49 protein-coding genes (1 of these 49 cut by a window edge) are annotated in these 53,016 nt (G+C 63.8%); 28 read left to right on the top strand and 21 right to left on the bottom strand.

The annotated features are described in order from the left end of the window. Positions 1 to 50 precede the first annotated feature (50 nt). From PXK07_RS08850 to PXK07_RS08840, 3 genes are all read right to left on the bottom strand, one after another. Positions 51 to 476, bottom strand: coding sequence for a hypothetical protein (locus PXK07_RS08850; RefSeq protein WP_274847861.1), 426 nt, complete (start codon positions 474 to 476; stop codon positions 51 to 53). A 9-nt stretch (positions 477 to 485) separates the two neighbouring features. Next, positions 486 to 926 carry a hypothetical protein gene (locus PXK07_RS08845; protein WP_274847860.1) on the bottom strand — a complete coding sequence of 147 codons (441 nt, stop codon included), beginning with the start codon at positions 924 to 926 and terminating at the stop codon, positions 486 to 488. A gap of 259 nt (positions 927 to 1,185) precedes the next feature. After that, positions 1,186 to 3,300: a methyl-accepting chemotaxis protein gene (locus PXK07_RS08840; protein WP_274847859.1), complete on the bottom strand. Its 2,115-nt coding sequence runs from the start codon at positions 3,298 to 3,300 to the stop codon at positions 1,186 to 1,188. A gap of 378 nt (positions 3,301 to 3,678) precedes the next feature. Between PXK07_RS08840 and fabB the strand changes: the two genes are divergently transcribed. Both fabB and PXK07_RS08830 read left to right on the top strand, forming a co-directional pair. Further along, positions 3,679 to 4,908, top strand: coding sequence for a beta-ketoacyl-ACP synthase I (gene fabB / locus PXK07_RS08835; RefSeq protein ID WP_274847858.1), 1,230 nt, complete (start codon positions 3,679 to 3,681; stop codon positions 4,906 to 4,908). Between the two features lie 7 nt (positions 4,909 to 4,915). Then, positions 4,916 to 5,707 carry an enoyl-ACP reductase FabI gene (locus PXK07_RS08830; RefSeq protein ID WP_274847857.1) on the top strand — a complete coding sequence of 264 codons (792 nt, stop codon included), beginning with the start codon at positions 4,916 to 4,918 and terminating at the stop codon, positions 5,705 to 5,707. Positions 5,708 to 5,784: 77 nt separating this feature from the next. Here PXK07_RS08830 and PXK07_RS08825 read toward each other — a convergent pair whose 3' ends face one another. The 3 genes from PXK07_RS08825 to PXK07_RS08815 form a co-directional block, all read right to left on the bottom strand. After that, positions 5,785 to 6,414: a hypothetical protein gene (locus PXK07_RS08825; RefSeq protein ID WP_274847856.1), complete on the bottom strand. Its 630-nt coding sequence runs from the start codon at positions 6,412 to 6,414 to the stop codon at positions 5,785 to 5,787. A gap of 50 nt (positions 6,415 to 6,464) precedes the next feature. After that, positions 6,465 to 7,529: an NAD(P)H-dependent flavin oxidoreductase gene (locus PXK07_RS08820; RefSeq protein ID WP_274847855.1), complete on the bottom strand. Its 1,065-nt coding sequence runs from the start codon at positions 7,527 to 7,529 to the stop codon at positions 6,465 to 6,467. 408 nt (positions 7,530 to 7,937) lie between these two features. Beyond that, on the bottom strand, positions 7,938 to 8,366 hold the full coding sequence (locus PXK07_RS08815) for an FKBP-type peptidyl-prolyl cis-trans isomerase (protein WP_274847854.1): 429 nt from the start codon (positions 8,364 to 8,366) through the stop codon (positions 7,938 to 7,940). A gap of 206 nt (positions 8,367 to 8,572) precedes the next feature. Here PXK07_RS08815 and PXK07_RS08810 point away from each other — a divergent pair, with 206 nt between their 5' ends. From PXK07_RS08810 to PXK07_RS08765, 10 genes are all read left to right on the top strand, one after another. After that, the gene (locus PXK07_RS08810; RefSeq protein ID WP_274847853.1) at positions 8,573 to 9,259 is read left to right on the top strand and encodes a haloacid dehalogenase type II; all 687 of its coding nucleotides are present in this window, start codon (positions 8,573 to 8,575) and stop codon (positions 9,257 to 9,259) included. A 33-nt stretch (positions 9,260 to 9,292) separates the two neighbouring features. After that, positions 9,293 to 10,129 carry an alpha/beta fold hydrolase gene (locus PXK07_RS08805; protein WP_274847852.1) on the top strand — a complete coding sequence of 279 codons (837 nt, stop codon included), beginning with the start codon at positions 9,293 to 9,295 and terminating at the stop codon, positions 10,127 to 10,129. Next, a complete protein-coding gene (locus tag PXK07_RS08800) occupies positions 10,126 to 11,103 on the top strand; it encodes a threonine ammonia-lyase (RefSeq protein WP_274847851.1) in 978 nt (325 codons plus the stop codon). Before PXK07_RS08805 ends, PXK07_RS08800 begins: the two co-directional genes overlap by 4 nt. Positions 11,104 to 11,191: 88 nt before the next feature. After that, positions 11,192 to 11,983, top strand: coding sequence for a 3-oxoadipate enol-lactonase (gene pcaD / locus PXK07_RS08795; protein ID WP_274847850.1), 792 nt, complete (start codon positions 11,192 to 11,194; stop codon positions 11,981 to 11,983). Further along, positions 11,976 to 12,686: an alpha/beta fold hydrolase gene (locus tag PXK07_RS08790; protein WP_274847849.1), complete on the top strand. Its 711-nt coding sequence runs from the start codon at positions 11,976 to 11,978 to the stop codon at positions 12,684 to 12,686. The genes pcaD and PXK07_RS08790 overlap by 8 nt, the downstream gene beginning before the upstream one ends. A 1-nt stretch (position 12,687) precedes the next feature. Then, positions 12,688 to 14,028, top strand: a complete 1,341-nt coding sequence (locus PXK07_RS08785; protein ID WP_274847847.1) for a lyase family protein — start codon at positions 12,688 to 12,690, stop codon at positions 14,026 to 14,028. A 90-nt stretch (positions 14,029 to 14,118) separates the two neighbouring features. Continuing rightward, complete coding sequence (locus PXK07_RS08780) at positions 14,119 to 15,336, top strand: TCR/Tet family MFS transporter (protein ID WP_274847846.1); 1,218 nt, start codon at positions 14,119 to 14,121, stop codon at positions 15,334 to 15,336. A gap of 118 nt (positions 15,337 to 15,454) precedes the next feature. Next, positions 15,455 to 16,549 carry a Zn-dependent alcohol dehydrogenase gene (locus PXK07_RS08775; RefSeq protein ID WP_274847845.1) on the top strand — a complete coding sequence of 365 codons (1,095 nt, stop codon included), beginning with the start codon at positions 15,455 to 15,457 and terminating at the stop codon, positions 16,547 to 16,549. Between the two features lie 45 nt (positions 16,550 to 16,594). Then, positions 16,595 to 17,827, top strand: a complete 1,233-nt coding sequence (locus PXK07_RS08770) for a mandelate racemase/muconate lactonizing enzyme family protein (protein WP_274847844.1) — start codon at positions 16,595 to 16,597, stop codon at positions 17,825 to 17,827. A gap of 147 nt (positions 17,828 to 17,974) precedes the next feature. Continuing rightward, positions 17,975 to 18,259, top strand: coding sequence for an ArsR/SmtB family transcription factor (locus tag PXK07_RS08765; protein WP_274847867.1), 285 nt, complete (start codon positions 17,975 to 17,977; stop codon positions 18,257 to 18,259). Positions 18,260 to 18,490: 231 nt separating this feature from the next. Here the strand turns inward: PXK07_RS08765 and PXK07_RS08760 are convergent, their stop codons facing one another. Further along, positions 18,491 to 19,339: a fumarylacetoacetate hydrolase family protein gene (locus PXK07_RS08760; protein WP_274847842.1), complete on the bottom strand. Its 849-nt coding sequence runs from the start codon at positions 19,337 to 19,339 to the stop codon at positions 18,491 to 18,493. Between the two features lie 61 nt (positions 19,340 to 19,400). After that, entirely contained in the window at positions 19,401 to 22,397 is a 2,997-nt protein-coding gene (locus tag PXK07_RS08755; protein WP_446728363.1) for an ABC transporter transmembrane domain-containing protein, read from the bottom strand. Positions 22,398 to 22,596: 199 nt separating this feature from the next. Between PXK07_RS08755 and PXK07_RS08750 the strand changes: the two genes are divergently transcribed. After that, entirely contained in the window at positions 22,597 to 22,986 is a 390-nt protein-coding gene (locus PXK07_RS08750) for a DUF3307 domain-containing protein (protein ID WP_274847841.1), read from the top strand. 10 nt (positions 22,987 to 22,996) lie between these two features. Here PXK07_RS08750 and PXK07_RS08745 read toward each other — a convergent pair whose 3' ends face one another. Next, entirely contained in the window at positions 22,997 to 23,455 is a 459-nt protein-coding gene (locus PXK07_RS08745) for an Lrp/AsnC family transcriptional regulator (protein ID WP_274847840.1), read from the bottom strand. 144 nt (positions 23,456 to 23,599) lie between these two features. On the opposite strand from PXK07_RS08745, the gene PXK07_RS08740 reads away from it, so the two are divergent. Further along, complete coding sequence (locus tag PXK07_RS08740; RefSeq protein WP_274847839.1) at positions 23,600 to 27,022, top strand: indolepyruvate ferredoxin oxidoreductase family protein; 3,423 nt, start codon at positions 23,600 to 23,602, stop codon at positions 27,020 to 27,022. Between the two features lie 63 nt (positions 27,023 to 27,085). Here PXK07_RS08740 and PXK07_RS08735 read toward each other — a convergent pair whose 3' ends face one another. Continuing rightward, positions 27,086 to 27,751, bottom strand: a complete 666-nt coding sequence (locus PXK07_RS08735) for a TetR/AcrR family transcriptional regulator (RefSeq protein WP_274847838.1) — start codon at positions 27,749 to 27,751, stop codon at positions 27,086 to 27,088. A 135-nt stretch (positions 27,752 to 27,886) separates the two neighbouring features. Further along, the gene (locus PXK07_RS08730; RefSeq protein ID WP_274847837.1) at positions 27,887 to 28,471 is read right to left on the bottom strand and encodes a TetR/AcrR family transcriptional regulator; all 585 of its coding nucleotides are present in this window, start codon (positions 28,469 to 28,471) and stop codon (positions 27,887 to 27,889) included. A 75-nt stretch (positions 28,472 to 28,546) separates the two neighbouring features. Here PXK07_RS08730 and PXK07_RS08725 point away from each other — a divergent pair, with 75 nt between their 5' ends. Next, positions 28,547 to 29,338: a crotonase/enoyl-CoA hydratase family protein gene (locus PXK07_RS08725; protein ID WP_274847836.1), complete on the top strand. Its 792-nt coding sequence runs from the start codon at positions 28,547 to 28,549 to the stop codon at positions 29,336 to 29,338. A 47-nt stretch (positions 29,339 to 29,385) separates the two neighbouring features. On the opposite strand, the gene PXK07_RS08720 is transcribed toward PXK07_RS08725, so the two are convergent. After that, entirely contained in the window at positions 29,386 to 30,015 is a 630-nt protein-coding gene (locus PXK07_RS08720) for a glutathione S-transferase family protein (RefSeq protein WP_274847835.1), read from the bottom strand. Positions 30,016 to 30,092: 77 nt separating this feature from the next. Next, a complete protein-coding gene (locus PXK07_RS08715) occupies positions 30,093 to 30,587 on the bottom strand; it encodes a class I SAM-dependent methyltransferase (protein ID WP_274847834.1) in 495 nt (164 codons plus the stop codon). A 268-nt stretch (positions 30,588 to 30,855) separates the two neighbouring features. Between PXK07_RS08715 and PXK07_RS08710 the strand changes: the two genes are divergently transcribed. The 5 genes from PXK07_RS08710 to PXK07_RS08690 are packed head-to-tail and all read left to right on the top strand — an operon-like array spanning position 30,856 to position 38,071. Then, complete coding sequence (locus PXK07_RS08710) at positions 30,856 to 32,628, top strand: ABC transporter ATP-binding protein (protein ID WP_274847833.1); 1,773 nt, start codon at positions 30,856 to 30,858, stop codon at positions 32,626 to 32,628. Continuing rightward, positions 32,621 to 34,546, top strand: a complete 1,926-nt coding sequence (locus tag PXK07_RS08705; RefSeq protein ID WP_274847832.1) for an ABC transporter substrate-binding protein — start codon at positions 32,621 to 32,623, stop codon at positions 34,544 to 34,546. The genes PXK07_RS08710 and PXK07_RS08705 overlap by 8 nt, the downstream gene beginning before the upstream one ends. Beyond that, positions 34,546 to 35,574, top strand: coding sequence for an ABC transporter permease (locus tag PXK07_RS08700; protein WP_274847830.1), 1,029 nt, complete (start codon positions 34,546 to 34,548; stop codon positions 35,572 to 35,574). The genes PXK07_RS08705 and PXK07_RS08700 overlap by 1 nt, the downstream gene beginning before the upstream one ends. Next, positions 35,571 to 36,728 (top strand): ABC transporter permease, encoded by a 1,158-nt coding sequence (locus tag PXK07_RS08695; RefSeq protein ID WP_274847828.1) that lies wholly within the window; start codon positions 35,571 to 35,573, stop codon positions 36,726 to 36,728. The genes PXK07_RS08700 and PXK07_RS08695 overlap by 4 nt, the downstream gene beginning before the upstream one ends. Further along, positions 36,725 to 38,071: a CoA transferase gene (locus PXK07_RS08690; RefSeq protein WP_274847827.1), complete on the top strand. Its 1,347-nt coding sequence runs from the start codon at positions 36,725 to 36,727 to the stop codon at positions 38,069 to 38,071. Before PXK07_RS08695 ends, PXK07_RS08690 begins: the two co-directional genes overlap by 4 nt. A gap of 103 nt (positions 38,072 to 38,174) precedes the next feature. Here the strand turns inward: PXK07_RS08690 and PXK07_RS08685 are convergent, their stop codons facing one another. Continuing rightward, positions 38,175 to 40,565: a mechanosensitive ion channel family protein gene (locus PXK07_RS08685; protein ID WP_274847826.1), complete on the bottom strand. Its 2,391-nt coding sequence runs from the start codon at positions 40,563 to 40,565 to the stop codon at positions 38,175 to 38,177. 219 nt (positions 40,566 to 40,784) lie between these two features. Here PXK07_RS08685 and PXK07_RS08680 point away from each other — a divergent pair, with 219 nt between their 5' ends. The 7 genes from PXK07_RS08680 to PXK07_RS08650 are packed head-to-tail and all read left to right on the top strand — an operon-like array spanning position 40,785 to position 47,286. Then, the gene (locus PXK07_RS08680; RefSeq protein ID WP_274847825.1) at positions 40,785 to 42,011 is read left to right on the top strand and encodes a glycosyltransferase family protein; all 1,227 of its coding nucleotides are present in this window, start codon (positions 40,785 to 40,787) and stop codon (positions 42,009 to 42,011) included. Beyond that, positions 42,008 to 43,252, top strand: a complete 1,245-nt coding sequence (locus PXK07_RS08675; protein WP_274847824.1) for a glycosyltransferase family 4 protein — start codon at positions 42,008 to 42,010, stop codon at positions 43,250 to 43,252. The genes PXK07_RS08680 and PXK07_RS08675 overlap by 4 nt, the downstream gene beginning before the upstream one ends. Next, on the top strand, positions 43,249 to 44,337 hold the full coding sequence (locus tag PXK07_RS08670; RefSeq protein WP_274847823.1) for a glycosyltransferase family 4 protein: 1,089 nt from the start codon (positions 43,249 to 43,251) through the stop codon (positions 44,335 to 44,337). Before PXK07_RS08675 ends, PXK07_RS08670 begins: the two co-directional genes overlap by 4 nt. Beyond that, positions 44,334 to 44,921, top strand: coding sequence for a histidine phosphatase family protein (locus PXK07_RS08665; protein WP_274847822.1), 588 nt, complete (start codon positions 44,334 to 44,336; stop codon positions 44,919 to 44,921). The genes PXK07_RS08670 and PXK07_RS08665 overlap by 4 nt, the downstream gene beginning before the upstream one ends. Then, positions 44,918 to 46,054 (top strand): glycosyltransferase family protein, encoded by a 1,137-nt coding sequence (locus tag PXK07_RS08660; RefSeq protein ID WP_274847821.1) that lies wholly within the window; start codon positions 44,918 to 44,920, stop codon positions 46,052 to 46,054. The genes PXK07_RS08665 and PXK07_RS08660 overlap by 4 nt, the downstream gene beginning before the upstream one ends. Further along, the gene (locus PXK07_RS08655) at positions 46,051 to 46,809 is read left to right on the top strand and encodes a polysaccharide deacetylase family protein (protein WP_274847820.1); all 759 of its coding nucleotides are present in this window, start codon (positions 46,051 to 46,053) and stop codon (positions 46,807 to 46,809) included. The genes PXK07_RS08660 and PXK07_RS08655 overlap by 4 nt, the downstream gene beginning before the upstream one ends. Beyond that, positions 46,810 to 47,286: a class I SAM-dependent methyltransferase gene (locus tag PXK07_RS08650; protein ID WP_274847819.1), complete on the top strand. Its 477-nt coding sequence runs from the start codon at positions 46,810 to 46,812 to the stop codon at positions 47,284 to 47,286. Positions 47,287 to 47,303: 17 nt separating this feature from the next. On the opposite strand, the gene PXK07_RS08645 is transcribed toward PXK07_RS08650, so the two are convergent. After that, entirely contained in the window at positions 47,304 to 48,110 is an 807-nt protein-coding gene (locus PXK07_RS08645; RefSeq protein WP_274847817.1) for a metallophosphoesterase, read from the bottom strand. Positions 48,111 to 48,148: 38 nt separating this feature from the next. Continuing rightward, the gene (locus tag PXK07_RS08640; protein WP_274847816.1) at positions 48,149 to 49,291 is read right to left on the bottom strand and encodes an alpha-D-ribose 1-methylphosphonate 5-triphosphate diphosphatase; all 1,143 of its coding nucleotides are present in this window, start codon (positions 49,289 to 49,291) and stop codon (positions 48,149 to 48,151) included. A 52-nt stretch (positions 49,292 to 49,343) separates the two neighbouring features. Here PXK07_RS08640 and PXK07_RS08635 point away from each other — a divergent pair, with 52 nt between their 5' ends. Beyond that, the gene (locus tag PXK07_RS08635; RefSeq protein WP_274847815.1) at positions 49,344 to 50,027 is read left to right on the top strand and encodes a DUF1045 domain-containing protein; all 684 of its coding nucleotides are present in this window, start codon (positions 49,344 to 49,346) and stop codon (positions 50,025 to 50,027) included. Here the strand turns inward: PXK07_RS08635 and phnN are convergent. The 5 genes in view from phnN to PXK07_RS08610 are tightly spaced (at most 42 nt apart) and all read right to left on the bottom strand, a layout consistent with a single transcriptional unit that may run on beyond the window. Beyond that, positions 50,009 to 50,569, bottom strand: coding sequence for a phosphonate metabolism protein/1,5-bisphosphokinase (PRPP-forming) PhnN (phnN, locus tag PXK07_RS08630; RefSeq protein WP_274847814.1), 561 nt, complete (start codon positions 50,567 to 50,569; stop codon positions 50,009 to 50,011). The two genes, PXK07_RS08635 and phnN, sit on opposite strands and share 19 nt — an antisense overlap. Continuing rightward, positions 50,566 to 51,249, bottom strand: coding sequence for a phosphonate C-P lyase system protein PhnL (gene phnL / locus PXK07_RS08625; protein WP_274847813.1), 684 nt, complete (start codon positions 51,247 to 51,249; stop codon positions 50,566 to 50,568). The genes phnN and phnL overlap by 4 nt, the downstream gene beginning before the upstream one ends. Before the next feature lie 10 nt (positions 51,250 to 51,259). Further along, the gene (phnK, locus tag PXK07_RS08620) at positions 51,260 to 52,030 is read right to left on the bottom strand and encodes a phosphonate C-P lyase system protein PhnK (RefSeq protein WP_192964531.1); all 771 of its coding nucleotides are present in this window, start codon (positions 52,028 to 52,030) and stop codon (positions 51,260 to 51,262) included. Continuing rightward, entirely contained in the window at positions 52,027 to 52,887 is an 861-nt protein-coding gene (locus PXK07_RS08615; RefSeq protein WP_274847812.1) for an alpha-D-ribose 1-methylphosphonate 5-phosphate C-P-lyase PhnJ, read from the bottom strand. Before PXK07_RS08615 ends, phnK begins: the two co-directional genes overlap by 4 nt. Before the next feature lie 42 nt (positions 52,888 to 52,929). Beyond that, positions 52,930 to 53,016: the end of a carbon-phosphorus lyase complex subunit PhnI gene (locus PXK07_RS08610; protein ID WP_274847811.1), read on the bottom strand. 1,014 nt of this gene lie beyond the right edge of the window; the window shows 87 of its 1,101 coding nt (coding positions 1,015-1,101); the start codon falls outside the window, past its right edge; the stop codon is at positions 52,930 to 52,932.

Here is a 53,016-nt window from a genome sequence, read left to right as displayed (position 1 = left end):
AGGTGCCCAAAGGTCTTCCTGTCAGCCATCGCACTCGCAGCGCTCGTCATTTACTGGCTATGAGTCCTGACCCTAGGGGACTTAGGGGGTAGCGGGGGCTTTTTGCTTTCTGCCGACAACGCATCAGCGACCGTGGGCAGAACTCCCTCCGCCTCAAGCTTATCCAAATACGCCCTTTTCCCATCCACATCCCAAAGATCACCTAAAACAACCTTTCTATTAGCCAAATCCTCCGCGACACGAGCCAGTGCAGACAGCACCTTTTCTTCATTGTGCGTATACTCGAACTTTTTCTTTCGAACGCTGAATCCCAGCCTGTTTCTAAATGCTTCGGCTGAGAGGAGGCGGTTCATAGTGGAGCGTGGAATTGGGCGGCGTTCGGGGAGCAAATCGGCAATCGACAGCCTTTGTTCTATTTCATCAGCTACGTTGAACCCCCCGCCTTGTCCGGTTCTCTGGACAAAGTTGTTCTTCATGCGGTCGTCCTACGTAGACTGCCCGACACCGTTTTGTGATCCCGTGTGTCGCCTGAAAAGAATACTATCCAGTCTGTCACGGTCATTTTCTACATGGCAGGTCACTTTCTCAGGGAATGGGCCTACCCATTTCTTCCTAAGTTCGGAAAAGAAATCTTGGAGCTGAGTTGTCGGCGCACGCGTCGGCTCACACAGCAGTTTGAGGCAAGTGACCCGCCTATTGCCGTCGAAAACTGTGAACACTCCATTGTCGGCAGATACAAGTGGCGGCTCATAGATTGCACCTTGTTCAACGATGTCTTTGGCGAGGTTACGCATATGAGCTTCTCGCATGTTGAACAGCCAAGCAATCGCAGCTGTCTCGTTTTCCAACTCGCCATGCCTATCGTTCGCGCGATTAACGCGCAAATCATTCAAAGGTATTTCTCTCAATTGCATGATTTCACTCATATATCATGCACGTAATCATAGCAACCAGCAGAAACATAACACCGAAGGATTGCGCTGCGCGCTACTTACGCCGTTCGGCGCCCCAACCCACCTCACACTCATGCCCTGCACGATCTGATCTGGCACACGGTATCGACGCACCCTTCACACAAAACACAACGGCCTCGGGATCACCTCTATGATCCGCAAGGCCGCTGGTTGGATTGCATGCGCCAACACCCCCTCAGAGTGCAGGCCGGGGCGCGGGGCGGGGTTGGGATCAGGCCGCTTTCAAGCCCGCGTGGCCTACATCCCCGTCGCGCAGGTCGAAACGGGCGACCATCTCTTCCAGGTTTGCCGCATCGGTGCTCAACCGGTGGCTGGTCGTATTGCTCTCCTGCACCATGGCGGCGTTCTGCTGGGTGACGGTGTCCAGTTGCGACACGCCGATGTTGATCTCTCCCAGTCCGGTCGCCTGCTCCGAGGCGCCCCGGGCGATGCCCGACACCAGCTTTGAGATATCCTCCACACGGCCCACGATCGTCTCCAGCGCGCTGCCCGCCTCGTTCACCAGTTGGACGCCGCTGTCCACATGAGACGAGCTTTCCTCGATCAGAGTCTTGATCTCCAAGGCCGCATCGGAGGACCGCAGGGCCAGGCTGCGGACCTCGGCGGCGACCACGGCAAAGCCCCGGCCCGCCTCGCCGGCCCGCGCCGCCTCTACCCCGGCGTTCAGCGCCAGGAGGTTGGTCTGGAAGGCGATGTCGTCGATCACCGAGATGATCTGCGCAATCTGGCCCGAAGACTGTTCGATCGAAGCCATGGCATCGACCGCCTTTTTCACCACCGCGCCGCTGGCCGTGGCATCGCGCCCGGCTTCTGCCGTGGTGGCCTCGGCGTTGCGCGCCCCTTCCGCTGCCGCCCGCACGCTGCCGGTCAACTCCTCCAGCGCCGCGGCGGTTTCCTCCAGGGTGGCCGCCTGGCCTTCGGTCCGGTGGGACAGGTCGTCAGATCCGCTGCGGATCTCAGAGGCGCTTTGCAGGATCCGCCGGGCGGCGTCACGGATGTGGGACAGCGTGTCATTCAATTTCTGCGCCGTCGTATTGAAGTCATGGCGCAGACCTTCGTATTCGCCCGGGAAGGCTTGCGCGAATTCGACGGTGAGATCGCCTTTTGACAGCCGCTCCAATCCGCTGCGCAATTCCGTCACAACAATGTCCTGCTGCTCTTTCAGAGTCAGCTGCTCATTTTCCAGCTCCTCCGCGTTCCGCCGCATGGCCAGGGTTTCCTGCTTGAAGTGGTAGATCGCATTGGCCATTCGGCTCAACTCGTCCTTCCCATCGATGCCTTTGATGTAGACATCGAACTCTCCACGGGTGAAGCCGTTGACAACTTCGATCAACACCTTGATCCGGCGGATCATTGTTTCGAACGCAACCACGGCGAAGGCAAGGACAAGGACACCGACAGCAGCACCGACCATCAAGAACTGATTGAACGTGGCGTTCGCGGCATCTAGTTCCGCATGCGACAATTCAACGATCCGATCGCCCAGCGCGATCTCTTCGGCACGCAACAAATCGATCCAGTCGGTCGAGATGCCGAACCATTTCGGGGCGGTCAGGTTCTGGAAATCTCCGCTTTCGTAGCCCGCAGAGATCACGTCGCGGGCAGCGCTCAACGCCTTGTAGGCTTCCTGCTGATATAGCTCGTCCAGCCAATTCGGCTCATGCAGAACATATGTCGTCTCGTTCAAGAGTTCGCGCTGTATGGCCCCAAGCGAGATATAGCGCTCGTACACCGACAATTTGAAACCGCCACCCAGGCCAGTCGCCCCCATGGCACGCTCCAGCCCGGCTCGTTCCTTGGCAAGCGCAAGGAGTGCGGTGCTTTCAAGAAGTTTGAACACGGATTTGTCGGCACTCGACGCCACCTCAGCCCGGGCCAGTTTGAGCAACACGGCTATGGTTCCGGTGTAGTAGCGGGCCATGACGGGAACCGTGGAGTCAAAACTATCGACGCGTCCGCGTTGGTCTGCGAGTTCCGCCAACAGCTCTTCAGCCTGCGCAAAGCTCTCGCTCTTGGCCGTCTTTAGGGTTGGCGTTTGCGCAAGGAAGGCTTGCAGAGCCGCTTCTGTGTCTTGTCGCTGTTTCCGTAATTCGGCTGGGAAGTTCTTTCCACCAGACGCGATGAAACCTGCAGAATAGCCGCGCTCTTTCTGAAGTTCATGTACCAGATCACTGACGATAACCCCGTCATCAACCTGAGCTGCGGTCTGGGCTGCATCCAGCATCACTGATTTGGCATTGGAGATTTCAAAGTAGATAAAAAAGCCTGCCAATGCAGCCAGCGGGGCAATAACCAACAACATGACAACACGAAGACGTAGGTTCATCACTCAATCCCTTTATCCATTTCGATTGCAGAGCGGACTTGCGTTGTTGAGAAGGGTAAAATGGCCGGATTGAAGAAGCGTTTATGGCAGAGAGTTCAGCGGGTTATGCACAATATTAAGTCAATATCGCCCGGCGCGCCCATTTATTCGGCGAAATCATAAAGCCTACGCAATTCCCGCATAAAGATAGAGTAATTTTCCCGCCCTGCGCGATTGGCGGCGACTGCACCCACCCCGCGGCTGTTACCCGGTTCGCATCCAGGGCGAGGCCGTATTCACTGATTCTCGCGCCACGGCAGCCTTTGCCCCAAGCCAACCCATCTTGCACCCATGCCCTGCACAGCCTAGTAAGGCACAAGGTATCAAGGGAGTGCATCTATGCGTCGCGTTGTCGTCACCGGTCTGGGGATCGTCTCCTCGATCGGCAACACTGCCGAAGAGGTTCTTGCCTCGCTCAAAGCCGGAAAATCCGGCATCGTCGCCAGCCCCGAGATGGCCGAGCACGGCTTTCGCAGCCAGGTGGCCGGCACGCTGAAGATCGATGTCGCCGAACACGTCGACAAGCGCACCCTGCGGTTCATGGGGCCTGGTGCAGCCTATGCCCATATCGCCATGAGCCAGGCCATCGCCGATGCGGGCCTCACCGAGGATCAGATCGTCAACGAGCGCACCGGTCTGGTGGCTGGTTCTGGCGGCCCCTCGACCTCGGCCATGCTGACGGCACATCAGACCGTGCTGAAAACCGGCGCAACCAAGCGGATCGGGCCCTTTGCGGTGCCGAAATGCATGTCCTCGACGATTTCGGCGAACCTTGCCACCGCCTTCAAGATCAAGGGGATCAACTATTCGATCACCTCGGCCTGCTCCACCTCGCTGCATTGCATTGGCAACGCGGCCGAGCAGATCATGATGGGCAAGCAGGACGTGATGTTCGCAGGCGGCGGCGAGGAACTGGACTGGACCCTCTCCTGCCTGTTCGACGCCATGGGCGCCATGTCCTCGAAGTACAACGACACCCCTGAAAAGGCCTCCCGCGCCTTTGACCAGAACCGCGACGGTTTTGTGATTTCCGGCGGCGGCGGCATCGTGGTGCTGGAGGATCTCGATCACGCGCTGGCACGCGGCGCCAAGATCTATGCCGAGGTGACGGGTTTCGCCGCCACATCCGACGGGCATGACATGGTCGCCCCGAGTGGCGAAGGCGGCGAACGCGCCATGCGCCTGGCGCTGTCGACCCTGCCCGAGGGGCGCAAAGTCTCCTATATCAACGCCCACGGCACCTCGACGCCCGTTGGTGATGTGGGAGAGGTCGAAGCCGCCCGCCGCGTCTTTGGCGCAGGCAACGTGCCGCCGATCTCCTCGACCAAGTCGATGACCGGCCACGCGCAGGGCGCTGCCGGCGCGCTGGAGGCGATCTTCTGCCTGTTGATGCTGGACAATGATTTCATCACCCCCTCGATCAACGTCGAAACTCTTGCCGAGGGGATCGACCCCAGCGAGGTTGCCACCGCTTGCGTCGAAAATGCAGGGCTGGACAGTGTGATGACAAACAGCTTTGGCTTTGGGGGCACCAATGGCTCCATGGTCCTGAGCAAGTACAAGGGATAAGCGCACCATGTCAGGACAATTGACCGGCAAACGGGGCCTGATCATGGGCGTTGCCAATGAACGCTCCATCGCCTGGGGCATTGCCAAGGCGATGGCCGATGCGGGCGCCGAGCTGGCCTTCACCTACCAGGGTGAGGCATTCGGCAAGCGGCTGGAACCGCTGGCGGCCAGCGTCGGCAGCGATTTCATGGTCGATGTGGATGTGACCGACGATGCCTCGCTCGATGCGGCTTTCGAACAGCTGGGCGCACGCTGGCCGACGATCGACTTCCTGGTCCACGCGATTGCCTATTCCGACAAATCCGAGCTGACCGGGCGCTTCATCAATACCAGCCGCGCGAACTTCAAGAACTCGCTGGATATCTCGGCCTATTCCTTCATCGAGGTGGCGCGCCGCGCCTATCCGATGATGAAGGAAAGCGGCGGCACCCTGCTGACGCTGACCTATGGCGGCTCCAACCGGGTGACGCCGAACTACAACGTCATGGGCGTCGCCAAGGCCGCACTGGAAAGCGCGACGCGCTATCTCGCCGATGACCTTGGCCCCGATGGCATCCGTGTCAACGCGATCTCTCCCGGCCCGATGAAGACGCTGGCAGGCGCGGCCATTGGCGGGGCGCGCAAGACCTACAAGCACACCGAGCAGAACGCCCCGATGCGATCAAACGCAACGCTCGAGGCAGTGGGCGGCACGGCTGTCTACCTGGCCTCGGATGCAGGCGCCTATACCACCGGTGAAATCATCCGCGTTGATGGCGGCTTCCATGTCTTGGGCATGCCGCAGCAGGAAAACCTCTAGGGCTGCAGTGCCAGACGAGCAGGATTATGGGCGCCTCAGCAGGGCGCCCTTTTCTTTTGCGGCGCTCAATCGTCAGATCAAGCCTGACCCTGCCCCGTATCCGCTGTCGTATCCTGATCCTGTTCCTGTTCCTGCACCTGTCGGCGAGAGCGGGCAAGGCTCGCCTCGAACCTCTCGCCATCTCCGAATTCGGAGAACTCGGCATAACGCGCATGCGCGCCTTCGACCCGCGCCGCATGTTTGATCGGGCACCAATAGGCCTCTGTCCGGCTGGCGACCTCGCGCACCCAGGCAATGACCCCGTTGCAATAGCCGCAGTAGACACAGTTCAGCTTCTGTACCCAGTTGAGATAGGCCAGGTGGTGGCGATCCAGCCGGATGTAGTCGCCCTGTGGCACCTTCGGGATGCCATAGACCGGGAAACACACCGCCTGGTAGAGGGTCACGAATAGATGCAGCAGCGCGAAGGGCAGGATCAGGCTGTAGATCACCGGCGCCGTCAGCAGCACCATGGGGCGGGTGTAGGCCAGAAACCGCAACCAGCGCACCCGCAGTTCGCGATGGCGACGACGGGCCTCTTCCTCCCAGACGATGCGACCGTTTTCCAGCCGGTACTGGAAGGCTGCGCGTTTCTCGGCGATTTCCTGTTCCAGCTCATCCTGAAGGGTGCGCATGCGCGCCAGAAGATCGTCCATTCGCGTGCTCATGTCGTCATCTCCTCCCCATCGCGCGGATTGCCCCCGCAGGCGTTGCAGGCCTAGGCCATGGCCGCCTGTAACTCGGCTCTGAGCATCTGCATGATCTGCCCTGCCGAACCGGATCGCGCACGCGGAGCGCCCTGACCTGCCCATTGAGCGCCGAATTCAGACACCCCAGCGGATTTGGCGGCAGCATTCAAGGCCTTTCCCGCATCATAGGCGATCGGATAGTCGGGGATCTCGCTCGCCCCGCGCTCTGCCGCCCAGGCCGTGAACCCGTTGGCCAGGCAGCGCGCGGGCCGACCGGAGATGGCAGCCGTCATCGTGGTTTCCTCTGCCGCCTTTGACTGCAGGGCCGCGCGATAACCCGCATCTGCCAGGCTTTCGTCACTGTCGATGAAGGCGGTTCCAAGCTGCGCCGCCGCAGCCCCAAGACGCAGCGCCCTGGCAATATCTGCCCCCTCCATCAGCCCACCTGCGGTGACAACCGGCAGGTCCAGTTCGGCCAGCAAGGCCTCTGTCAGCTCATAGGCCCCAAGCCGCGCATCTTCTGCCTCAGGGTCAAAGAGGCCACGATGGCCGCCCGCCTCCCAGCCCTGTGCCACCACCGCATCGATGCCTGCATCCTGAATGGCGCGCCCTTCCGCCACGGACGTCGCCGTCGCCATCAGGAAAATCCCGGCCTCTTTCAAATCCGCGATCACCGTGCGGGCAGGCAGACCGAAGTGGAAACTGACAACCGCGGGGCACTCCTCCAGCAGCATCTGCTGCATCGCACCATCCACGACAAAGCTGGTATAGATCTCACCCAGATCCGCAGGGGGCACCGCATTGAAACGCGCAAAGAGCGGCGACAGCGCCTGCAGCCAGGCCGCTTCGCGCACCGGATCCGGCCGGGCGGGACGATGGCAGAAGAGATTGACGTTGTAAGGACGGTCCGTCAGCGCACGCGTCTGACGGATCATGTTGCGGGCCTGTTCCACGCCGGAGGCACCAACCCCCAAAGCACCCAAACCGCCTGCAGTGCTGACGCTTGCCGCCATGGCCGGAGAACTGACCCCCGCCATCGGCGCCTGAAAGATCGGAACCTCCAGCCCCAGTCTGTCAACCAGATCCACAGCCACCTTGCCTTCCCTCCCTGACCCCAAACCCCGGAGCCAGAGAAACCACAGTTTCCCTGCGATGCAAGTAGGAAACCGAAGCAGCCCCTCCCGCCCGTCGCGAAACCATCAGAGATGGATCCGCTCCCGTTGGGCCCGGCAGCGCGCCCTGCGCGCTGCCCCACTGGCCAAGATTGGGATTGCCAAAACCGGGTCAAGGGCGGCGCAGCCGCCGCACCAAAGGTGCGGCTTGCCCTTGAGGCGGTCTTGGCAGGAAACACACTTCTAGTGGCGCCGAAGGGGCATATCGCCCCTTTGGTGCCTCTCAGCGGGCACCTGTGCCGCGCAGCGGCGCCATGCCCAACGGAAATGGATGGATCTTTGATCCGGCCGTTTCGGACGGGAGCACGCCCGCCATTATTTGCTGATCGGTCAGTTGATCGACACCAACTCGATATCGAAAATCAGATCCTGGCCTGCCAGGGGATGGTTGGCATCCAGCGTCACCGTCGCCTCATCCGCTTCGACTACCGTTACCGGCAGGATCTGCCCTTCCGGCGTCTGCATCTGCAGCTGGGTGCCCGGCTCCAGCGGAATGTCATCGGGGATACCCTCCCGCGGGATCGCCTGGCGCGCGTCCGGGTTGGAGGGGCCATAGGCGTCCTCGCAAGCGATCTCCAGCACCTTCTTGTCGCCAGCCACCATGCCCGGCAACCCGGCATCCATCCCGGCAATCACATGACCGGCGCCCACCGTGAATTCCAGCGGATCGCGCCCGTCCGAGCTGTCGAAGACGGTGCCATCCGTCAATCTGCCCGTGTAGTGGATGCGCACGGTATCGCCGTTCTTTACCTCGGTCATGAGACCTCCAGTTCCTGCTTGCTTGTGAAGGGGCCGAGCCTACAGGCTCAGCCCGTGATGTAAACCCGCAGGTCACAGCCCTCCTCGTAGCTGTTACGCCACTCCATGACAGCTCCTGCACATCGCTGACATGATTGTGACCCATACAAGTTCGCACTTTCTCTCCGGCTTCTTCCTGTGACAGTGTTGCCGCAACGGAGGACCCAATGCCCATCACAACCTGTGTATTCGATGCCTATGGCACCCTATTCGATGTCGCCGCTGCCGCGCGCCAGGCGGCAAGCGAACCCGACTTCCCGCAGCTTGCCGACAAATGGGCCGAACTGGCCAACCACTGGCGCCTGAAGCAGCTGCAATACACCTGGCTACGGGCCATAACAGGCGCCCATACGGATTTCTGGGAAGTGACGCAAAACGGTCTGGACTGGGCGCTGGAGGCCGTGGGCCTTGCCGGAGATGCCCCCCTGCGCGAACGCCTCCTGGCGCTCTACTGGGAGCTTCAGGCTTATCCCGAGGTGCCCCAGATGCTCACCCAGCTGAAAGAGGCCGGTTTCAACACCGCGATCCTCTCCAACGGATCGCCCGGCATGCTGGAGGGCTGCGTGCAATCGGCCGGGGTGGGCGCGGTTCTGGACGACGTGCTGTCGGTCGAAAGCGTCGGCGTCTTCAAACCCCACTCCAGCGTCTACGATCTGGTCGGCAAACGGTTTTCCTGTGCGCCTTCCGAGGTGCTGTTTGTCTCCTCCAACGGCTGGGATGCCGCAGCGGCCACGGGATACGGGTTCGAGACCGCCTGGGTCAACCGCGTGGGCGAGCCGATGGACCGCCTGCCCTGGACCCCGAAACATGTCCTCAGCGACCTGACCACGATCCCGGACATCGCCAAGGGCTGATCTTCCGCGCCTCCAAAGGAGCACGTCACACAGATGCCGCACTTCAAAACCTCAGACGGGCTGTCGCTCCACTTCACCGATACCGGGCAGGCGGGTGCCCTGCCTCTGGTCTGCCTGCCCGGCCTCACCCGCGACGGGCAGGATTTTCGCTATTTCGCGCCTCATGCCGCGCGTTACCGGATGATCACGCTGGATGCGCGCGGTCGCGGGCGGTCGGAGCATGACCCGGACATCGCCAATTACAACGTCATGCGCGAAGCGCAGGATGTGACCGAGCTGATGGATCACCTGAGCCTGGAACAGGCGGCGATCCTCGGCACCTCGCGCGGCGGGATGGTGGCCATGGTGCTGGCCGCCACCGCCAAGGACCGCCTATTGGCCGTGGTGCTGAACGATGTCGGGCCCGAGATCCCGCAGGATGGCATTGCCCGCATCATGGAATACGTCGGCCGCCGCCCCGCCGCCAAGACGCACGACAAGGCCGCCGAAACGCTGGCCGCCCTGATGGCACCCGCCTTTCCCGATGTGCCGCCCGCCCGCTGGCGCGAAGATGTAGCGGTCTTTTACGACGAAACGCCGGATGGCCTTTCCTTGCGCTATGACCCCCACCTGCGCGATGCGCTGCTGGCGCAAGCCCAGGCGGGCCCGCTCCCCGATCTATGGCCGCTGTTCATGGCGCTGGACGGGTTGCCCTGCGGGGTGATCCGGGGCGCGAACTCGGACGTGCTGAGCCATGCGACCTATCTCGAGATGCAGCGCCGCCTGCCGTCATTGAAGGCGGTGGAGCTGGACAATCGCGGCCATGTGCCCTTTCTCGATGAACCCGCTGCCCTCACCCTTATTCATTCCCTATTGGACCAGATTTCATGACCTCCATTGCCATGATAGAAGCCGCCGCCGCGCGGCTGAAGGGCCACGCCCGCAAGACGCCGCTGCTGTCCTCCCCCTTCCTGGACGAGATCGCGGGACGTCGCCTGCTGGTAAAGCCCGAGTGCCTGCAACACACCGGATCCTTCAAGTTTCGCGGCGGCTGGGCGGCGCTGTCGGCGATGGAGGAGGAAGCCCGCAAACGCGGCGTGATCGCCTATTCCAGTGGCAACCATGCCCAAGGCGTCGCTGCGGCGGCAAAGGCCCATGGCGCACCCGCGGTGATCATCATGCCCGCCGATGCGCCGCAGCTGAAGATCGACAATACCCGCGCGCTGGGGGCCGAGGTGGTCCTTTATGATCGGGTCGGCGGCGAAAGCCGCGAAGAGATCGGCACCCACTACGCCCAGACGCGCAGCCTAACGTTGATCAAACCCTATGATGAGCCTCAGGTGATCGCCGGTCAGGGCACGGTCGGGCTTGAGATCGCCGAGCAGGCCGCCGCAGAGGGCGTCACCTCGGGCGATGTGTTGGTCTGTTGCGGTGGCGGCGGCCTCACCGGCGGGGTCGCCCTGGCGCTGGAGGCCCGCGCGCCGGGTCTGCGAGTGCGCCCTGCCGAACCCGAAGGCTTTGATGATGTGGCCCGGTCGCTGGCCAGTGGGCAAATCGAAAGCAATCCTGCCACCTCCGGGTCGATCTGCGATGCGATCCTGACCCCCGCGCCAGGGGAGATCACCTTCCCGATCCTGTCCCGCCTTTGCGGCCCCGGCATTATCATCACCGAGGACGAAGCCCTGCAGGCCATGGCGCTGGCCTTCCTGCGACTGAAGATCGTGGTGGAGCCAGGCGGTGCCGCGGCCCTTGCGGCGGCGCTGTTTCATGGGGATGAGATCGAAGGCGACGCGGTGATCGCCGTGGCCACGGGCGGCAACGTGGATCCGGCCATGTTCTCCCGCGCGCTGGACAAACTCGCCTGAGGCACGCGCCCCTGCGACCGGGCCTCTGCTTTACCTTCCCTTGCCTTCGCGGATATGGTGCGCCGGATACGTGACGGGGAGAGATATCATGCAAATCGCGGATCTGGGCGATGTCCAGTTGCACTACCGTGTCGACGGTGACCCGAATGGCGCACCCATCGTTTTTGCCAACTCATTGGGCACCGACCTCAGGGTCTGGGACGCGGTGGTCGAACGCCTGCCTGCGGGCCTGAAGGTGATCCGCTATGACAAGCGGGGCCATGGTCTGTCCACCGTGCCCCCTGCCCCCTATTCCATGGGCGCACTGGTGCGCGATGCCGAGCGGCTCCTGGATCTGCTGGAAGTCCGCGACTGCGTCTTCGTGGGTCTCTCCATCGGTGGCATGATTGCGCAAGGCCTGGCTGTGAAACGGCTCGATCAGGTGCGCGCGCTGGTGCTGTCGAACACCGCCGCCAAGATCGGCACCGCCGAGATGTGGCAGGAGCGGATCAAGGCGGTCGAGGAACAGGGCATCGAGGCGCTGGCGGACAACGTCATGGAGCGCTGGTTCGGCAAGGACTTCCGTGCAACGCCCGAACTGACCCTCTGGCGCAACATGCTGGTGCAGCAATCGCGCGCGGGCTACGCGGGCTGCTGCGCCGCCATTGCGGGCACCGATTTCTACACCCCCACCAGTGGCTTGCGCCTGCCCTGCCTTGGCTTTGCCGGGGCCGAGGATGGCTCCACCCCGCCGGATCTGGTGCGCGAAACCGTCGATCTGATCCCTGGCTCGCAGTTCCACCTGATCCGCCGCGCGGGCCACATCCCTTGCGTCGAGAAACCCGATGAATACACCGAACGGCTGACAAGCTTCCTCAAGGAGATCGGACACATTGGCTGACTTTCTGCTGATCCACGGATCCTGCCATGGCGCCTGGTGCTGGCGCGACCTTATCCCCGCGCTGGAGGCGCGCGGACACACCGCCCGCGCCATCGACCTGCCCGGCCACAACGATGGGCGCGACCTGACCAGCGTCACGCTGGAGGAAACCGCCGAGGCGATCCTGATGGCGGCCGGGGCGGAGACCATCGTGCTGGGTCATTCCTGGGCCGGCTTCCCGATCTCCGCCGCCGCCGAAAAGGACCCCAGCCGCCTGCGCGCGCTGATCTACCTCTGTGCCTATGTTCCGATCTCGGGCCTGTCGATGATCGACATGCGCAAGCGCGGACCGCGCCAGACCCTGGCCCATGCGGTGATCAAGGACGAGGACAGCAACAGCTACACAATCGACCCCGCCGAGGTGCCGCGCCTGTTCTACCATGACTGCCCGGACGAAGCGGTGGCTTTCGCGCTGCAACACCTTTGCCCGCAAGCGATCCGCCCGCAGGACACGCCGCTGACCCTTGGCGCCAACTGGGACGTCACCCCCAAGGCCTATATCCGCTGCGCGGGTGACCAGACCATTCCGCCGGAGTACCAGGCCGATATGGTGAAGGACTGGCCTGCGGAGCGCGTCCACGTGATGGAGACTTCCCACTCTCCCTTCTTCGCCGCGCCGGATGATCTGGCGGATCTACTCACCCAGATCGAAAAGGATCTCTGACATGGCCGGATCGGTTTTCGACAGCCAGCTTTATGGCGATCTCTTCCCGGCGGGCGATGTGGGTCGCCTGTTCAGCGACAGCGCAGAAATCCGCGCCATGCTTCTGGTCGAGGGCGCCTTGGCCAAGGCACAAGGCGCCGCAGGCGTGATCCCCGAGATCAGCGCCGCCGCCATCCAGCGTGCCACCATGGAGGTGGCCCTCGACCCTGGCGCCCTGCGCAAGGCCACGGGTCAGAACGGCGTGCCGGTGCCCGCGCTGGTCGCCGCGCTGCGTGGCGAGATGAACGCTCCGGAACATGCGCAATATGTCCATTGGGGTGCCACCTCGCAGGACATCATGGACACAGGGTTGATGCTGCGCCTGCGCCAGGCCCTCGCCGCGATTGAGGCCGATCTGAAGTCCGTTCTTGGCGCGTTGGCAGCACTCGCCCGCGCCCATGCCGAACTGCCGATGCCCGCCCGCACTTATGGACAGCACGCCACCCCCACCAGTTTCGGCGCCGTGGTCGCCGCCTGGGGCGCGCCGCTGATCGCACTGCTGGAAGAACTGCCCGCTCTGCGCCGGTCCTGCCTTCTGGTCTCCCTTTCGGGCGCGGCCGGAACCGCCGGAGCACTGGGAGCAAAAGCGCCAGAGGTGCGCGCGGCCCTCGCCGAGGGGCTGTCCCTGGGCGATCCCGAACGCAGCTGGCACACCGATCGCAGCCCGGTGACGCGCATTGCCGACTGGATGGTGCGGGTGAACATCGCTCTGGGCAAGATGGGCGAGGATTGCATCGCGCTGGTGCAGACCGGCATCCAGGAGATCCGCCTTGGCGGTGCCGGCGCCTCCTCCACCATGCCGCAGAAACAGAACCCGGTCGCGCCCTCGGCGCTGGTGGCACTGGCGCGGCAGGGATCGGGGCTGGTGTCGGTGCTGCACGGCGCCGCCATGCAGCAGCATCAGCGCGATGGCGCCGCCTGGTTCACCGAATGGATGTGCCTGCCGCAGATCGTGCTGGGCGCCGCAAGTGCTGCCACCACGGCAAAGGCGCTTGCTGCCGGGATCACCCCCAACGCGGATGCCATGGCCGCAGCCCTGGACAGCGGGCTCGACATGATCCACGCCGAGGCGCTGAGCTTTGCCCTGACCGAGACCCTGCCCCGCCCCGAGGCACAGGCGGCCGTGAAACGGCTCTGCCTTGAGGCCAACGAGAGCGCGACGCCCCTTGGCACACTGGCGGCACGGGACTTCCCCGACCTGGACACCAAGGCGCTGTTCGATCCGGCCCGGCAACTGGGCCATGCCCCGGCGGAAGCCTTGCGTTTTGCCGAAAAAGCCGCCGAAGTCGGCCGCACGGACTAACCGGCCAGGGGACAGTGACATGCGGCGCGGGACAGAGGATTTGGCAACAGGCTTGCCCCGCCCGATGACAGATGCGGCGGGTGGCTTCTGATGCGCCTGCCGCTGGTCTTTGTGCTGACCACGGTGATGATCGACGCCATGGGCATCGGTCTCATCATGCCGATCATGCCCAGCCTGATCGTCGAGGTGCAGGGCGGCTCGCTGGCCGATGCGGCGATCTGGGGCGGCATCCTCAGCACCGCCTTTGCGGTGATGCAGTTCCTGTTCAGCCCGGTTCTGGGCTCCCTTTCCGACGCGATCGGGCGGCGCCCGGTTCTGCTGGTCTCGCTGTTTGTCATGGCGCTGGACTATCTGGTGATGGCGCTGGCCGGTTCGCTCTGGCTGTTGCTGGCGGGCCGCATCGTGGGCGGCATCACCGCCGCGACCCATTCCACCGCGGGCGCCTATATCGCCGATATCTCGAAACCGCAGGAAAAGGCCGCGAATTTTGGTCTTCTGGGCGCGGCCTTTGGTGCCGGTTTTGTGCTTGGCCCGTTGGTGGGCGGCCTCTTGGGAGAGATGGGCACCCGGGCGCCATTCTATGCCGCTGCAGCGCTTGCGGCGCTGAACTTTGCCCTCGGCTGGTTCGTGATGCGCGAGACAGTCACCGACAAGACCCGCCGCGCCTTTGACTGGCGCCGAGCCAATCCCTTTGGCGCTTTTCGCGCCATGGCGCGCATTCCGGGCATCACGCCGCTTCTGTGGGTCTATTTCCTCTATTCGGTGGCGATATACGTCTATCCGGCGATCTGGTCCTATTTCACCGCCGAGCGGTTCGGCTGGCAGCCGCAGGTGATCGGCCTGTCGCTGGGGATTTACGGCATCTGCATGGCGCTGGTGCAGGGCTGGCTGCTGCGCCACAGCGTCCGCTGGGTCGGAGAGCGCGGCTCGGTCCTTTGGGGACAGGTGTTCGATTTCATCGCCTTCGGTGTGCTCGCCTTTATCGCCAGTGGTAGCCTCGCCCTGGCGCTGATCCCCATTTCCGCCCTGGGGGCATTGGTTCAACCCGCATTGCAGGGAATCATGTCCCGCCGGGTCGCGGACAATCAGCAAGGTGAGCTGCAGGGTGTGATGACGGCGGTGCACGCGCTGTCGATGATCATTTCCCCGCTGATGATGACCGCAACCTTTGCCCATTTCACGCGCGAGGGCGCTGCGATCTACATGCCCGGCGCGCCCTTCCTGGTGGCGCTGGTGCTGATGATCGCCGGATGTGTTGTCTTTCTGCGCACCACCCGTTCCGAGACACTGGGCAATTCCGCCGGGTAAAGCAATTCCGCTACGTAAAACTGTCTTCCACATTACGATTTGACAATTTCCCACTTGCAGCATGGTCCAGACCACGCCACCGTGCGGCAAACGCGCCTGGCAACCGGGAGAAACAGCCATGCAAACCATCAAAGCCGCCGTCTGTCGTGAATTCGGTCAACCGCTCGTCATCGAAGACATCCAGATCGCCGACCCGCGCATGGGCGAAGTCGAGGTGACCCTGGATGCGGTCGCGATCTGCCACAGCGACATCTCCTATGCCGAAGGCGCCTGGGGCGGGCACCTGCCGGCCGTCTATGGCCACGAGGCAGCAGGCACCATCACTAAGGTCGGCGTCGGCGTGAACGGCTTTGCGGCAGGCGACAGCGTTGTCGTCACCCTGATCCGCTCCTGCGGCACCTGCCCCAGCTGCGCGGGCGGCAAGCCGACGATCTGCGAAACCCCCTATGATGGGGTGAAGAACGGCCCGCTGACCACCGCCGACGGCGGCCCGCTGGAACAGGCCATGGCCTGCGGCGCCTTTGCCGAAAAGGTTGTGGTGGATCAGCGCCAGATCGTGAAAATCCCGGAAACCATGGCCAAGGATGTCGCTTCGCTGATCTCCTGCGGTGTGATCACCGGCGTGGGCGCTGCCGTCAATGCCGCGGGTCTGCGGGCCGGGCAGGATGTCGTCGTGATCGGCGCGGGCGGCGTCGGTCTCAACGCCATCCAGGGCGCGCGTATCGCCGGTGCCCGCCGCATCGTTGCTGTCGACATGAGCGAGGAAAAGCTGGAGGTTGCCAAGGAATTCGGCGCCACCCATGGCGTTCTCGGCACCGAGAAATCGCCCTGGCGCGCCTCCTACAAGGCGCTGGGTGGGCGGGGCGCCGATGCGGTTCTGGTCACCGTGGGCGCCATTCCCGCCTATGAGCAAGCGGTGCGTTACCTGGGCCGGGGCGGCAAGGCGGTGATGATCGGCATGCCCCATTCCGGCGCCAAGGCGGAATATGAACCCGTCGTCATGGCCGCCATCGGTCAGGGGCTTGTCGGCTCCAAGATGGGAGATGTCGTGATCCAGCGCGATATTCCCTGGATGATCGATCTTTATCAACAGGGGCGCCTGAAGCTGGACGAACTGATCTCCGGTCGCTGGAGCCTTGATCAGATCAACGAGGCGATTGCCGACACCAAGACCGGCTCGGCGCGGCGCAACGTGATCCTGTTCAACCGTTAAGAGGCTGTCCGCAGCCGATAGACCGCCATCCGCAAGGAGACGCCGATGAAGCTGCAGGACCTCGACATCATCGTGACCGCCCCGCCCGCACCGGGATGGGGCGGGCGCTACTGGATCCTGGTGAAAGTGACCACCGACACCGGCATCACCGGCTGGGGCGAATGCTACGCGGCCTCGGTCGGACCCGAGGCCATGACCCACGTGATCCGCGATGTCTTTGCGCGCCACATGGAGGGGGAGAACCCCGAAAACATCGAGCTGATGTTCCGCCGCGCCTATTCCTCCGGCTTTACCCAGCGGCCCGACCTGACGGTGATGGGCGCCTTTTCGGGGCTTGAGATCGCCTGCTGGGATATCCTCGGCAAGCACCGCGACCGCCCGGTGCATGCGCTCATTGGCGGGCGGATGAATGATCGCATCCGCGCCTATACCTATCTCTATCCACTGCCCCAGCACGAGATCTCCGCCTTCTGGGTCTCGCCCGAGATGGCCGCCGAAAGTGCGGCCGAAATGGTCCGCCAAGGCTACACGGCAGTGAAATTCGACCCCGCCGGCCCCTATACGCTGCGCGGCGGCCACATGCCTGCGATGAGTGACATCAGCCAGTCCGTTGCCTTCTGCGAGGCCATCCGCGAAGCGGTCGGGGATCGCGCCGATCTTCTATTCGGCACCCACGGGCAGTTCACCACGGCCGGCGCCATCCGCCTGGGTCAGGCCATCGCCCCCTACCAGCCCCTGTGGTTCGAAGAGCCGGTCCCCCCAGATTCCGTAGGCCAGATGGCGCGCGTCGCCTCGGGACAACCCGTGCCGGTCGCCACCGGCGAGAGGCTGACCACCAAGGCCGAGTTCGCTCCGATCCTGCGGGAAGGGGCTGCCAGCATCCTGCAACCGGCGCTGGGGCGCGTCGGCGGCATCTGGGAGGCCAAGAAGATCGCCGCCATGGCCGAGGTCTATAACGCGCAGATGGCGCCGCATCTGTATGCAGGCCCGGTGGAATGGGCAGCGAACATTCATCTGGCGGCCTCGATCCCCAATATCCTGATGGCTGAAAGCATCGAAACGCCCTTCCATGACGCGCTGATCAAGGGCGCCATCCGGGTCGAGGAGGGCTTTATCACCCCGCCCGAGGCCCCCGGTCTTGGCATCGAGGTGGACGAGGCTCTTGCCCGCGCACATCCGTTTACGGGCGACGATCTGCACCTCAACATGCAGGAGGCCCCCTGCGATTATGTGAACGGCAATGCCTTTGCCGGAGGCGCACCTCCGCTGACAGAGTGAGACCAATGGCCGCGTGACTTGTGCTGCCGGGGCAATCTGGTGCAGTATGTGGCGCAAGATTTATCCCTCTTGCAAGCTCCACCGCAGGATTCTGGACACGTGACGATTCAAACCCCTGATACGATTTCCCCGGATGCGCCCGTCGACATGGCGCAGCGCGCGACCGAGGCGGCTGCCTTCCTCAAGACCCTGGCGCATGAGGGGCGGCTGATGATCCTGTGCCATCTTGGCACCGGAGAGAAATCTGTCGGCGAATTGGAGGCGCTGCTGGGGATGCGGCAAGCAGCTGTAAGTCAGATGCTGGCCCGTCTGCGCGACGAAGGTCTGGTGGCAACCCGCCGTGAGGGAAAGACGATCTTTTACTCGCTGAAAGACCGCAACACCGAAGAGGTCATCTCTCTCCTCTACCGCCAGTTCTGCGGCCCGGCCTAGATCCAGCCAATCCCTTGTTGATCCGGACTTGGCCCGGCGGTCAGCTCCGGCCCTATGCAGGTGGGGGCGCTCCCGCGCCTGTCCGGTCCTTTGCCTACGGCAAATCCCCGAAAGCAGCCTTGGGCGTGGCGCGGCTTCGCCGCGCCACGCCCAACCGGCAAGGGGTATTCTTTGAATGCCCCGAGACGGGCGGGAGAGCCCCGCCCGCCGTTTGAGTGGCGTCACTGTGAATCAGCTATCGCTGCGCACGCTCTGACGCTGACGGCCCAGACCTTCGATCTCCAGCTCCATCACATCGCCGGGCTTGAGGTAGACGGGATCGGGCTTGATCCCCATGCCGACGCCCGGCGGTGTGCCAGTGGCAATCACATCGCCCGGGTGCAGGGTCATCAGCTGACTGAGGTGGGAAATGATCTCGGCCACGGAGAAGATCATCTTGCCGGTGGTGCCCGTCTGCATGCGCTTTCCGTTCACATCGCAGCTGAGCGCAAGGTTCTGCGGATCGGCCACCTCGTCCCGGGTCACCAGCCAGGGGCCGATGGGGCCAAAGGTGTCGCAGCTCTTGCCCTTGGTCCACTGGCCGGTCAGCTTGATCTGGAAATCCCGCTCGGAAACATCGTTGACCACGCAATAGCCCGCCACGTGATCCAGCGCCTCTTCCTCGCTGACGTATTTCGCGGTCTTGCCGATCACCACGCCCAGTTCGACCTCCCAATCGCCCGCAACCGAGCCGCGCGGCAGCACCACGTCGTCATTGGCGCCGACAATGGCCGAGGTCGCCTTCATGAACAGGATCGGATGCTCGGGGATTGCCATGCCCGCCTCTTCGGCGTGGTCGGAGTAATTGAGCCCGATGCAGAGAAACTTGCCCACATCGCCAACACAGGGAGCGATATCCACGTCCCCCTCGACCGCGGGCAAAGAGGCCGGGTCCAGCGCCGCAAGCCGCGCCAGTTCCGTGTCCCCCAACATGGCGCCGGTGATATCCGCCACCTGCCCCGACAGATCACGTACCACGCCATCCGCATCCATCATGCCCGGGCGCACCTCTGTGCCCACCCGGTATCGCAACAGTTTCATACCTGTTTCTCCCCCATTCCATCTGTGAGTGTTCTCTCGCTGCTCTATCAGCTTTGGCAACCTAGCTCGACACGTAACCCGCCACCACCTGCAGCAATTTGAAGGCGGTCGCCGCATCGTTCTCCACCACCGCGAGGAATTCCTCCTCGCCGATGCGCAGGCAGGTGAGGTTGGTCTCTGCCACCATGCTGAGCGCCCGCGGTTCCTTGCGGATAAGTCCCAACTCCCCAACAAGACGCCCCGGGCCAACCCTGGCGATCAACCGGTCCTGCTGCCCCTCCTGTGGCAGGAACAAGCCTGCTTCGCCTTCGGTGATCATATAGGCGCCATCGCTGGCATCATCGTCCTTCAGGAAGACCACATCGCCCGCCTTGGCCTCATACCAGCGCGCCCCGAATGCCAGCAGTCGCAATTGCCTCCGATTGAGGCTCGAGAACAGTTCGGATTGCTCCAGGGCGCGCAGCTTGCGCGCCAGATCCTGGCTCGCCGCACTGTCTGTCACGGCCGCCTCCTGCATCTGATCGGTGACCAATCGCCCCTGGCGCAGCTGGTAGTAGACATCAAAAACCTCGGAGCGCTCAAAATCGCTGTCGAGATAAACCAGCGTCGTCTGTGGCAGCAACCTGCGCAGGTTCTTGTGGACCGACACGCGAGTCTCCAGGTCATAGCTGGCGAGCGCGGAATCCATGATCAGGATATCCGGCCGCTTGATCGTGGCACGGGCAAAGGCCAAGGGTTCCGCAAAACTGGCAGGCAGCCCCTGACCGCCCAGCGCGACGGGGAGATCGAAGATCAGTTCGACCACCATGTCGCGGGCGCCATTCTCGACCAGAACATCCGAAACCAGCTTGCGCAGCTCATCCCCGCGAGCGCCGGAACTGTCGGAGATCTTGCCGAACAGGGCGTTTTCCAGAACCGTCAGGCCGGGAGCAATGGCATCAGGAGCCAAGGGAACAAAGATATCCTCCAGCGTCTCCAGCAATTCCCCGGCATGGCTGCGGCGGAACTCCAGGATGCGCTCTTTCATGGCGTCGCTGAAGGCAGGCCCGATCTGCTCGGCCGAGATGCTGAAGGGAACGATCAGCATCTGCGCCAGCTCGTCACGCTCCAGCGCATGCGCACCCTTGCTGCGGGTCTTGTCGACCAGCGACAGGGCCGCTTCATAGGCAGAGGGCTCCAACCCCAGCTTGCGGAACAGCGGATGGCCGGTGCCATCGATCCCGAAGATCTGGCGCAGCATATCGACGACATCCTGCGTCAGAACCACCAGGTCCCGGTCCAGCCGCAGCTCCTGCAAACGGTCCAGGAAGTTCACATGCCGCTTCAGCACCTGTTCGGTGATCGGCTCGCGCAGGGTGGCATAGAGCAAGTTTTCAGCCACCGGCAGCGCCGGGTTGTAGGCATCGGGACGGAAGATATGTGCCTGAATCGCCAGCCCCGCCGCCTCCACCGCCGCCTGCACCTTGGGGCGCAGGGCAATCAGGCTTGCGCTCAGCCGGGGATGGGCACGGCTGTCGAACTTCTGATCCATGCCGCGCCTAAACAGCGCCGTATCCGTGCCGATACCGGCCACCAGCTGCACCCACCAATCGCGCAGTTCCTCCTCGGTGGAAAATCCCGCAAGGGACGGATCCAGCCAGGCCGCATCGTAGGGATCGGAACTGTTACCCGCCCGCAGGGCGGCATTGAACTGTAGCATGTCCCGCGCTTCGCCCTGCGGACGCTGGCGCATCGGCATCATCACGTTATCCCCGAAGGAACCCCGGAACAGCACCGGCCGCGAGGTCGCATGACCGATGCGCGAGGCAACGATGGCCTGATGCATGTTGCGCAGGTCATGCCCCGCAACGGTGACACTGCCCGAAGCCGGCAAAACCTCGCGCGTCAGCAGTTCGGCAAGGGCGCGGCGGTCCTCTTCGGAGGGGGCGGCAATGCCGATGACCTGCCCCGCCGGTAGGGTTGCGCTCAGATCCTCCAGCACCAGATTGCCATCGGCATCGCGCACGCTGACCTGGTTCAGGGCGATGTCCCCTTCAAGGCGCGGGATTTCCTCCGGCTCTCCGGTCATCAGCGCCTCATCCACCATGCCCGCAGGCGCGAAACGCTCCAGGATCACCTCCCAGCGCAGAGACATGTCCTGGGTCTGGTTGTAATAGTCCAGCAGTTCCTTCCAAGGCGAGGCGATGTCCTTATAGGCCGCCAGTGCCGCCACCAGCGCCCCCAGCGAGACTTTGCCCTGCAGCACCAGGAAACCGCCCACGGCGTAGAAGAAGAAAGGCGTCAGCTGGGTGATGAAGTTGTTGAGAAACTTCATGAAGAACTTCTTCTGGTAGATATCGAAGCGGATATCGTAAAGCCGCCCCAGCCGGTCCGTGATCACCGCCATCCGGTAGCGCCAGCCACCATTGATGCGCAGGGTGGCGGCGCCGGCGGCGCTTTCCCCGATCTCTGACGCCAGCGCGCGAACCTCTTTGATGCGGTCCTTGTTCAAGAGGTTGATCCGGCGCTGCAGCATCGGGATGAGCCAGCCCTGAAGCGGGATCAGGGCAATCGCCGCCAGCCCGAACCAGAGGCTTTGCATGAACAGGAAATAGAGGATGGTCAGCATCTGCCCGGCCTGCAGCACCGGCTGGCTGACCGCATCCCCCATCAAGCCGCCCATCGGCTCGGACTCGGAGGTCACCATCGAGACCAGCTCACCCTGGCTGACCCGCTCGAAATAGGGCTGGGGAAACCGCAACACGCGGGCAATCAGCTGGTAGCGAAACCGGCGCAGCATCCGTTCGGCCAGAATGCCCTTCATGGTGTTGATGCGCATCTTCATCAACCCATGCGCCAGCACCGAAATCAGGAATGCCCCGCAGAGCAGCCACAGGAAGGTCAGCTGATCCACCGAATAGCCAAACACATCAATGATCTCGGTCTGGGCACCGATGGCATCGTTGATGATCCGCTTGGGCAATTCCAGCGTCAGATACAGCAGCGGAAACAGACAAGCCGTGACCACCAGAAGAACAAGCTGATCACGTTTGGAGTACTTCCAGATAAAGCGGAACAGGGAACGTTCTATGAGTGAGCTCCGGCTTGGCGTCTGAAATTCGATATCTTCATGCCTAGCGCGGTTTGCCCATGGCAGGCAATGGCAAGAACATCATGCGCGCCTTCAACCTGCCCTAACGGCAGCAATGGACGCGGCATTTGCCATGGCGCGAAAAACACGTAAGGTTCCGGGGTGTAAGCCACGATAGGGGATTGCCTTGCCGGACCTCGCCGGAGCGATACTGCTGCTGCTCTGCCTGATGCAGGTGAAGCATATGTTTGCGGATTTCTATCTGCAGACCCCGAAAATGCTGTCGGGACGGGGCGAGTATTTCCACGGCGGCCGCGCCCAGCATGCGGGCGTGCATGCGCTGGGGTCGGTGATCGTCTTTGTCATAATGGGCGCATCCGTGCCCTTCATTCTGACCATCTGCGCGCTGGAATGGCTGGTGCATTTCAACATCGACTACTGCAAGGCGCGCTATTCCGACAGCAAGCAGCTGACACCACAGCAAGCGGTGTTCTGGCGTGCCGTGGGCACCGATCAGGCACTGCACCAGCTCACCTATATCGCCATGGTCGCCGCCTGGGTGAAATGCGCCGCCTGACGGCAGGGTCTCAGGACATCACCGGCCTGTCCCGCTTGATCGTGCGCAAGACCACATTGGTCTGGGCACTGGCCACGGCAGGCAGTCGGAACAGGAACTCTTCCAGGAACCGGTTGTAGGCATCAAGATCGGGCGCCAGTACCCGCAGGTGATAATCGGACTGGCCGGTGGTGGCATAACACTCCTGTACCAGCGTATTCGTCTCCACCGCGCGAATGAACTGCTTCAGCTTGTCAGGGTCATGCCGCGTCAGTTGCACATGCACCATGGCATGGAACCCCAACCCCATGGCCCCCGCATTGACCACAGCGCCATAGCGTTCGATCACGCCTGCCTCTTCCAAGCTCCGCACCCGCCGCCACAGGGCGGAAGGCGACATGCCCACGGCCTCGGCCAGGTCCGCGTTCGAAATCCGGGAATCCTCCTGCAAGAGTGTCAGGATACTGCGGTCGCGATCGTCTAGCTTCATGAAATCGGTACCCCTTCTCACAATAGGTGGTATTGACGGATAAATTATCCACAAAATCATAAAATGACAGTAGATCCGGCAAATTATTCCGCACCCGATGGATTATCCTTCCGCGATCAGGACACCCCCGCGCGAGGACACCCCATGACCGAGCTGAGCCACGAATTTCGAAGCTACCAGCTGGATGACCGCTACGAGATGACCAAGGGTCGCGTGTTCCTCACCGGCACCCAGGCACTTGCACGCGTCATGCTGGACCAGGCGCGCCGGGATCGTGACGCGGGGCTCAACACCGCCGGGTTCGTTTCGGGCTACCGTGGATCGCCGCTGGGCGCGGTCGACCTGGAATTCTGGCGCTCGCGCAAGCGCATGGAAGAGGCCAAGATCAAGTTCATGCCCGCCGTGAACGAGGATCTGGGCGCCACCGCGGTTCTGGGCGCGCAGCAGGCCATCCTTGACCCTCACTGCGAGGTCGAGGGCGTCTTTTCCATGTGGTACGGCAAGGGGCCGGGCGTGGATCGTTCCGGCGATGCGCTGAAGCACGGCAACGCCTATGGATCTTCTGAGAAGGGCGGCGTGCTGGTGGTGGCAGGCGATGACCACGGCTGCGTCAGTTCTTCGATGCCGCACCAGTCGGATGTGGCCTTCATGGCCTGGTTCATGCCGGTGCTGAACCCGGCGGATGTTTCCGAATTCCTGAGTTTTGGCGAATACGGCTTTGCCCTGTCGCGCTATTCCGGCACCTGGGTCGGCTTCAAGGCGGTGTCGGAAACCGTCGAAAGCGCGCGCTCGGTCGAATTGCGCCCGGATCGTGATTTCATCCTCCCCGAGCTGCCCGAGTACCCCGGCGGGCTGCACATCCGCCGTGCCGACCTGCCCTCGCCCGAGATCGAAACCCGCATCCATGCCAAGATCAAGGCCGTGCGCGCCTTTGCCGAGGCCAACCCGATCGACCGCCGCATCTATGACGTTGAGGACGCCAAGTTCGGTTTCGTGACCACCGGCAAGGGGCATCTCGACCTGATGGAGGCGCTGCGCCTTCTGGGGCTGGACGAGGCCGCCTGCCGTCGGCTGGGGATCGACATCTACAAGGTCGGCTTTGTCTGGCCGCTGGCGCGCCCCGAGGCGCTGCGCTTCGTGAACGGCAAGGAAGAGGTGCTGGTCGTTGAGGAGAAACGCGGCATCATCGAAAGCCAGTTCAAGGAGTATTTCTACGACTGGCCCGGCGCCAAGCCGAAACAGATGGTCGGCAAATACGACAGCGCGGGCGAACCGCTGATCCCCTGGACCGGGGAACTCAGCCCGTTGCAACTGGTGCCCATCGTGGCGGCGCGACTTGATGCCTTCTTCCCGGATGAGAACCTGCCCGCCAAGGCCGCCGCGCTGACCGCTGAGCCGCCCAAGCTGATCAACGTGCCGGGCGCCACCCGCACGCCCTATTTCTGCTCGGGTTGCCCGCACAACACCTCGACCAAGCTGCCCGAAGGCTCCAAGGCGTTTTCCGGCATCGGCTGTCACGTCATGGCCAGCTGGATGGACCGCGACACCGCAGGCTATGCCCAGATGGGCGGCGAAGGCGTGCCCTGGGCGGTTGCCTCGCAGTTCAACGGGAACAAGCACGTGTTCCAGAACCTGGGCGAAGGCACCTGGTATCATTCCGGCAGTCTGGCGATCCGGCAAGCGGTCGCCGCAAGGACCAATATCACCTACAAGATCCTTTACAATGACGCGGTCGCCATGACCGGCGGTCAGCCGGTGGACGGGCCGGTCAGCGTATCAGGCATCGCCCAGACCTGCCGCGCCGAAGGGGTGGAGCGCATCGCGCTGGTCTCCGACGATATTGGCAAGTTCAACCGCGCCACCTTCCCCGCTGGAACCTCCTTCCATGACCGCGGCGACATGGACGCGGTACAGCGCGAGCTGCGCGAGATCCCCGGCGTCACCGTGCTGATCTACGAGCAGACCTGCGCCACCGAAAAACGCCGCCGCCGCAAGCGCGGCAAGATGGAGGACCCGAAGAGGTTCGCCTTCATCAACGATCTGGTCTGCGAAGGCTGTGGCGATTGTTCGGTGGAGTCCAACTGCCTCAGCGTGGAGCCGAAGGAGACCCCGTTCGGACGCAAGCGCAAGGTCAACCTCTCCTCCTGCAACAAGGACTTCTCCTGTCTCAACGGGTTTTGCCCCAGCTTTGTCACCGTTGAGGGTGGCGAGCGGCGCAAGAAGCAGCCTGCCGGTCTCGACGCAGACCAGCTGGCGGCCCGCCTGCCCGCCCCGGACCTTCCCTCCCTCGCCGAGCCGTTCGATCTGCTCGTCACCGGGGTGGGCGGCACAGGCGTTGTGACCGTTGGTGCGCTGATCACCATGGCCGCCCATCTGGAAGGCAAGGGATCCAGCGTACTGGATTTCACCGGATTTGCACAAAAGTTCGGCACCGTCCTGAGCTATATCCGCCTGTCGAACGCGCCCGACACCCTGAACCAGGTGCGCATTGATCAGGGGACCGCAGATGCGGTGATTGGCTGCGACGTGGTGGTCTCCTCCGCCCCCAAGGCCTCGGCCCATTATCGCCCGGGCACCAAGGTTGTGCTGAATCGCGCCGAAATGCCCACGGGTGATCTGGTCTTGCGCCGCGACGCCGACCTGATGGCGGGCCTGCGCGAGCAGGAGATCGCCAATGTGGTTGGGGCAGAGAACCTGTCGGGCTTCAACGCCAATGAGGCGGCAGAGGCGCTGCTGGGTGATGCGGTGCTGGCCAATGTGATGATGCTGGGATTTGCCTGGCAAAAGGGGCTGGTGCCAGTCAGCGGCGCGGCGCTGTCACAAGCGATCGAACTCAATGGCGTGGCGATCAACGAGAACCACTTGGCCTTTGCCATCGGGCGTGCCATGGCTGTGGATCCCGGCCTTGTGCGCCAGTTCTACGACGAGGCCCCGGAACAGGCAGAAACGCTGGAGCAGATGATCACCCGCCGCGCCACCTTCCTGACCGGCTATCAGGATGCAGATTATGCGGCCCGCTATCGCGCCACGCTGGACCGGCTGCGCAGCGCCCTGCCTGCGAACGTGCAGGACGACCTGACGACACGCGCAGCGAAATCCCTGTTCAAGCTGATGGCCTATAAGGATGAATTCGAGGTCGCGCGCCTTTTGACCTCTGATACCTTCAAGCATCAGATCGCGGCCGAATTCGACGGTGACTACTCGGTCAAATACCACCTCGCCCCGCCGTTGCTGACGCGTAGCAAGGACAGCCGGGGACGTCCGAAGAAACGCGCCTTCGGACCCTGGCTGCGCCCGGCGCTGTCAGTGCTGGCCAGGGCAAAGGGCCTGCGTGGCACGGCCTTCAACCCCTTTGGCTATCACGAAGAAGCCCGCCTGCACCGCGACCTTCTGGCCTGGTATGAGGCTGCCCTGGACAAGGTCGCAGATGGATACAGCCCAGCGACCCACGAGGTCTGTGCTGAAATTCTATCGGCCCCACAGGAAATCCGCGGCTACGGCCCGGTCCGCCTGGAGGCGGCCCAGCGCTTCCGGGCCGAAACCGAGGCGCGGTTGAAACGGCTCTGATCCCACCCGCGCAACGCAGGGCGCGCGCATCAACGATGGGTCTGGCCGCATCTGCAGGCGCGGTCAGATATCCCAGACGTCCCGGGTGTAACGCCGGAACGCCTCCAGCTCTTCGGGCTGTGCCTCCTTACCGGTAAACACCAGCAGGTATTCCGGCGTCATCTTCATGCGCAATTCGTAGCTTTCGTTCGGCTCGGCCATGTCATAGCCGAGCTGCATGTAATAGAGCACCTTGGCCCGTGCCTGCGCCTCCATCTCGGGATAGCCGAAGCGGGCAAACATGTCGGTCAGCGCCGCCACCCGGCGCGCATCCGAGCGGTCCAGCAGGCTGCGCACCTTGCCAGAACGCCGCGCCCAGTCGCGCACCGCAAAATCCAGCGCCGTGTTGAAGAGATCCGGGTTCTCGATGCAGTGAAAGACATTCAGCACCGCCCCGGTGATCGTCTCGGCCGTGGCTTCGGCCTGGGCCACCATGGCGGCGGTATTGGTCTGCTCCCATTCCTTCAGCAGCGCATCCAGCAGATCCTGACGCGACTTGAAGTACCAGTAGAAGGAAGAGCGCGAGACATTCATCCGCTCGGCCAGGGCCAGCACCTTGACCCGCTCCACCCCGTCGCTGATCAGCACATCCATGGCCACGTTCAGCCAATCTGCGCGGGTGACTTTTACGTTCCCGGTCAGCGGCGCGGCAGTGGGATCGTCGCGGTGAAGGATCGGTTTGGCGGGCATGGGCAGAATACCTTGTCACAGACGCCAAGCGGCGCAGCAAATATCCTGCGGCGGGTACCCGGCCATGTCCACCGCATTCGGCAGCGGTGCGCTATTTGTCTCAGGCGGAAGGCAAGGCGCCCTGCGATCCCGGGTTCAAGACGATGCACAGGCCAATTCGACAAGACGGTAAGCCGCAGCCCCTGCATCCTCTGCATATTGCGGATCGCGATGGGTCAGCATCGCAGAAAAGGCGCCATCCATCAGCAGGGTCACCGCCCGGGCGAGATCCTGTGCCTGCTGAATCCCCGCCTTCGCATACGCCTCGGCCAGCCAGAGTTCGAATTTCTTTTTGTGCCGCGCACCGACTGCCACCGCAGGGTGTCCGGGCATGTTTGCCAGCTCCGCGACGGTCCTCAGAAACCCGCAGCCCTTCCATTTCGGGTGGCGCGCATTCTCGGCAACCCTTTGAAAAATGACCTGGGTCTTTGCGGAGACCGGTCCTTCCGCCTCATCGAACCATTGTGCGAATGCCGCCAGGTTGGGCTGGTCCCGCGAGATCAGATAGGCCTCGATCAGGTCATCCTTGCTTTTGAAATGATAGTAGAGCGTCCGTTTGGTCAGCCCGGCCTTTTCGGCAATCGCATCGACGCTCACAGCGCGGATTCCTTCGCCGTAAAATAGCTTGTTCGCCGCCGTCAGGATGCGGTCCCGGGTTTCTAGGGAAGAGGGTTTCGCCATGTATACTACCTAGTGAGTTTACTTGAATTTGCCCCCTTCCCACACTCGGGTCAACACAACGACGGAGTATCGAAGATGACCGACACTGTTTTGATGACACGCGAGGGACCGATTGCAATTCTCACGCTCAATCGGCCGGAAAAGCTGAACGCGCTGAACTACCAGACCAACGACCGGATACTCGAGCTGCTGAACCGGATCGAGGACGACGCCAGCCTGCGCCTGGTTGTCTTGACCGGTGCCGGGGATCGCGCGTTTTCCGCAGGCGGCGACATCCACGAATTTTCGCAAAGCGTGAAAGAGGGGCCGGATGTGGCGATCAAGGCCTTCGTGCGCCGGGGGCAGGCCATGACACGTCGCCTGGAGGCCTTTCCCAAACCCATCATCGCGGCAGTGAACGGCATTGCCTTTGGGGGTGGCTGTGAAATCACCGAAGCGGTTCACCTGGCCGTAGCATCCGACCGGGCGCGATTTGCCAAGCCGGAAATCAACATCGGCATTCCGCCGACCTTTGGCGGGACACAGCGGCTCCCCAGGTTGGCGGGCCGAAAACGCGCGCTTGAGCTTCTGTTGACCGGCGACGAATTCGACGCCGCGCGCGCCTATGAGCTTGGCTTGGTGAACCGTGTCGTTCCCCATGAGGATCTCATGCCTGCCACCTTCGATCTGGCGGACCGTATTCTGCGCCATTCGCCAATTGCGGCGGCACGGATCATCACGGCAGTGACGCGCGGGATCAACGCCTCAATCACAGAAGGTCTTGAGATCGAAAGCGAGCAATTCGGCCGCATGGCCGCCACCACCGACATCCACGAAGGGCTGGACGCCTGGATCGCACGCCGGAGACCTGCATACACGGGCACATGACCGGACCACGCCCTTGCCCCGGCGCGCAGCAACTTTGCCCCTTGATCCTACAGCTGCGCGCTGGGACGTTCGCGGATCGCCTCTTGCCAGGCCAGGGTCGCGCTGTTGGCTTCGGGCACGCGGATCTTGATCACGCGGGCAAAGTCCACAAAAACGAAGGCCGAGATATCCGCCAGGGTGAAATGATCGGTCGCCAGATAGGGGCTTTCCCGAAGTCGTTCCTCCAGGAGATCAAAGAACCGCGCGGTGCGCAGCTGCCCGCGTTCCGCCAATGCCGGGATCTGGGCGTAGTGATCGGGGCCGGGAATGGCACGGTTTTCAAAGGCGGGATGGGTGTTGCGCAGCACCTCGGCAATCGGCGCGCCGCCCTGCTGTTCGACGATGGAGTTCCACATCAGCACCAGCCCCTTTTCATCCGCGTTTCTCCCCATCAGCGGCGGTTCGGGATAGGCGGCCTCCAGATAGGCGGCGATACCCAGGTTCTCGGTCAGGGCGGTGCCCGCGTCGGTGATCAGCACCGGGATCGTGGCCCGCGGGTTCACCGCCAGAAAGGCCGCATCCAGCTGTTCGCCCTTGGCGATGGAGACATCATGCGTTTCGGGCGTCAGCCCCTTTTCGGCAATGAACATGCGCGCCCGGCGCGGGTTGGGCGCGGTGGAGCAATCGTAGAAAATCATGGCAGCCTCCCTTTTCTCCCCCCAGCCTAGGAGCAGAGTATCGCGTCAGGCCAGCATGACGATACGTCGCAGACAGATCAGGCGTCGCGACGGTAGATGAAGCAACGCCCCTCGACAGCGCCGTCCGGCAGCGGCATTTCGCGCAAGGTCTCGAAATACATCCGGTCCGAGGACACCATAAGGCCACCCACTGCCAGCAAGGGTTCGATCAGCGGCGAGACCAGCCGGGCGAAGGCATCGTTTTTCGCGCGGTTGTGCCCGCCCAGATCCGCATGGATCAGGCTGGCCGTGGCGCCGAACCGCTCCAGCGCGGCCGGAAGGGTCTCGCGCACATCGCCCAGGATCGTCAGCTCTTCCGGCGGGGTGCTGTCGGGGTGCGAAGCCACCGCGCGCTCGAACACATAGATGTCGCGCCCGCTGATATTGTGCTTCATGTGGTGATAGGTGCGCCCGTTGCCAAGCCCCAGTTCGAACACCGGCCCGCTCATGTCCGCGGTCTGTGCAATCGCGTGATCCAGACAGGCACGCTGGGACACCATGCGATCAATGAACAGGTCAAGGCGGGTGGTCATGAGGGGGCTCTCCTTGCGGTGCATGGCCGCGATACGGCCGGTGTGATGCAGATGTGTCAGAGTTTGCGGCAAATGTGTAGTGATTACAGAAAACTGGGCCGCACAGCCCGCCGGGTGACCATCCGCCGCGTCAAAATTCCCGCACCTCAGCCAGCTATCGGTGAATGGGGGTTTGACTAGAGCGCATGGCCCGCGCGATGGTGGGAGAAAAACGGGGACATGGGAAGACAATGACGCGATATCGCCGGTCACGGACGGGGAGGACTGAATGACGCCTCTGTTGTCAGTCGAAGGTCTCAGCATCGGCTTTGGCCGGGATGAACCCGTCGTGCGGGACGTCAGCTTTGACGTGGCGCCCGGTGGCACCCTGGCCCTGGTCGGCGAAAGCGGATCGGGCAAGACCATCACCTGCCGCGCCGCCCTGCGTATCCTGCCGCGTGCGGCACAGATCCGCTCTGGGAAGATCACGCTCAATGGCGGCAAGGCGCCGCTTGAATTGCTGTCCCTGTCCGAACGGCAGATGCGCAATGTGCGCGGCAACCGGATCGCGATGATTTTCCAGGAGCCGATGCGCTCCCTGTCGCCGCTGCACCGGATCGGCAACCAGGTCTCCGAGGTGCTGTGGCTGCATGGCCGCAAGAGCGAGGCCGAAGCGCGCAAGGAGGTGCTGGAGTGCTTCGAGCGCGTCGGTTTCCCGGAACCGGAGCGCACCTATCACTCCTACCCGTTCGAACTGTCGGGAGGCATGCGCCAGCGGGCGATGATCGCCATGGCGATGGTGGCCAAGCCCGACCTGCTGATCGCGGACGAGCCGACGACCGCGCTGGATGTGACGACGCAGGCGCAGGTTCTGGGGCTGATGAAGGAACTGCAGCGCGACACCGGCATGGCGATGATCCTGGTGACCCACGATCTGGGCGTCGTCGCCAATATGGCCGAGGATGTGGTGGTGATGCACAAGGGCCGCGTGATGGAGGCAGGCCCCGCCGCGCCGATCCTGTCGGACCCGGCGCACGCCTATACCCGTGCCCTGATCGAGGCCGCGCCCAAGATCCCCGCCGCAAGCCACAACGCGCCGCCGCAAGCCAAGGAAGACCTGATCCTCGAGCTGAAATCCGTCTCGAAAACCTACACCCTGCGCGCCGGAAAGGGCTGGGCGCCGCCCACCTATATCCACGCCTGCCGGGGGGTGGATTTCAAACTGCCGCGCGGCAAGACACTGGCCATCGTCGGCGAAAGCGGATCGGGCAAGACCACCGCCGCCCGCATTGCGCTGGGGGCCGAGCCACCCGATCCCGGCGGCGAGGTTCTGTTCCGCCCCACCCCGGAAGGCGAGACCGTCAAGGTGCACCAGATGGACCGCGCCGCCCGCACCGCCTTTCAACGCGAGGCGCAGATGGTGTTCCAGGACCCCTATTCCTCGCTCAGCCCGCGCATGCGCATTCTGGATACCATGGTGGAACCGCTGGAAATCCACGGTATCGGCACCGCGGCTGAGCGCCGCGACAAGGCGGCCAAGATGTTGCAGACAGTGGGTCTTGGCCCCGAAATGCTGCAACGCTACCCGCATGCCTTTTCCGGCGGCCAGCGCCAGCGCCTGTCGATTGCCCGCGCCCTGATGCTGGATCCTGCTCTGATCGTCTGTGACGAGCCAACCTCGGCGCTGGATGTCTCGGTGCAGGAACAGATCCTGCGCCTGCTGGAGAAGATCCAGGAGCACCAGGGACTTTCCTATCTGTTTATCAGCCATGATCTGGCCGTGGTCGCCCGTATCGCGGATGAGGTCGCGGTGATGCGGCGCGGGCTGATCGTCGAACAGGCCCCGCCCGAGACGCTGTTCCACAATCCCCAGCATCCCTACACCAAGGCGCTGATCGCGGCGCAGCCCGAACCCGATATCGACCGCCCGATCAATCTGGATCTGGTGGCGCAGGGCGCCGGTGCCCCGGACAGCTGGCCCGAGCACTTCAGATTCACGGGCGCCGAAGCCCCGCCGCTGGTGATGCTGGAGCCCGGACACAAGGTACGATGCTATGTTTGACGCCAAGAAACCCGTTCTGGCCCTCGCCCTTGCTGTGGCCCTTCTGCCGTTTTCCGCCCTGGCAGAGGCCCTGCCGCAGCTGAAGGAAAGCGCCTTCTGGCAGCAGGAGGTGGACGCGGGTGACCTGCCCCCGGTGGCAGAACGCATCCCCGAGACCCCGCTGGTGGTCGATCTGGAGGCCAAGGGGCGCGCATACGGCGTGCAGGGTGGCGCGCTCAACACCATGGTGACGCGTTCCAAGGACATCCGCCAGATGGTGGTCTACGGCTATGCCCGGCTTGTGGGTTATGACGCCGATTACAAGCTGCAGCCCGACATCCTGTTGGGTTACGAAGTCGAGAACAACCGGCGCTTTACCCTGCAGCTGCGCCCCGGCCACCACTGGTCGGATGGCTCCCCCTTCACCTCGGCCGATTTCGAATACTGGTGGAAGGACGTTGCCAACCACCCGCAGCTGAGCCCCGCAGGCCCGCCCGATTTCATGCGCGTCGAGGGTGAATTGCCGGAGGTCTCATTCCCCGATGCCACCACCGTGGTCTTTGAGTGGACCCATCCCAATCCCGGCTTCCTGCATCATCTGGCGCAGGCCCGCCCGCCCTTCATCTATCGCCCCTCGGCCTATCTGAAACAGTTCCACGCCGATTACGCCGACCCGGCGGCGCTGGCCGATGAAGTGGATTACGCCCGCGTCAAAAGCTGGGCCGCGCTGCACAACAAATACGACAACATGTACCAGTTCGACAATTTCGAACTGCCGACCCTGCAGCCCTGGATGAATGCCACAGTCGGCAAGAAAATCCGCCAGCTCTTCGTGCGCAATCCCTATTATCACCGCCTGGACGCCAAGGGCGTGCAGCTGCCCTACATCGACACCGTCGAGATGGAGATCGTCTCGGGCGGGCTGGTGGCCGCGAAGTCCAACGCCGGAGAGGCGGATCTGCAGGCGCGCGGCCTGGGCTTTCGCGACATTCCGATCCTGCGCAAGGGCGAGAAGGACGGCGGCACCTACAAGACCCACCTCTGGGGCACCGGCACCGCCTCGCAGATCGCGATCTATCCGAACCTGAACGCAAACGATCCGGTCTGGCGCGCGTTGCTGCGCGATGTACGGGTGCGCCGCGCCCTGTCGGTCGCCATCAACCGTGCCGCCATCAACCGGGCGCTCTATTTCAACCTGGCCAAAGCCGGCGCCATGACGGTGCTGGAGCAAAGCCCGTTTTTCGACCCCGCCCTGCGCGCGGCCTGGGCTCAGTTCGATCCCGATCTGGCCAATCAGCTGCTGGACAAGGTCGGGCTGACCGAAAAGGACGGCTATGGCATCCGCAAGCTGCCCGACGGACGCCGGATGGAGCTGATCATCGAGACCGCCGGTGAACGGCAGGAGGTGGAAAACGCCCTGCAGATCATCACCGACGACTGGCGCGATGTGGGCGTCAAGCTGGTGATGCGCCCGCTCGACCGCGACATTCTGCGCAACCGGGTGTTTTCCGGCACCACCACCGCCTCGGTCTGGTACGGCTGGGACAACGGTCTGCCGCAGCCCTATACCTCTCCGGCCTATCTCGCGCCCACCGATCAGGTCTTCCTGGCCTGGCCGAAATGGGGGCAGTATTACCAGACCGGCGGCGCGGCTGGCGAAGCCCCCGACATGGAGCCCGCCCAGCACCTGCTGGACCTGCTGCATGACTGGGAGACCGCCACCACGGACGAAGAGCGCTCTGCTGCCTGGCGCCAGATGCTGAAGATCCACGCCGATCAGGTCTATGGCATCGGCATCGTCGCAGGCGCTCCACAGCCGGTGGTGGTGTCCAACAGGTTGCGCAACGTGCCGGAACGCGGCATCTGGGCCTGGGATCCCGGTGCGCATTTCGGCGTGCATCGAATGGATGAATTCTTCTTTGTGGATGGTGAGGGCTGATGGAAATCCTGCGCTACGCCATATACCGGTTCGGCACCATGCTGCTCACGCTCTGGGTGGTGTCGGTGCTGGTCTTCGTGATCATCAACCTGCCCCCCGGCGACTACCTGTCGAACCAGATCGCCGAGCTGCGCGCCAGCGGACAGACTGCGGGCGTGGAAAAGGCCGAATTCCTGCGGCGCGAATACGCTCTCGATAAACCCTTGTGGCAGCAGTACTCCATCTGGATCGGGTTCATGCCCGGCCCGCATGGGTTTTCCGGTCTGATCCAGGGCAATTTCGGCTGGTCCTTCGAGTTCGACCGCCCGGTGGCGGAAATCGTCGGAGACAGCCTGTGGCTGACCGTGCTTGTGAACCTCGCTGCCGTGCTGTTCGTCTACCTGGTGGCCCTGCCGCTGGGGGTGCTGGCGGCGGCGCGCTCGCGCACCTGGGTCGATTACACATCGGCCTTTGTCGGCTACCTGGGCCTTGCCACGCCGAACTTCCTTCTGGCGCTGATCCTCTTTTACTACGGTCACCGCTGGTTCGGCCTGCCCATCGGCGGGCTGATGGATCCGATCTATGAAGGCGAGCCAATGAGCTGGGAGAAGGTGAAATCGATCCTCATCCACCTGATCGTGCCCACCTTCGTGATCGGCACCTCGGGCGCCTCGGCGATGATGCAGCGCTTGCGCGCCAACATGCTGGACGAGCTGGGCAAGCCTTATGTGGAGACCGCCATCGCCAAGGGCATGGCGCCGTCGCGGATGCTGGCGAAATACCCGCTGCGGGTGGCCTTCAACCCGTTTGTTGCCGATATCGGCAACCTGCTGCCCTCGATGGTATCGGGCTCGGTTCTGGTCTCGGTCGTCTTGGGGCTGCAGACCATCGGGCCGGACCTGCTGCAAGCGCTGAAATCGCAGGACATGTTCCTGTCGGCCTTCATCCTGATGTTCGTCGCCCTTCTGACCCTGATCGGCACGATGATTTCCGATGTGCTGCTGGTCCTTCTGGATCCGCGCATCCGCTACGAGGGGCGTGACGCATGAGCCAGCTTCCCGACGGTCGCTTTGTCGACGATGCCCCCTATGATCCGCAGCAATCGATCCGCGAGCTGGAGCGCAAGGATCTCGATGCTCCCAACTGGGTGCTGATCTGGCGCAAGTTCAAGACGCATAGGCTGGGGCTGATATCGGGCGCCTTCCTACTGTTCTGCTACCTGATGCTGCCCTTCGTCGGCTTCATCGCCCCCTATGGGCCGAACGAACGCCAGAGCGAGCATCTCTACTCCCCGCCGCAAGGCATCAACCTCTTCCACGAGGGCGAATTCCTCGGCCCCTTCATCTATCCGATGACCTCGGAAGCGAACCTGGAGACCTTCCAGTGGGAGTTCGAGCCGGACTATGAGAACCCGATGCCACTGCGGTTCTTCTGCGAGGGCAAATCCTACCGCATCGCCGGGTTGATCGAGGCCGATACCCATCTGTTCTGCGCGCCTTCGGCAGAGGTGCCCTTCTTCCTCTGGGGCTCTGACCGGTTGGGGCGCGATGTCTTCAGCCGTATCCTATACGGGGCGCAGCTGTCGCTGACCGTCGGTCTGATCGGCATTACCGTTTCCTTTGTGCTGGGGATCTTCTTCGGCTCAGTCGCGGGCTATTTCGGCGGCAGGATCGACTGGGTCATCAACCGGGTGATCGAGATCCTGCGCAGCCTGCCCGAACTGCCCCTGTGGCTGGCGCTCTCGGCCGCCGTACCCTCCAACTGGTCGCCGGTGGCGGTCTTCTTCATCATCTCGGTGATCCTCGGCATCCTCGATTGGCCGGGGCTTGCACGATCGGTCAGGGCCAAGTTCCTCTCCTTGCGCGAAGAGGAATACGTGCGCGCGGCGGAAATGATGGGGGCCTCCTCAGGGCGGGTGATCCGCAAGCATCTGCTGCCGAACTTCATGAGCCACCTCATCGCCTCGGCCACCCTGTCGATCCCGGCGATGATCCTGGGCGAAACCGCGTTGTCCTTCCTTGGCCTTGGCCTGCGCGCGCCTGCGGTCAGCTGGGGTGTCATGTTGAACGATGCCCAGAACCTCGCCAATATCGAGATCTACTGGTGGACCGCCATCCCGATGCTGCCCATCGTGGTTGTGGTTCTGGCCTTCAACTTCCTCGGTGACGGCTTGCGCGACAGTCTGGATCCATACCAGCAATGAGCCTGATCGATGCCCTCCCCGACCCCGCCACCTATGACCTGACGGGCACCGGCCACTGGCCAAGCGCCTTTGCGGTCAGCGAGCTCGCCACCGCAAGCATCGCCGCAGTGGGGGTGGAGCTTGCCGACTATATGCAAGCGGCAGGTTTGGTGACGCAAGCCCCTGCGGTCACGGTGGATCAGCGCCTTGCCGCGCTCTGGTTCGGCTACAGCTTCCGCCCCGAAGGCTGGGAGATGCCCTCGCTCTGGGATCCAATCGCCGGCAACTACCCGTCGGCCGACGGCTGGATCCGGCTGCACACCAACCTGCCCCGTCACCGCGCCGCGGCCCTGTCGGTGCTGGGCTGCGCCGCAAAGCCAGAGGCGGTGCGCGCCGCAGTCGCCACCTGGCAGGGCGATGATCTGGAACAGGCCATCGTCACCAAGGGCGGAGCCGCCGCCGCCATGCGCAGCCGCGATCAATGGCTGGCCCATCCGCAGGGGCAGGCCGTGGCCTCGGAACCGCTGGTGCAATGGGGCCAGCCCCGCGCCATTGCCCCCCGCGCCCTGCCCCGGGCGACGGCCTCCCGGCCTCTGGCGGGGCTCAAGGTGCTGGATCTCACCCGCGTTCTGGCCGGGCCGATTGCGACGCGCACGCTGGCCGGTTTCGGCGCCGATGTGCTGCGGATCGACCCGCCCGGCTGGGATGAACCGGGCGTGATCCCGGATATTTCCATGGGCAAACGCATGGCCATGCTGGATCTCAAGACCGCACAGGATCGCAGCCGCTCCGAAGCGCTGCTGTCCCGCGCCGACGTGCTGGTGCACGGCTATCGCCCCGGTGCCCTGGCCGCACTTGGCTACGGCCAGGAGATCCGCGACCGGATCGCGCCGAACCGGGTGGAAGTGACGCTCAACGCCTATGGCTGGACCGGCCCCTGGGCCGCACGGCGCGGCTTTGACAGCCTGGTGCAGATGAGCGCCGGGATCGCCGATACGGGCCGCAGCTGGGCCGCCGCCGACAAGCCCGTACCGCTCCCGGTGCAAGCGCTGGATCATGCCACCGGCTACCTGATGGCCGCCGCCGTGATCTCGGCCCTCAATGCGGCGACACGGCAGGACAATGCGCCACAGGCCCGCCTGTCGCTGGCCCGCACCGCTGAACTCATGGCCAGCCTGCAAGGCTCGAACAGCGGGCCTCAGATCACGGCAGCCGAAACCGGTGACTATGCTGCGGCAATCGAACAGTCGGGCTGGGGTCCGGGACTGCGGCTGAAACCGCCGCTGTCCCTGGCTGACACGCGCATGCACTGGCCGCGGCCTGCCGGGAAAACCGGATCGTCCCCTGCACAGTGGACCGCTTGATATCTGACGCTGCCGCGCCGCGCATCTGCGCGGCGCCCGGCCCAACCCCAAGCGGAGCGCGCATGCGCACCGGCGCGGGGGCGGGAGCACGCCCGGAGCGGATCTAACGGTCGCCCCCGCCCTCGTTCACATCCAGCAGGTCCTCATCGATCGCCGCCTGTACCGCACCTGCCAGTGCTTCCTTTTTCTGCGGCGTCAGGGCCTCGCTCTGATCTTCTGCCAGGCGCACGGTGACCTCGCGGTGGGCAAACTTGATGCCTTCACGCTCGAACAGCTGGCGGATTTCCTCATAGACCTTCTTGCGCACCAGCCACTGGTCGCCCGGCTTGGTCATGAACTTCACCCGGATGATCATCGCGGAATCCTGCATCTCGATCACACCCTGCGATTTCAGCGGCTGGATGAAGTTGTCACCGATGACCGGGTCGCTGAGCAGCTCCTGCCCCAGCTTCTTGATCAGCTTGCGCACCTTTTCCACGTCGGTGTCATAGGTCACCCGCAGCGGCAGTTTCATCATCACCCAATCGCGGGAGTAATTGGTCAGAACCCGGATTTCACCAAAGGGGATGGTGTGCAGGGCGCCCAGGTGATGACGCAGCTGGAAGGAGCGAACCGAGATCTTCTCGACCGTACCCTTCACATCGCCGATGTCGATATACTCGCCCTTGCGAAACGCGTCATCGACCAGGAAGAAGGCCCCTGAAAAGATGTCCCGCACCAAGGCCTGCGAGCCAAAGCCCACCGCCAGACCAACCACACCGGCACCCGCGAACAAGGGGCTGACGTTGATGCCCAGTTCCAGCAGCACGATCAGGATGATCGACACCAGCACCACCGCAAGGATAGCGCCCCGGAACAGCGGCAGAAGGGTTGCCAGGCGGCTGGCACCACCGGCGCCACCCTCGTCGCCCAGCTCGGCCTCGGGCAGGTCGCCGACCTCCTCGTCGATCTTTCCATCGATCCAGATGCGCGCCGCGTTGTAGACGATATAGCCGATGAACAGGATCACCACGACATCGTACAGACGGTCGATGGCGGAATCCTCGATCCAGTCCAGATCCGGGTTCCAGACGTAAAACAGCGCCACCGCCCCCATCACGAAGGCCAGGATCCCCGCCACCCGGCGCGCCAGGTCTTCGAAGGATGCAATGGGATGGCGCCTGCGGGCCGGGGCGGCAGCTGCCTCCTCGCCTTCTCCTGGCTCCGGCTCGTCTTCACCGGCCTCCCGCTGCGGCAGACGCCGCCTGCCTGCGTAGGCCTCGATGCCGTAGTTGATGACGCCGTAGACCACCAGGATCGAGGTCAGTGCCAGATAGGTGCCCATCATCAGCGGGATGGACACGTTCCGCTCCAGCACCAGGTCAAAGGCGAGTTCCAGCCAGCCAAAGATGATATAGGCCACAACCGCCGGCGCCCAGGCCACTGACAGCACGCGCAGCAGCCAGGAGCAGTCCTCCGGCGGGCAGCCTGCCCGGATCGCCCCGGTGATGGCACGGGCGTTGAAGGCCACAAGCGCCAGATTTCCCACCAGCCCGATCAGCGCCAGCCCGCCGTAGACAACCGCGTAGACATTGTAGGTGAGGCCAAAATCCCCCACCCAGGAGGCAAAGACCAGGCTCGAGATATCATAGGTCGCCAGGATCGACGCCCAAAGATAGAGCCGCTTGGCATCGCGGTCGGAAAAAACCGGGATCCGGTACTGGCTGAGATAGGGCGACAGCACCATCCGCCACAGGTCCGATACCGTGCGCGACAGGAAGAACGCCGTATAGATGGCCAGAACCGTCAACCGCACCGAAGCATCCTCAGACGCGCCGAAGATCAGGTAGGATCCGAACAGCGCCACTGCCATCGTGAAGATCGTCCCGCCGACGCCCAGCAGGAAGCGGAACACCAGGAAGGGCATCTTCTCGAGATAGCCCTCGGGTTGATCCTTGGTCCGGGCAACGACATGCTTCAGAGCGAACCTCTTGCCATAGATCTCGACCGTGACCCAACGCCCGAAGAACAGGAACAACAGGCTCCAGAACAGCAGCTCCACATAGGTCATGATGCGCCCATCCGGGCTGGTCTGGCGCAGGATGTATTTCATCTCGAAGACCGAATAGGGCAAGGCCTCCAACCGGCTGCGCAACTCGTCGCGGAAGATGTCCATTTCCGACTGGGCCTTCATCAACATCGAGGCCCCTTCCATCTTGTCAGGGGTCCCTGCGGCCTCTTCGCCCGAGGCGCCACCGCCCAATCGCGCCCCGGTGCCATCGACGATGATCACCCCGACGCCCTTTTCGGCAGCCAGTTCGATGGCCCGGGCAAAAGGATCTGCCTGCGCATTGCCTTCCCCATCAGGGACCGACTGCGCCTCTGCCTCGCCTTCCAACTGGCCATAGAGGCTGACCTGCGCCTGGACAGGCCCCGCGACCGACACCAGCAGAACAACAAGAAACAGAAAGGCCGCAATCACTTGGGCAGAACGCCGGAAGACACCGAAAATCATGGTCTGGAAATCCTCGTACAGGTTGGGTCAGGTTAGCCAGCCCCCAGGACGGGTGCAATCGCCAGGGCGCAACAGGCGATCACAGTTTGCGAAGCTGCCCGTAAAGCCTCTCAATTCCATGCCAATTTTTGCGCAATCGGCAGACCGGGGGCCGATCACCCTTGATTTCGGCGCCTGCCTATTGCACCACCGCTCTGTTCCACCTGTTCAGGCAGCCAGATGAAAGACCAGACCAGCTCCACAGCCGACAGGGAAAACGGCACACGTGGCCCAAGGGTGATGCTATATAGCCACGACACCTTTGGCCTAGGCCATCTGCGCCGTTCCCGGGCACTGGCGGGCGCCATCACCGCAGCGGATCCGTCCGCCTCGGCGCTGATCCTGACCGGTTCCCCGGTGGCGGGGCGCTTTGCCTTTCCCAGCCGGGTCGATCACATGCGCCTGCCCGGGGTCATCAAACGCGCCGATGGCAGCTATGCCTCGCGCACCATGGGGATGAGCATCGAGGAAACCACCGAGATGCGCGCCGGGCTGATCCGCTCGATGGCGCAGCAATATGATCCCGATGTGCTGATCGTCGACAAGGAACCCACGGGGTTCCGCGGTGAGCTGATGCCCGCGCTTGATTGCCTGCGTAGCCGGGGCCGCTGCAAGCTGGTGCTGGGCCTGCGCGATGTGCTGGACGAACCCGAGGTTCTGGCCGCCGAATGGGCCCGCAAGGGTGCCGTGCCGGTCACCGAAAACTACTATGACGAGATCTGGGTCTATGGGCTCAGCTCGGTTTACGATCCCACCCAGGGGCTGGATCTGTCCGCCGACACCCGCGCCCGCATGCATTGGACCGGCTACCTGCGCCGCGACCTGGGCCAGATCGGTGAGCCGCCCGCGCAACCCTATGTGCTGATCACCCCCGGTGGCGGCGGGGATGGGGCGATGATGGTGGATCTGGTTCTTTCTGCCTATGAACGCGATCCTGATCTCAGCCCGCGCGCCGTCCTGGTCTATGGCCCCTTCCTGTCCGGTGAAACCCGCGAAGCCTTCGAGTCCCGAGTCGCCGCGCTCGATGGGCGGGTGACCTCGGTGGGATTTGAAAGCCGTATCGAAACGCTGTTTGCCGGGGCCTGCGGCGTGGTCTGCATGGGCGGCTACAACACCTTCTGCGAAGTGCTGTCCTTTGACAGGCCCGCCGTGATCGTGCCGCGCACCACCCCGCGCCTGGAACAATGGATCCGCGCCAGCCGGGCCGAGGAACTGGGCCTCGTCGCCATGCTGGACGAGAACCGCGACGGCTGGACACCCGAAGCGATGATCCGCGCCATTCGCGCGCTGCAGGATCAGCAGCCCCCCTCTGCCGCCTTTACCGACGGGCTGCTGGAGGGGCTTGATTATGTCACCCACCGGGTCGCGGCCCTGTTGCAGACCGAACCGCGAAAGGCCGCCAAATGAGTGACCCCCGACCACCGCTTGCCGTTCTGGTCAAGGGCTGGCCACGGTTGTCCGAAACCTTCATCGCCCAGGAACTGGTCGCGCTGGAGGCCGCCGGTCACAGCTTTGAAATCTGGTCTCTGCGTCATCCGACGGATGTGAAACGCCATCCCCTGCACGAACGCCTGCAGGCGCAGGTGAACTACCTGCCCGAATACCTCTATCAGGAACCAGACCGCGTCTGGCGCGCCCGCGAGATTGCACAACAACTTCCTGGTTATACCGAGGCATGGCGGATCTGGCGCGCCGACCTGCGCCGCGATCCCAGCCGCAACCGCATCCGCCGCTTTGGCCAGGCCTGCGTGCTGGCCGCCGAGATGCCGGACAGCGTTCTGGGGCTTTACGCACATTTCCTGCACACGCCGTCATCCGTGGCGCGCTATGCAGCGGTGATGCGCGGCCTGCCCTGGAGCTTTTCGGCGCACGCCAAGGACATCTGGACTTCTCCTGACTGGGAGATTGAGGAAAAACTCTCCACCACGCAGCACGGCGCCGCCTTTGGGGCCACCTGCACCGCCTTCGGCGCGCAGCACCTGCGCGAGATGTCGGACGACCCGGCGCGCATCGATCTGATCTACCACGGGCTGGACCTCAGCCGCTTTCCCGCCCCTCCCGATCGCAGCTGGCGCAAGGTCGGCGATCCGCTGCGCCTGATGTCCGTGGGCCGCCTGGTGGAAAAGAAGGGTTTTGACCGGCTCATTGCCGCGCTGACGCTGTTGCCCCAGGATCTGGACTGGCACTGGACCCATATCGGCGGCGGCGGTCTGGGGGATCTGTTGCAAGGCATGGCTGAGGATGCGGGCGTTGCGCATCGCATCACCTGGCGCGGCGCCTGCGATCAGCCCGAGGTGATCGAGGCCATGCGCGCAAGCGATATCTTCGTGCTGCCCAGCCGTGTGGCTGCCGATGGCGACCGCGACGGGCTGCCGAACGTGCTGATGGAGGCCGCCTCGCAGCGGCTGCCGATCCTGTCCACCCCCGTCTCCGCCATTCCCGAGTTCATCGACAGCGGCACCCACGGCACCTTGAGTGCCGACGCGCCCGAAGCGCTGGCCGCCGCGATCTGCGATCTAGCAAACGATCCGGGCAAGGCCGCCACCATGGCCGAGGCGGCGCTGATGCGCCTGCGTCAGGATTTCGGCATGGACCCCGGCATTGCCCGCCTGTCAGAGCGGCTCAATGCCATGCTGAACGGCGCATGACGAGCGGCAGCGGCAAACGCATCGCATTCTATGCGCCGATGAAATCGCCGCACAGCCCGGTGCCCTCGGGCGATAGGGAAGTCGCACGCAATCTGATCGATGTGATCGCGGCAGGCGGCGCAAAGGTCGATCTGGTCAGTGAAGCGCGCATCTACGACAAGGCAGGCGATGCCGATCGGCAGGAAAGCCTGCGCCAGATGGCCCGGCAGGAGGTCCAGCGCCTGCTGACCGAGATGCCGCCCGTGGATCTCTGGGTTACCTATCACAACTACTATAAGGCGCCGGACCTGATCGGCCCCGAGGTCGCCCGCGCCCGCGCCATTCCCTACGTGCAGATCGAAAGCACCCGCGCCACCAGCCGACTGACCGGGCCATGGGCGGGGTTTGCCAAGGCGGCCCATGAAGCCGCCGATGCCGCCGATGCCATCTTCTATTTCACCGCCAATGACCTCATCACCCTGGAGCGCGAGCGCTACGGGACGCAGGCGCTGGTACATCTGCCGCCCTTCCTGCCGCAGGCCGAATTGCCGCCTCCTTCGCCGCTCAAGGGACCGATGCTCAGCGTCGGCATGATGCGCGCGGGCGATAAACTCGCCTCCTACCAGATCATCGCCGAGACGCTTTCGTGCCTCGACAGAGACTGGCAGCTGGAAATCGCAGGCGATGGCCCGGCGCGGGCTGAGGTGGAGGCATTGATGGCGCCGTTTGGGTCCCGCGTGCGCTTTCTCGGCCAGTTGGACCGTGAGGGCCTGTCTGGAGCTTATGGCCGCGCCGCCCTGTTCCTCTGGCCCGGCGTCAACGAGGCCTTCGGCATGGCCTACCTCGAGGCCCAGGCGCATGGCCTGCCGGTGGTGGCGCAGGACCGTCCGGGGATGCGAGATGTTCTGGCGTCGGGAGCCTATCCCGCCCCGGAACAGGGGCCAGAAGCCCTGGCGCGCCAGATCAAGGCGCTGCTGGAAGATCCCGGTCTGCGCGCCCGGCGCAGCGCTGAAGCGCGCGAGATGATCGCGACCAACCACCTTGCCCCCGCCGCAACCTCCCGGTTCTGGGCCGCTGTGGCACCGCTCATGGAGGACCGCACATGATCCGCCTTGCCCTGTTGCGCCATGGCCATACCGAGTGGAACCGCGCGGGCCGCATCCAGGGGCGCAGCGACATTGCCCTGGATGAGACCGCCCGCAGCGAGTTGGCCGCCCAGTCCCTGCCCGCGCCCTGGGACGCGGCGGAACTCTGGTCCAGCCCCCTGTTAAGGGCCGCCGAAACCGCGAAACTGGTGGCAGGACGTGATCCCCGAACCGCGCCTGAACTGATTGAAATGGACTGGGGCGACTGGGAAGGTCTGCATGGGCTCGACCTGAAGGCCGATCCAGACAGCGGCTTTCGCGACATCGAACATTGGGGCTGGGGCTATCGCCCCCCCGGCGGCGAGACCCCGGCCGAGGTCTGGGCGCGCATCGCCCCCTGGCTGGAGCGGCTTACCCGAGATACCGTCGCCGTCTGCCATATCGGCATTATGCGGATGATCCTCGCCCGCGCCCATGGCTGGGATTTCAACGGCCCCGCGCCGTTTCGCATCAAGCGCAACCGGCTGTTTGTGGTGGAGATCGACCAGGGCAGCCTGACGCCCCTGCCCGATCCGATCCGCCTGATCCCGAAGGAAGCGCCATGAAGGTCCTGATCGCCGTCACGCATTTGCTGGGTACCGGGCATCTGTCGCGGGCGCTGACCCTGGGACGGGCCTTTGCCACGGCGGGACACCAGGTCTGCATCGCCTCGGGTGGTTTTCCGGCCGCGCAATTGCGGCATGAGGGTCTCGACCTTCTGCAACTGCCGCCCTTGCGATCTGATGGCGTGGACTTCACCCGGCTGTTGACACCCACAGGAACGGTGGCCGATGACCCCTATTTTGCCACGCGGCAACAGGTCTTGTGCGATGCGCTTGCACACATGCAGCCAGACCTGTTGATCACCGAGCTTTACCCCTTTGGCCGCCGCAGCCTGAAGGCGGAGTTCCTCGCGCTTTTGCAGGCGGCCCATGACTTGCCCCGGCGGCCCGTGGTGCTGGCTTCGATCCGCGATATCCTGGCGCCACCCTCCAAACCCAAGAAGGCGGTGGAGGCCGATGCCGTGATCGCGGAGTTCTACGACGCCGTGCTGGTGCATTCCGACCCCGCTGCCACCCGGCTCGACATCAGCTGGCCGGTCTCGGACATGCTGGCGGGCAAGCTGCGCTACACCGGTTACGTGGCGCCCCCGGCCGCAGCCCCGCACCCCGAACAGGCAGGCACGGGCGAGGTGCTGGTCAGCGCCGGTGGCGGCAGTGTCGGCGATGCGCTTTATCGCTGCGCATTGCAGGCTGCCCGGCAGATGCCCGGAACGACATGGCGCCTTCTGGTGGGTGGCGGTGATGCGCCAGAGCGGATCGCGCAGTTTGCCAGCCTTGGCTCTCCCGCCGTGATCGAAGCGGCGCGCCCCGATTTCCGGCAGATGCTGCGCCATGCCGCGGCCTCGGTCAGCATGTGCGGCTACAACACCGCGCTGGACCTGCTGCAGGCGGGCACGCCCGCGGTGCTGGTGCCCTTTGATGCGGGCAAGGAGGTGGAGCAATCCCTGCGCGCGGGCAGCCTTGCCCCCTTGAACGGCATCGAGGTTGTGAAGACCGCCGATCTTACCCCAGAAGGGCTGTCACAGGCGGTGCGCGCCGCGATGGCAGCCCCCGCCCGCGCCACCGACAGCTTCCGGTTTGACGGCGCCGCCAGAACGGTAGAGATTGCCGCCGAACTGGTGGGGAAACGGGAATGACGGCACAGTGGCGCGCCCTGGATCGGGAGCTGAAGGCCTGGCAAGACGCAGGCATGACCCTGCCCCTGTGGTGGCGCGACGACGATGCCGTCAAGCACACCCCCGAGCTTGAGCGGCTGGCCGACCTCTCAGGCAGGCTGGGCCTTCCGGTGCATCTCGCCATTATCCCCAAGGACGCGCAAGACAGCCTTGCCGATCACCTGCAAGATGCCTCGCAGCTGATCCCGGTGGTCCACGGATGGGCCCACATCAGCCACGCCCCGGCGACCGAGAAGAAAGCCGAGTTCGGCGCCCATCGCCCGGTGGATGACAGGCTGGAAGAGGCCGAGGCCGGGCTCTGCCGCCTCAAAGAGCTGTTCGGCCCCGCCCTGCGCCCGATGTTCGTGCCGCCCTGGAACCGCATCGCGCCGGACATGCTGCCTTGGATGGCGGGCCTTGGCTATGGCGCGCTCTCGACCTTCACGCCCCGCAGCCAGGTGAAACCGGCGCCGGGCCTTGTGCAGATCAACACACATCTTGATCCGATCGACTGGAAGGGCAGCCGCTCTTTGCTGCCCGAAGATCGGCTGATCCACCAGGTGACGCAGCAATTGCAGGATCGGCGCCTTGGCCAGGCGGACGCGGATGAACCCTATGGCATCCTGACCCACCACCTGGTGCATGATGCCGCGATCTGGACCTTCACCGAGGCGCTGATTGCCCACCTTCTGGCAGGGCCTGCCGTGGCCTGGACCTATGACGAAAGGACTTCCTGAATGAGCCGACTGGATTCGATGCTGCGCCGCCTGACCGCCCAGCGCGATGGACTGAACTGGGCCGCAGAGCAGATCGCGAATGTGCCCGGCGATGCGCTGGACATGGGGCTGGGCAACGGGCGCACCTATGACCACCTGCGCGAGATCCTGCCCGACCGCCGCATCTGGGTGATCGACCGGGTGCTGCAGTGCCACCCTTCCTGCGTGCCACCGGAACAGGATTTCCTGCAAGGCGAAGCCGAACCGATGCTGCAGCGCCTTGCCTCCGAGGGCCACAAGATCGTGCTGGCGCACTATGATTTCGGCTTTGGCGTCAAGGAAAAGGACGTCGCCGAGGCCGCTGCCATGTCGCCGGTCATCGCCTCAGTCATGGCACCGGGTGGCATCGTGGTCTCGGGTCAGCCGCTCGTGGGGTTCGAGGAACTCAGCGGCCCAGAAGGCATCCCCGAGGGGCGCTACATGTTCTACCGCGCCTGAAAAGAGACACTCGGGCGTCAGCGCCCCTGCGTGCCGACCTCATAGGAGCAGAAACTCTCGTTCTGGATGGTGATCCGGGAGCCGTCGATCAGGATGATGCCCAGACCGGGATCCTCCTGTGTCGGGGCAAAACTGTCCCAGTCCCAAGCGGGCACCGGAGGTGGGGCCTGAAACAGGACAGATCGCTGGGTGGCAAAGGGCAGGCCCGCCGCCACGCCGCTGACACTGCGGTGGACGTGGCCAATGCACAGCTGACACGGCCCGCTGATGTGCCGATTCACCAGCTCAAGGAAACTGTTCCCCTCCTCCATCCTGATCGCATCCAGCATCGGCAATCCCAGCTCCATCGGTGGGTGGTGGAGGAACAGGATCACCGGCAGACCTTCGGCCCGATCTCCGGCCTGTTGCAGTGCCTCTTGAAGCCACAGTCGCCGCGCTGCACAGAATTCCCCGGCTCCGGACGTCGGCTTGTGGGTGTCCAGCGCAAGGACCAGGGCACCCGACACAGGCACGGCATATTGCACGAAATCCTCCATGCAGCTGTCCGGTACCGGCAGGGTTTGGCGCAGAAGCGCGCGATCATCGTGGTTTCCCATCATCGGGAACCACGGCATGTCCAGCCGGTCCAGCAGGGGACGCAAGGCCATATAGTTTTCGAGGCTCGGGTGATTCAGCAGATCGCCCGAGATGACACAACAGTCAGCGTCCCCGTGGTGTGCATTGATATGGGCGATCGCCGCCTCCAGCCGTGCGCGGGGATCATGGCCAAGGGGGGCACCTTCGGCCACGAAATGAAGGTCGGACATCCAGATGATCTTAACCATGGGGCGCGCTCCGGGCAGACTGCTGCTGTCGTTCGAGATTATGCCACCCGCTGACCGCGAGCAAACACACCCTGCAGGGCAGGCACACCGGCACGCAGCCCAAAGCGGATCAGATCCGCACGCTTGCCGATCTCCAGCCGCCCGCGATCCTCAAGGCCAACCGCCTTGGCCGGGGCACAGGTGACGGTGGCCAGCCCCCGCGCCATATCGCCCCAGATTTCTCCCAGCCGCGCCGCTGCCAGCAAAAGCGCCGCCGGCACATAGTCGGAGGAGACGATATCGAGAAGATCCAGCTCGGCCAGTTCCTGCGCCGCCACATTGCCCGAATGCGAGCCGCCGCGGATCAGGTTCGGTGCCCCCATCATCACCTGGATGTCATGAGCATGGCAGGCGCGGGCCGCCTCCACGGTGGTGGGGAACTCGGCCAGGCGTATGCCGTGACCGGCCGAAACGGCGACCTGATCCTCGGTGGTGTCGTCATGGCTGGCCAGCACCGCGCCGAACCGCTGCGCTGCCTTCACTGCCTCCACCTCGTGCAGATCGCCATAGGTGTCGCGCATGGTCTTGAGGTTCGCGATATGCTGCAAAAAGGCGTCATCATCAAAGCCGTGCTTGCCCTTCACATAGGCCTCCAGTTTCGAGATGTCGCGGAACTGGCGCTGCCCCGGCGTGTGATCCATCAGGGAGACCAGCCCGACGCGGTCTTCATCGCCAAACTCATTGAGCTCATCCACCAGCGTTTCCGAGCAAACCTCGGCGCGCAGGTGCAGGAAATGACTGATCTTGAGCGCATCCTGGGCGCGCAGCTCCAAGAGTTCACTGGCAAGGCTGCGGGCATATTGGCCATAGCGCGCCTCCTTTGCCTTGATCGAACCCACGCGCATCGCGTCAAAGACCGTGGTGATCCCGGTGCCCGCCAGCTCCGCATCATGAGCGATGATCGCAGCGGCATGGGGCCAGTCCACCTTGGGGCGGGGCTGGATGTGACGCTCCAGATTATCCGTGTGCAGCTCGATCAGGCCAGGACTGACAAAATCACCGCCGCAATCCACCGCACCTGTGGGCACGCCCGTGCCCTCGGCCATATCCGCGATCTCTCCACCCTTGATCTTGATGCTACCGGTGCGGGTTTCGCCAGGCAGGACAAGGGTGGCATTGGCAAGGATCATCTCTTGTGTCATCTGGATTTCACATCTTTCGAGGTATTGGAAAGGCCACGTTTAGGAGGCCAATGTGACATTCACGCGATACGCGATCTATTTTGCGCCGCCCCACGGGGCGGAATGGAGCCAATTCGGTGCCAGCTGGCTGGGCTGGGATATGGAGACGGGGGAAGCGCTGCCGCACCCGGATCTGCCGGGGCTGGACGCGGTCGCCATCACCGCAACGCCGCGCAAGTATGGCCTGCATGCAACCATGAAACCGCCGATGCGGCTGGCCGAGGGGTCTTCGCAGGCCGATCTGGAGGCCGCCTGCGCCGCACTGGCCGCCACGCAGGCGCCGGTGACGCTGGACGGCTTGCAGCTGGCGCGGCTGGGCCGGTTTCTGGCGCTGCGCCCGGTTGGCGATGAAAGCGCTCTCAATGCGCTGGCCGCCGCTTGTGTCACGGAACTGGACGCCTTTCGCGCCCCTGCCCCCGAGGCAGAGCTTGAGCGCCGCCGCGCTGCGGGCCTCAGCCCCGAGCAGGAGAAGAACCTCGTGACCTGGGGCTATCCGTACGTGCTGGACCAGTTCCGCTTTCACATCACCCTGACTGGCAAGCGGCCCAAGCCCGAGCTGCCGGGCGTCGAGGCGGCCCTGCAGGCGCATCTGATCCCGCTCTTGCCCGCGCCCTTCGTGATCAAGGATCTGGCGCTGATGGGCGAAGATTCCGAGGGACGCTTTCACCTGATCCACCGCTACGCCCTGACCGGCTGAATCGCAGCGCGCGCGGCCATGACCGCCGCGCCCATATCGCCGCTGTTGTCGATCTCATGAACCTTGGCCAGCCCCGCAGGCAGGGGTTTACCCGCGCGGGCAAGTCGACGCTGCACCTCGGCGGCATCCTCGCGCCCGCGCGCCGCCAGACGGGCGGCGAGCACCTCGGGACGGGCCGTAACGGACAGCACCCGAAAATCGTCAAAGGCACCTTGTGCCTCCAGCAGCACCCCACGTGACAGGTTCACCAGAACGGCCGTGGCCCCGGCCCGAAGGCTCTCGATCTCTTTCGGAATGCCATAGTGCAGCCCATGGGCAGGCCAGTGCAGGGCAAAGGCGCCCTTGCCTGCAAGATCCAGAAATTCGGCTTCGGTCACCGGGGTGTAATCCTCACCCCCTGCCTCAGGCGCGCGGGTGATGACCCGGCGCATCAGATGCACGCCGGGATCGGCCTGCCGCAGCGCCCCCATCAGGCTGTCCTTACCGACGCCCGAGGGGCCGACAACAGCAATCACCGGCCCCTTTTTCATGGTCAGGCTCATGCCGCAACCTTTGGCGAAAAGCCCGAGACATCGACAAACCGGTCGCAGACCTGTTCGCGTGCGGCCTCGTCATGGAAGATGCCGACAATGGCCGCGCCGCGCGCCTTGGCTCCTTCGATCAGGTCCAGAACGGTCGCCCGGTTCTGCGCATCAAGGCTCGCCGTGGGTTCATCCAGCAGAAGCGCCGGATAGTCATAGGCAAAGCCCCGCGCGATATTCACCCGTTGCTGCTCCCCGCCGGAAAAGGTCGTGGGGCTGAGGCTCCAAAGCCGCTCGGGAATGTTGAGCCCCGCCAGCAGGGTCGCCGCCTTTTCGCGTGCCTCTTCAATGGGGGTGCCCACCGATAGCAGTGGTTCGGCCACCACATCCAGCGCGGGCACACGTGGCACCACGCGCAGGAACTGGCTGACATAGCCCAGCGTCTTGCGGCGCAGCGCGAGGATCTCGCGCGGCTCGGCCTTTGCCACATCCACGCCGCCCACCAGAATGCTGCCCGAGGCGGCGAGGTAATTGCCATAGATCAGCCGCATCAGGGTCGATTTACCGGCGCCGGATGCGCCCACCAGGCCGACGCATTCGCCAGGTTTGACGGAGAGCGTGGCACCCTCCATCACCGGGATCACCGCGCTGCCCTGATTGTGCAGGGTGAAGCTTTTGCTGACGTTTTGAAGTTCGATCATCCCTAAACCCTCACACCTGCAACACGCTGGAGACCAGCAGCTGCGTATAGCCATGTTGCGGATCGTCCAGCACCTGATCGGTGAGACCCGTTTCCACCACATGGCCGTCCTTCATCACCATCAGCCGATCCGCCAGCAGGCGCACCACCGCCAGATCATGAGTGACGATAATGGCGCTGAGACCCATCTCGCGCACGAGGCCCCGCAACAGATCCAGAAGCCGTGCCTGCACCGAAACATCGAGGCCCCCGGTGGGTTCGTCCATGAACACCAGCCGTGGCCCGGTTACCAGATTGCGAGCGATCTGAAGCCGCTGCTGCATGCCCCCCGAAAAGGCCGAGGGGCGGTCATCGATGCGCGCATCGGAAATCTCTACCCGGCCCAGCCAATCGGCCGCGCGGGCGCGAATATCGCCATAGTGACGGTCCCCCACGGCCATCAGCCGCTCGCCAATGTTGCCGCCGGCCGAGACCGACATGCGCAGCCCGTCGCGGGCGTGTTGGTGCACAAAGGCCCAGTCGGTGCGCCCCAGCATGCGGCGGGCGGGTTCGGACATGGTGACCGTATCCACCGGCCCGTCGGCGCGGGTGTCAAACACCACCTCTCCCCGATCCGGCGCCAGATGCCCGGCCAGGCAGTTCAGCAATGTGGACTTGCCCGAGCCGCTTTCGCCGACGATGCCCATGACCTCTCCGGGGTAAAGGTCAAAGCTCACATCGGTGCAGCCGATCCGCGCGCCATACATCTTGGCGACGTCTTTCACTTGCAGCAAAGGGGTCATGCCGCGGCCTCCTCTCCCAGGCGGCCCACATGGCCTGCCTCGCGCCGCGAACGGCAGTAATCGGTGTCCGAGCAGACAAACATCCGGTTGCCCGCATCATCGAGGATCACCTCATCCAGATAGCTGTCCTCTGCCGCACACAGGTCACACGGGTGATCGGCCTTGCTGGCCTCGAAAGGATAATCCTCGAAATCAAGCGAGACGACCTTGGTATAGGGCGGCACCGCGTAGATGCGCTGCTCACGGCCTGCGCCGAACAGCTGGATCGCTGCCATCTCCATCTTGGGGTTGTCGAACTTGGGGATCGGCGAGGGATCCATCACGTAGCGGTCCGATACCTTTACCGGATAGGCATAAGAGGTCGCGATGGCGCCGTGCTGGCTGATGTCCTCGTAAAGCTTCACATGCATCAGGCCATATTCCTGAAGCGCGTGCATCTTGCGGGTCTCGGTCTCGCGCGGCTCAAGAAAGCGCAGAGGCTCCGGGATCGGCACCTGATAGACGAGAATCTGATCTTCGGTCAGCTCCGCCTCGGGAATGCGGTGGCGGGTCTGGATGACGCTAGCCTTTTCCGTCTCTTCGGTGGTGGCAACACCGGCGGTGCGTTCAAAGAACTTGCGGATCGACACCGCGTTGGTGGTGTCATCGGCGCCCTGGTCGATCACCTTGAAGGTATCCTCGGGCGTCAACGTCGCGGCAGAGACCTGCACCCCGCCGGTGCCCCAGCCGTAGGGCATGGGCATTTCGCGGCTGGCAAAGGGCACCTGATAGCCCGGCACGGCAAGGCCTTTCAGGATCGCCCGCCGGATCATCCGCTTGGTCTGCTCGTCAAGATAGGCAAAGTTATAGTCAGACATTCTGGGCACCCTTCTTCAAAATGGCCCTGTGTTGTGTGAAGCTCATTCCGCAGCCTCCTTGGCCGCCATCTGCTCCACCGCCTCGGCGGCTTCTCGGCGCAGCTTGCGCACCAGTTCCAGCTCGGACTG

The organism is Phaeobacter sp. QD34_24, from assembly GCF_028890115.1.
GTDB lineage: Bacteria > Pseudomonadota > Alphaproteobacteria > Rhodobacterales > Rhodobacteraceae > Phycobacter.
The sequence above is the reverse complement of the archived record's forward strand: the minus strand, read 5'-3'. Positions and strand labels throughout refer to the sequence as shown.

Coding starts and splice junctions, on each gene's coding strand:
- PXK07_RS08830 (WP_274847857.1), top strand. CDS start 4,916: ATGTCAGGACAATTGACCGGCAAACGGGGCCTGATCATGGGCGTTGCC.
- pcaD (WP_274847850.1), top strand. CDS start 11,192: ATGCAAATCGCGGATCTGGGCGATGTCCAGTTGCACTACCGTGTCGAC.
- PXK07_RS08745 (WP_274847840.1), bottom strand. CDS start 23,455: ATGAAGCTAGACGATCGCGACCGCAGTATCCTGACACTCTTGCAGGAG.
- PXK07_RS08705 (WP_274847832.1), top strand. CDS start 32,621: ATGTTTGACGCCAAGAAACCCGTTCTGGCCCTCGCCCTTGCTGTGGCC.
- PXK07_RS08645 (WP_274847817.1), bottom strand. CDS start 48,110: ATGGTTAAGATCATCTGGATGTCCGACCTTCATTTCGTGGCCGAAGGT.
- PXK07_RS08725 (WP_274847836.1), top strand. CDS start 28,547: ATGACCGACACTGTTTTGATGACACGCGAGGGACCGATTGCAATTCTC.
- PXK07_RS08680 (WP_274847825.1), top strand. CDS start 40,785: ATGAAAGACCAGACCAGCTCCACAGCCGACAGGGAAAACGGCACACGT.
- PXK07_RS08845 (WP_274847860.1), bottom strand. CDS start 926: ATGAGTGAAATCATGCAATTGAGAGAAATACCTTTGAATGATTTGCGC.
- PXK07_RS08825 (WP_274847856.1), bottom strand. CDS start 6,414: ATGAGCACGCGAATGGACGATCTTCTGGCGCGCATGCGCACCCTTCAG.
- PXK07_RS08815 (WP_274847854.1), bottom strand. CDS start 8,366: ATGACCGAGGTAAAGAACGGCGATACCGTGCGCATCCACTACACGGGC.
- PXK07_RS08730 (WP_274847837.1), bottom strand. CDS start 28,471: ATGGCGAAACCCTCTTCCCTAGAAACCCGGGACCGCATCCTGACGGCG.
- PXK07_RS08735 (WP_274847838.1), bottom strand. CDS start 27,751: ATGCCCGCCAAACCGATCCTTCACCGCGACGATCCCACTGCCGCGCCG.
- PXK07_RS08785 (WP_274847847.1), top strand. CDS start 12,688: ATGGCCGGATCGGTTTTCGACAGCCAGCTTTATGGCGATCTCTTCCCG.
- PXK07_RS08700 (WP_274847830.1), top strand. CDS start 34,546: ATGGAAATCCTGCGCTACGCCATATACCGGTTCGGCACCATGCTGCTC.
- PXK07_RS08615 (WP_274847812.1), bottom strand. CDS start 52,887: ATGTCTGACTATAACTTTGCCTATCTTGACGAGCAGACCAAGCGGATG.
- PXK07_RS08810 (WP_274847853.1), top strand. CDS start 8,573: ATGCCCATCACAACCTGTGTATTCGATGCCTATGGCACCCTATTCGAT.
- PXK07_RS08720 (WP_274847835.1), bottom strand. CDS start 30,015: ATGATTTTCTACGATTGCTCCACCGCGCCCAACCCGCGCCGGGCGCGC.
- PXK07_RS08775 (WP_274847845.1), top strand. CDS start 15,455: ATGCAAACCATCAAAGCCGCCGTCTGTCGTGAATTCGGTCAACCGCTC.
- PXK07_RS08655 (WP_274847820.1), top strand. CDS start 46,051: ATGACGGCACAGTGGCGCGCCCTGGATCGGGAGCTGAAGGCCTGGCAA.
- PXK07_RS08690 (WP_274847827.1), top strand. CDS start 36,725: ATGAGCCTGATCGATGCCCTCCCCGACCCCGCCACCTATGACCTGACG.
- PXK07_RS08850 (WP_274847861.1), bottom strand. CDS start 476: ATGAAGAACAACTTTGTCCAGAGAACCGGACAAGGCGGGGGGTTCAAC.
- PXK07_RS08800 (WP_274847851.1), top strand. CDS start 10,126: ATGACCTCCATTGCCATGATAGAAGCCGCCGCCGCGCGGCTGAAGGGC.
- PXK07_RS08665 (WP_274847822.1), top strand. CDS start 44,334: ATGATCCGCCTTGCCCTGTTGCGCCATGGCCATACCGAGTGGAACCGC.
- PXK07_RS08710 (WP_274847833.1), top strand. CDS start 30,856: ATGACGCCTCTGTTGTCAGTCGAAGGTCTCAGCATCGGCTTTGGCCGG.
- PXK07_RS08715 (WP_274847834.1), bottom strand. CDS start 30,587: ATGACCACCCGCCTTGACCTGTTCATTGATCGCATGGTGTCCCAGCGT.
- phnN (WP_274847814.1), bottom strand. CDS start 50,569: ATGAGCCTGACCATGAAAAAGGGGCCGGTGATTGCTGTTGTCGGCCCC.
- PXK07_RS08760 (WP_274847842.1), bottom strand. CDS start 19,339: ATGAAACTGTTGCGATACCGGGTGGGCACAGAGGTGCGCCCGGGCATG.
- PXK07_RS08770 (WP_274847844.1), top strand. CDS start 16,595: ATGAAGCTGCAGGACCTCGACATCATCGTGACCGCCCCGCCCGCACCG.
- PXK07_RS08650 (WP_274847819.1), top strand. CDS start 46,810: ATGAGCCGACTGGATTCGATGCTGCGCCGCCTGACCGCCCAGCGCGAT.
- PXK07_RS08740 (WP_274847839.1), top strand. CDS start 23,600: ATGACCGAGCTGAGCCACGAATTTCGAAGCTACCAGCTGGATGACCGC.
- PXK07_RS08675 (WP_274847824.1), top strand. CDS start 42,008: ATGAGTGACCCCCGACCACCGCTTGCCGTTCTGGTCAAGGGCTGGCCA.
- PXK07_RS08765 (WP_274847867.1), top strand. CDS start 17,975: ATGGCGCAGCGCGCGACCGAGGCGGCTGCCTTCCTCAAGACCCTGGCG.
- phnL (WP_274847813.1), bottom strand. CDS start 51,249: ATGATCGAACTTCAAAACGTCAGCAAAAGCTTCACCCTGCACAATCAG.
- phnK (WP_192964531.1), bottom strand. CDS start 52,030: ATGACCCCTTTGCTGCAAGTGAAAGACGTCGCCAAGATGTATGGCGCG.
- PXK07_RS08660 (WP_274847821.1), top strand. CDS start 44,918: ATGAAGGTCCTGATCGCCGTCACGCATTTGCTGGGTACCGGGCATCTG.
- PXK07_RS08670 (WP_274847823.1), top strand. CDS start 43,249: ATGACGAGCGGCAGCGGCAAACGCATCGCATTCTATGCGCCGATGAAA.
- PXK07_RS08840 (WP_274847859.1), bottom strand. CDS start 3,300: ATGAACCTACGTCTTCGTGTTGTCATGTTGTTGGTTATTGCCCCGCTG.
- fabB (WP_274847858.1), top strand. CDS start 3,679: ATGCGTCGCGTTGTCGTCACCGGTCTGGGGATCGTCTCCTCGATCGGC.
- PXK07_RS08695 (WP_274847828.1), top strand. CDS start 35,571: ATGAGCCAGCTTCCCGACGGTCGCTTTGTCGACGATGCCCCCTATGAT.
- PXK07_RS08640 (WP_274847816.1), bottom strand. CDS start 49,291: ATGACACAAGAGATGATCCTTGCCAATGCCACCCTTGTCCTGCCTGGC.
- PXK07_RS08805 (WP_274847852.1), top strand. CDS start 9,293: ATGCCGCACTTCAAAACCTCAGACGGGCTGTCGCTCCACTTCACCGAT.
- PXK07_RS08780 (WP_274847846.1), top strand. CDS start 14,119: ATGCGCCTGCCGCTGGTCTTTGTGCTGACCACGGTGATGATCGACGCC.
- PXK07_RS08685 (WP_274847826.1), bottom strand. CDS start 40,565: ATGATTTTCGGTGTCTTCCGGCGTTCTGCCCAAGTGATTGCGGCCTTT.